Genomic DNA, 57,671 nt, shown 5'->3' with positions numbered 1-57,671 from the left:
ATCAAATCATCGTCGTAATCGCGGAAAGTCTGCACCGTTTCGCGCGCTTTTTCAGGGGAGATGCCCAATAACTGCAAGGACTCACGCGACATATCTAAGGAGGATAAATAAGTCTCGCGCCATATATGACGAACCCCAACCTCACGCAGACGGTAGTAATGCTGCCTATCCCGCGCTCGCGCTAAAACAATCAAATCTGGATAATTCTTACGTAAATACTCAGCAGTGGTAATAGAGCGCTCTAGATCATCGATGGCCAAAATAAATAACCTCGCTTTATTGATGCCAGCGGCGCGCAGAATCTCAGGGTTTTTGGGATCGCCATAATAGACTTTATTACCAAATTTACGTACAAAATCCACGCGGTTCGCTGAGCGCTCAATGGCGGTAAATTCGATATTGTGCATGCGCAGTACCCGGCCAATAATCTGACCGATACGGCCGAAACCGGCGATAATGACTTGATGCTCGTGATCAGGAATAGTGTCGTAGTCGCGCTTGGGCTTACTTTTTGCAAATAAAGGTTCGCCTGCTTTTTCGAGTAATAAAAACGCAAATGGCGTAAGCGCCATAGAGATAGTCACTACCAGATTTAGCATATTGGCCAGCTCCGGCCTTAAGACATTCTGCGCACTTGCTACGCTAAAGAGTACAAAGGCAAACTCGCCGCCTTGCGCTAACGTCACCCCAAGCCGGATGCTCGTCGGTAAGCGGTTACCTGATACTTTGGCGATAGCCGTTACCACGCCGAATTTGATGACCATCAATGCCAAAGCACAGCCGACAATAAGCACCGGCTTAGCCAGGATAAGCTTGACATCTGTCAGCATGCCTACCGACATAAAGAACAGACCTAACAGCAGTCCTTTAAACGGCTCAATACTCGCCTCTAACTCGTGACGGTACTCTGAATCTGCTAGCAATACACCGGTCAAAAATGCACCTAAAGCCATGGAAAGACCGATCTGCTCCATTAAAATAGAGACGCCCATTACGATAAATAACGCTACCGCCGTTAACAGCTCGGCTGCGCCGCTAGAGGCCACGAACTTAAAGAAAGGTCTGACAATATAACGACTCGATAAAATCAAACCAGCAAAAACCATAAATACTTTAGCAAAATAAATTAAGTCATAGCTTTGTTCGCGTACCCCTGATAAAAAGGGGATGACAGCGAGCAGTGGAATAACGGCGATATCTTGAAACAGTAAGATAGTAAAGGCTTCGCGGCCATGCGTGCTTGAGAGCTGCTGCTTTTCGGTCAATATTTGCAGCACAAATGCGGTAGAGGAAAGCGCTAAACCAAAGCCAACGATAAAAGCTGTATCAAGCTGTAATGCAAAAAACTGATATAAAATCGCCATTAACACGATACCAGTCATGCCGACTTGCAAACCGCCTAACACAAAAATAGAGCGGCGTAGCGCCCACAGACGCGAAGGCTGTAGTTCTAGACCGATGATGAACAGTAGCATCACCACGCCAAATTCAGAAAAATGCAACAAACTCTCAGCGTCGCCTGCGACGTCTAGCGCGCTTGGGCCTAATATCAAACCAGTAATCAGGTAGCCCAAAACGGTTGCAATACCGAAGCGCTTACCAAGCGGCACAAACAGTAGCGCTGCCCCCAAAAAGATAGTCGCTTGTAGCATTAAGTTTGGAGAGCCGGCGGCGGCTGCGAACATAGTAAATCCTTATCAATCAGTCTCAAGCGTATAAGGTTAAGCACAATAGCAAAAAGGCGACTTATTTTTTGCGATAAATTTTCCAGACGTCATTATTGGCAATAGGATTGCTATAAGCATCATTGCGGCGTTTGCGCGGGGTCTGCCGACTATCCACAATTTTAAAATCAGGCAACGCATGCACAATCAGACCGGTACGATAAAAACGAACGCGCTCCGGCTCTAGCATCTCACCTTTATTATCGCGGCAGAACACATAAGCGCGCAAATCAATAAACTCTCGATGCGCAACCAACCTAGCTTCATCATCTGTCTCAAATACGGCAGTCATACGCTCAATCTCTTGCGCAGTATACTCACCGCATTTATTCATCAAGGCGCTGACTGAGCCAAAGCTTTTAGATTCTTTGGCGCGGGTTTTGGTCAGATGTAAGCGCTGCACATTAAAGATAAACTGCGGTATCTCTAGGCTGGCAGGTAGTGGCAGATGGTCAGGGGGCATATCTGCGGCAGGATAAAACTCCTTAGCACGGTCCAATAAGCTCTGCCAGCGCTGCTGATAAGCTTGCACCTCGCTAAGATTACCCTCAAAGATAGGCATATCGCGAATTTGCCGTAGAATATCAGGCGGAAACTGCTCATCACGGAAGCTGGCGATATCTTCTTGTAGCGTTGATAGCAGCACTTTGGCGTGCTTCTTACCGTCCTTTGAAGCAGGATCATCGATGTAGTCGGGAGCAACAAAAGGTGCTGAGCGTCTAGACATGGCAATAGCTCATTATTAAAAATTAATCGTTGATAAAGCTGCGATCTCTACTAAATAATAGCAAAAAGCGGCTCATTATAGATAAAATTATCGTCATTATAACCGCATAAGCGGCTACAGGTTTCATTTATCTACATTAAAACCTTTATAATGAATCATATAGTCATTTTACTTTTACTCTGAACTGACTATATTGCAAGATAACGTTTGTGAAGCGCTATGCCTAAAAAGAGGCTTTATTCAAACATCGACAACGCTACTCTGGTTTAGCAAGCGTTTCTGGTTTAGCAAGCGTTGGTAAAATCATCATGAATATCATCCGTATCATACTCATATCTATACTGGCATTCGCGTTTGGGTTTTGGCTCATTATGGTATCGAATATGGGGCCCGCTTATTGGCCACAAGTTATGAATGGAAGCTTAGATATTTGGATAAGGGGGCTCTTATTAGTATCTGGCTTATTTATTTGGCTAGCCATTATCATTTGGTGGTTAAGCATGATTTACCGCTATTTTTCAAATCCATAAAAATAATTGGACCCTTAAACTAAAATCTTTAGTTAATGATTGTGGCCGATATGTCCGCTATCACTGACGGCTCGCTCGGAGATATCACAAACAAGCGTATCACTGTGAGCCATCGTCTGCGGATGCGATAGGCTCTCCACCTGAATAGTGGCATGACTAATGCCTAAGTCTTGCAAGCGCTGTTCAAGCTCGCTAATCAGCACACTAGCCTCCGTAATACTCATCTCGCCATCGACCACCACGTGACAAGATAAAGCGTTTAGGCCACTAGTAATACTCCAAATATGGAGGTCATGAATCTTTTCGACTTGCTTATGATCGAGCAGACGCTCTTTGACTGCGTCTAATGAGATATCTTTTGGCGTGCCCTCCATCAAGACATGTACCGAATCACGTACAACGCGGTAACCACTTACTAAGATAAGTACCGCGACGATCACCGACGCTGCGGCATCGGCCCAAACCCAGCCAAACCCCATCATCAGTAAAGCGGCGACAATAGCGGCCACTGAGCCCATCAAGTCACTTAAGACATGTAGATAGGCGCTTTGCATATTGAGGTTAACAGGCTCTTTAGCGTCAGAGGAGTTTTGTTTTTCTCCATGACTGTGTCCGCTATCGCCACTACGGCTACCTCGGTGCATCAGCCAAGCCACTAGGATATTAATAAGCATGCCGATAGTAGCGATGATCAGCATACCTTGGGTAGCAATCTCAGGCGGTGAGTTAAGGCGTTTGATCGCTTCATAAAAAATCATCAAGGCGATAATTACTAGCGTCGCACCATTGACGGTGGCCACGATAATCTCAAAGCGTTTATAGCCAAAGGTCTTTTGATGGGTGGCGGCTTTTTCGCCGATTTTAAATGCCATCAACGTCGCACCAAGGGCGATGGCGTCGCTGAGCATGTGTCCTGCATCAGAGAGTAACGCCAAGCTGCCTGTCAGTAAGCCACCAATCGCCTCGATAAACATATAGCCTGTGATGATCACAAAGCTAATCAGTAACGTACGCTGATAGCCTTTGGTATCTCTCGGCGCGGTGTTTTGCTCTAGGTGAGAGTCATGATCATGAGCGTCTTGATTGCCAGCAGTATAGTTACTATCGTTGTTTTTATAGACATCAATAGGCTCACTTGGAGGCAAATGCTTATTTTGCTTATGACTGGGATCTTCTTGACTCATAACATTACTCAAATTTATTAAGACTTATGGTAAATAACTTCAAGGATTAATGATAAATCTAACATAGCCGAGTATTAGAAGCTGTAACGACGATGTAAAAATGCAGCCAGTAAGCTATAGTCGAGTCACTGCAAAAATGACATCGTGCTACTGGTATGAATTTTCCTTGCATGCTGTTATTACAGAGGCTGCGCAACATTCATTCCAGTAGCACTCTTCAATTTAGCACCATGTTATTTTGAACTGACTATACGTTTAGGAGCCTAAGAATAATAAGAGGAAACGGTGATAGGTTTGAGGTGTCAGCCTACCAGCCGACAGGGTCGATATCTAAAGTCAGTTTTAGATATTTAGCGCTGGGTAGCGCCAGTACGGGTTGCCACCAGTGGTTCAGTACTTGGTGGAGCTGTCCGCGCTCTTTGGCGATGAGGAGTAGCTGGGCATGGTAGCGGCTGTTTTTTTTGCTCATGGGCGCATCGATGGGCCCGAGCACGGCCAAATTGTGGTTAGTGGGCAAGATAGCGATGGCATCTTTGAGCGCTTGCATGGTGGCGGCTAGGGTTTTGCCTTCGCAGCGAATCAGCGCGGCATGGGTATGAGGCGGCAGTCCCATCATTTTGCGCTCTTGTAGTAGATCCCGCGCAAATGACAGGTAGCCGTCTTTTACCAGCTTTAGTAGTAGCGCGTTGTCAGGCTGTAGCGTCTGGATCAGCACGCGTCCTGCCTTGTCGCCGCGTCCAGCACGGCCCGCGACTTGAATCATCAGCTGCGCGGTATGCTCAGGCGAGCGAAAGTCTGCAGATAAAAAACCTCTATCAGCATTAGGCAAGCAGACGAGCGTGACATTAGGAAAGTGATGACCTTTAGCCACCATTTGCGTGCCGACTAGAATCGCCGGCTTACCTTCGTTAATACGCTGATAGATATTCTCCCAGCTGTCTTTACGCCTCGTGGTGTCGCGGTCAATCTGAATAATCGGGTATTGTATTTTACTGGTTTGCGGATTAGCAAACAGCGCATGTAAGTTTTCGCTAAGTCTTGTCGTCCCCATCCCTTTGGTATCTAAGTTTTGACTGGCGCAGTCCGGACAGCTATTTGGAATATAAGCTTGCCAATCACAGTGATGGCATTTTAAATAAGAGCTGCTTTGGTTTTGACGACTATAATGCACCGTTAGATGCGCATCGCAGCGTGGACAGTCTGCTTGCCAGCCACAAGCTTCGCAGAGTAATACCGGCGCATAGCCGCGACGATTTAGAAATATCAATACCTGCTCGCCGGCTTCGAGCGTTTGCCGAATAGCCTTGATGAGATCATCGGTCAGACCTGTGTCATAGTTTGCGCCATCGTCTGCAGTTTGTTGATGAGTGGTTTGCAGGCGGGCATCGATGAGCTGCATAGTCGCAGGCTTGGCACTGCCAGGACGCGTCGTTAGCTGGCACTCTATCAGCTTACCATCTGCTACAAGCTTTAGATGCTCAAGCGTTGGGGTCGCAGTTCCGAGCACGACGGGTATCTTATATTGCAGGCCGCGATATAGCGCCACGTCGCTTGCATGGTAGCGTAGGGTGTCTTGCTGCTTATAAGAGCTATCATGCGCCTCATCAACGATGATCAGACCTAAGTTAGCAAAAGGATACAGCACAGCTGAGCGGGTGCCGATGATGATTTGCGCGTGACCGGTACGGCAGTCTTGCCAACCTTGCAGACGGTAGGTGTTAGTCATACCTGAATGCAGTAGCACGATTTGCGCAGCAAAGCGGCTAGCAAAACGCGCTCGCGTCTGCGGCGTTAGGCCAATCTCTGGCACCAGTATGAGTACTTGCTTGCCAGCTTCTAATACCGCTTGCATCGCTTGCAAATAGACTTCCGTTTTACCACTACCGGTGATACCGTTGAGTAAAACACCTTTATACTGCTCAGCGCTATGAGCAGCAGTAATCGTCGCCACCGCCTGCTGCTGCTCGTCATTGAGATCAAGCGGCATCTTCGCTAAGCTCACAGGCTTAGGCGCTGATTTGTGCTCTATGTAGCGCTCAATTAAGCCCTTGTCTTCTAACGTCTTCAAAAAGCTGCGCTGCATTCCTTCGAGTAATAACACATCTTCGCTCGCACCGCGCTCGCCATGCAACTTGAGCATGTCGAACTGCTGTTTTTGCTTGACCGCATTGGCATGAAAGTCAGCATCGGTGACGTGCGGCAGGATGCGCCAATGAGTAATAAGCAAGTCGAGCGGTTTGCCTTGCCGCACAAGGCTTGGCAGCATCACAGCGAGTACATCGCCTAAAGGGTAATGATAATAACGCGCAAGCCAGTACGCAAGGCGAAGCATAGCGCTATCGACGATAGGTTCATCATCTAAGCACTGATTAATGGCTTTGAGCTTACCCATTGGAACATCGCTTGCGCTTGGCTCAATTTGGGCGATGACGATACCGATCAAAGTCTGCCTACCAAAAGAGACTTCGACGCGGCTACCGATTTTGGGCAAAGATAAGTCTGCAGGCACGCCATAATCAAATACTCGATAAAGCGGAACCGGTAGAGCAACTTGAACTAACATAAATGACGCTCGCAGCCTTATTAAAAGTTAAATTCGGTGATGTTTAAAGTGTAGAGAAACATATTAATAAGTGAAGCATACCAATAGATGAGGGTACTCGTTTTATTATGCGTAATATGAGTAGCACAAATAAGCAAGCCCAAATTGCCGTTATCGATAACCGCGCTTTGGGCTTAAGCTTTTGAGCTTGATAAAGTTGCCTTTGACTTCACGACTGTAGTCTTGAGCTATCAGATTCGATACTCTCAGACTTGACGCTATCCGTTATTCTATATACATAATTGACTCAATCTCTACCACGCCGCCTTTTGGCAAGGCTGCTACTTGTACCGCAGCGCGAGCAGGATACGGCTCACTTAGATTGGCTACAAATACCTCATTTAGTGCCGCAAAATCGCTCAAATCGGTCAAGGAGACGTTAAATTTAACCACATCATTGATAGTACCACCAGCGGCCGCGCAAATGGCTTTAATATTCTCAAATACTTGCTTGGCCTGCGCCTCAAAGCCTTCTTTTAGCTCCATAGTATCAGGATCAAAACCAAGCTGGCCTGAGATATAGACCGTATTACCAACCTTTACTGCTTGTGAGTAAGTGCCAACAGCGGCAGGAGCTTTATCGGTTTGAATAGTTTGACGACTCATAGTTATTCCTTTTAGGAAGTGAATAATAAATAAACAGGGGTTAAGTTATTTTGATAGTTTTATAGCTGATACAGACGCATAATATTGGGGAAGCCTAATAGCGATCTTAGCTCACGGATACCTTGGGCTAAGTGCACCCGGCTGCGAACGACTACATGAACGATCGTATCACTGTGACGTACATCGATCGTCTCTACACCGATATTTAACTGGCGCAGATGATAAACCACTTCGCTGATTTGCTCATCGCTTAGCGAGATGGAGAGTTTGAGATAAGCTGGAAAGCGTATCTTATTACCGGCATCATCAGAGTCGTTTTGTTTAACTGCTTTATCATCGCGCCACTGTAGCTGAATGATTTGGTAAGGATTGTCTTTACGAATATCATCGAGCGAAAAACACTTATGCCGGTGCACGACCAACCCATGCCGTGATAAGTGGCCAACGATTGGGTCGCCATAAATAGGATGACAACAATTGGCAAAATCAAGCTCAACACCCGCAGTATTGACGATGAGCTGCTGCGGCTGCGAGGCTTCACTGACATCCGCTTGCAGACTGCTCATCTCGTCGCTAAATAAGCGTGAAACAACGAGCTGCGGCAATAAAGTGCCAGAGCTTATTTGCTCAAACAGCACGTTTTTATCATCAACACCGCGCCACTCAAGTAGGTTGTTCCACTCAGAATCGTATAAGTCCGCTAGGCTTTTATGGTACGTTTTTAAAGCGCGATCTAGCGCTTGTTGACCATGACGCTGCTTTTCACTCGTAGGTAAGTCTTTAAACCAGCGCAAGATCTCCTTACGGGCTTTATTGGTGACCACAAAGCCAAGCCATTCCGCTTTGGGCTCAGAGTCGCTATCAATTTCAATCTCGACCAGCTGTCCGTTTTTGACAACCGTCCCAAGTTTGGCTTTTTCATTATCAATATTCGCGCCGACAGCGACATTACCCACCATAGGCCCAACCGCATAAGCGAAGTCGAGCGCCGTTGCGCCTTGCGGCAGCTCATAGGCACGGCCCTGCGGACTATAGCAGAGGATTTTGCTTGAATGCAGATAGTCCATCAGCTCGTTAATCGTAGACACCGCCGCGGTAAAGTCAGGACTATTTTCATCTAAGGTCTCTTCATCGACCAGCTCTTTCATATTGCGTAGTGAGGCTTGAATCACTGATTGGCTGACATCAGAGGCATGCTCAGCACCGATCACGCCGAGTCGCGCCGCCTTTTGCATCTTTTTGGTCATAATGACGACTTTGATACAATCATTGTCACGCTCATAAAGTAAAGTCAAAGATTGATTGCCGCCAGGTAGCGGCCGGCGAATATTGTCCTGAATATTCGCATCTTCGATTTGATATTTTTTGATGAAATAGTAAGCCAGCTTATCACAGGCCTCTACCGTATCGAGGACGATCTCAAAAGAGTAGTGACGAAGTAGGGCATTAATCTCGCCGCGGTTGCGAAAGAACTGACGGTACATAGCAACGCGGTTGTCTAAGATTTTAACGTGACCATTTAACTCTAAGTTGTTCAATACCACAATCAGATAGCGATGGATGGCTTCTTTTTGAAAGTTGCGTCCAAGGCCGTGCTGCAACAGCTTATCAGACAGCTTGTTATACATCTCAGAGTTAAGATTGCGGTAGCAGAGCACCTCTATGTAGTCAGCAATGTCATTGATGCCCATCAAGCGGGCGAAGGGCACATAAAAATCTAAAGTCTCTTGCGCGGTGGCGCGCTGCTTTTCAGTGCTGACCGCATCGAGCGTGGACATGTTATGCAGGCGGTCTGATAACTTGATAATCAACACGCGCGGATCTAACAAGGTTGCGGTAAGAATTTTATGAAAGGTTGCCGCTTTGTTTTGCTGCTTATTGTATTTTGAGGACTTAAGCTTGGTGACACCATCAACCAAGCGGGCGACGACTTTGCCATAACGCTGCTCAATCTGCTCGCCAGTGACTTCAGTATCTTCAACCGTATCATGCAAAATTGCGGCGATAATCGTATCACGGTCTAAACGAAAACCGGCCAAAATCTCAGCAACCGCGATAGGATGAGTAATATAGGGCTCACCTGATTTGCGCTTGTCTTTGATATGAGCGATATCACCAAACTCACATGCATCGATAATGTCGCGGCGATCGTCCCGACTTAAATACCCAACCGAGCGCAGCAAGTTATATTGGGCCTCGTCTACTAGACGATGACTGAGCTTAGGAAGGGTTTGGCTCATATAAGATTATCCTATGACTGAGCGCCTACTATGAGGCGCCTATAACTTGGCAATGGATTTAGCGGCTATTATTTAAAAAAACAAGCCAAAAGTAAATAAAATAGACTCTAATACGAGTTTGGTTTTCACTCTCTAATTAATCGTAAATAGCCTACAATGTCAACTACTAAGCACATTCAGTCTGTAAATAGCAAAAAACAGTTTTTTAAATCATAAAAACCACAGCTTAGAACTGTGGTTTTATCGCGCTACTTGAGTGCATCAGTAGCTATTTAAGCTATCTTTTTTTAGAAGCTATCTTTAAAAGCTATGATCACCTGATAGCGCTAAATCCAATGAGCTCGTTGCAAAACTATGCTCAGGCTGGTTTAGGATATCGCGGGTGATTTTACCATCAGCAATTTCGCGCAATGCTAAAACTGTTGGCTTGTCATTGTCAACTTCAACAAGTGGCTCAGCAATACCTTTTGCCAGTTGGCGAGCGCGTTTGCTAGCGACAAGTACCAGCTCAAAACGGTTGTCTACATTCTCTAAGCAATCTTCAATCGTGACACGTGCCATAGTTCATTACCTCAGTGATTTAGGATTAGCAGGTAGTGTGGAGGTGATAAATGATACACCAATAGGGTGCCTGCTAATGTATGGGAGCAAAAATATAGAAAGATATAGGGGGAATAACTGGCTATTATAGCATTTTTTCGCCAGTCGCGTCATGGCTTTTGTACTTGATTACTCAAGCCCCAAAGTCGCTATTAGCACTTTAATAACCCTTAAATGAGTAACGCTCAAGCCACCGATATTTAGAATGTATTTAGACTGTATTCAGACTATGAGCATTTGAGCGCTACTCAAAAGTGAATCTAAAGCTATTCTTCGCTCTCATTCGCCAGTAAAGCGTCGATAATACGGCGATGATGACGCTGCTGACGACTGAGCGTCTGTCTGTCAGCGACGATAATGGCTTTGAGCTCAGTCAGTGCCACCTCAAAGTTATCATTAATAATCACATAGTCGAAATGCACGTATTGCGCCATTTCAGTGACGGCGCCGGCCAGACGCTGCTCGATTACCTCGGCGCTGTCTTGGGCTCGGCCCGCTAAGCGCTGGCGCAACGTTGAGAGGCTAGGCGGCAAGATAAAAATCATAGTGGCATCAGTAAATATCTTTTTGACCTGCAGCGCCCCTTGCCAATCAATCTCCAAAATGACGTCGATACCTGCCTCTAGCTGCGCACGCACGCTAGCTTCTGCAGTACCATAGTAGTTGCCAAAGACCTCAGCGTGCTCTAAAAACTTGCCTTCGCCAATAGCAGAAACAAATACCTCTTTGTCGATAAAATGATAGTGATGACCATCAATCTCACCGGGACGAGGCGCACGAGTGGTGTGAGAGATGCTGACAGTCAAGTCATTAGTGGTCGCCAGTAGCTGCTTGACCAAAGAGGTCTTACCCGTACCAGAGGCCGCGGTAATGATAAACAATGAGCCCGTCATAAGTCTCCCAATAAAGTGATGATAATTGTTTTTTAATAAAGTCGCTGATAGTGCCGGCAATTATAATACTGATGCGATAGCATTTTAAAGCGTAATGAGAATATATTATGATAAAGTAGGGGCGAGGGCGTTGAATCTATGCATTTGTGCCCAGATAACTGATCTAAGCACTGAGTCTAAGTACTGAATTTTTCAGCATTGATTCTTTTAAATGCTGATGAGTAATCATTTAAGTTTAATAGCTCGTTTTTTAAGTACCCTTTTGTAAGTATTCGTTTTTGAGCACTGATCTAAGTATTAAGTGCTAAACTACTGATTCCAAATTATCTAATGATAGGCTGTCTTATGCAAATTTATCTTGCCAATCCACGCGGGTTTTGTGCTGGCGTGGATCGCGCCATTGCGATTGTCAACGAAGCGTTGACTCGTTTTGAGCCGCCCATTTATGTGCGCCATGAGGTGGTGCATAATAAGTTTGTGGTCTCAGACCTTGCCAATCGCGGTGCGGTATTTGTCGAAGAGCTGACCGAGGTGCCAGATGGCGCTATTGTGATATTTTCGGCGCACGGAGTGTCAAAAGCGGTCGAAGATGAAGCCAATCGCCGCGATCTCACCGTGTTTGATGCTACCTGTCCGCTAGTGACAAAAGTACATATCGAGGTGGCAAAGTTCGCCCACGAAGGCATGGATGCGGTACTGATTGGGCATGCCGGCCACCCAGAAGTTGAGGGTACGATGGGCCGTTTTAATCGAGGACATGGCGGCCATATTCATCTAGTAGAAAACGAAGAAGATGTCGCTAAACTTTCAGTAAGAGACGCTGAGCGCTTAGCCTTTGTTACCCAAACGACTCTGTCGATGGACGATACGGCTAAAGTGATAGACGCACTTCGTAGTAAATTCCCAAGCATCCAAGGGCCGCGAAAAGACGATATCTGCTATGCCACCCAAAACCGTCAAGACGCGGTCAAAGACTTGGCAGGTCGCTGTGAGGTGGTATTAGTCGTCGGCTCGCCAAACTCATCAAACTCCAATCGCTTGCGTGAGCTTGCCGAGCGCATGAACTGTAAGGCCTACCTCATTGATAATGCCAGCGAGATCCAGCAATCTTGGTTTGATGGTGTGGAGGCCGTAGGGGTCACAGCGGGCGCATCAGCCCCTGAGGTCCTCATCCAAGAAGTGCTGCAACAATTACAGGACTGGGGCGGCAAACAGCCTGATGAGCTCTCTGGAATTGAAGAGAATGTTACCTTTAGTCTGCCAAAAGCGCTACGTATTCCGGTGACTGAAGTGGGCAAGTAGCGTAGAACTATCTATCATAGGTAAAGTAAGATGAAAAAGCAGAGAAAAAGATTCGTACTAGCAGAGGCGAGTCTTAAGGAAATTGACAAACAATTAAATATCAATATGTTTGTCATTGGCGTATTGGTCATAATACTCTTCTTAGACCTAATGCATTTTATAAAAGAGTACAGCGTTTTTTATGGGGTACTTGTCGCTGTTATGATTGTTTTGCTCTTCTTTACTCTCAAAAGTCGTAGGCTTCTCAAGTTAAGAAAACAACAGCTTAGTCAATAAGGCACTGTCATAGGCATTAAGGGTACTGTAATAGTCACTAAAATACAGGTACCATAATAGCCAAGCAAACTTTAGATAAAATACAAATAAAAATATAGGACCGCTATGTTAGCGTATTATCAGTTTAACAAACGCGAGCAGCAGCCCGATGGCAGTTGTATCGCTTATTATCAGCCTACCAGCAATGTTCAAGGCGCTTGGAACGAGCATGAGCAGCATATGGCGCCAGCGACAGGGCTGCTCACATACGAGCTCAGCCAGTTCGCGCCGCAAGACAATATGCGTATTGCCCGTATTAGTCTTGATATTTTGGGATTAATTCCGCTGAGCGACTTTACCATTACCACACGCTGTATTCGACCTGGCAGAACCATTGAGCTTATCGAAGCGGTGATGACTAGTCGTGGCCGCGACTGTATTATTGCGCGCGCTTGGCGACTGATGACCCAAGACACTAGCGAGATCGCAGGTCTTGAGGATACGCCTGCCAAGCATCAACCCGAAGCGCTGCCAGTTTGGGAAGGCATGAAACAATGGCCGGGCGGGTTTATTGAGTCTGTTCATTTAGTTGCCGAAGCGGATCGACGTTCTGGAAAAGGTATGGTGTGGATCAGTAATGACGTGGACATGATCGAAGGCGAGGCGACCAGCGATCTAGTGAAGCTATTAGGGATGGTCGATACGGCGAATGGCGTGGTACAAAGACTGGGTCTTGGGCTGACAAAGCTTGAGTGGATGTTCCCTAACACTGACTTGCAAATCCATATGCACCGAGCGCCAAAAGGACAGTGGCTTGGTATTGAAGCGGTACAACAGTATGGCAGCGATGGTATTGGCTTAACGAGCGCGGTGCTGCATGATGTGCACGGCCCGTTTGGTCGTAGTGAGCAAATTCTGACCATTCGTCCAATGCCCAGCTAATTTAGCAAATGAGCTACTATTTTTCGCTCTTATTTTTACTCTATTAATACCTTAAAGGACAGCTGTTACGCTGTCCTTTTTTATGCGTTGAAGTAAATGAGTGTTGATACTCATTAGCAAACGATCTCATGTTATGATTATTAAAACAAAACTAAAAGATACAATTAATTTATTATACAAATGAAAGTAGTTCAGGTGTAATAGGCACTAGCAACGAGATCTTAAGCAAGCATGGGAAAGCGCAAGAGCGCTTATACTTCGACTAACTATTTATTTAATTGACCATTTAAAGGAATAACCCGATGAGTGATAATATGAATGACAAGAAATGCCCCTATAGTGCAACGCCGCTGACGATGAGCAATGGCGCGCCTGTTGTTGATAACGAAAATAGCAAAACCGCTGGCAAGCGTGGTCCACTACTAGCAGAAGACTTGTGGCTGAACGAAAAGCTTGCTGATCTCAACCGTGAAATTATTCCTGAACGCCGTATGCATGCCAAAGGTTCGGGCGCGTTTGGTACCTTTACCGTGACCAATGACATCACTCGATATACACGCGCTGGAATCTTTGATGAAGTCGGTAAACAGACTCAGATGTTTGCGCGCTTTAGTACCGTCGCAGGCGAGCGCGGCGCAGCTGACGCGGAGCGCGATATTCGCGGTTTTGCCTTAAAGTTCTATACGGAACAAGGTATCTGGGACTTAGTTGGTAATAATACGCCGGTATTCTTCGTCCGTGATCCGCGTAAGTTCCCTGATCTGAATAAAGCGGTAAAACGTGATCCGCGTACTAATATGCGTTCAGCGACCAATAACTGGGACTTTTGGACACTACTGCCAGAGTCTTTGCATCAAGTGACCATCACCATGAGCGAGCGTGGTATTCCCGCCTCGTATAGACATATGCATGGTTTTGGCTCGCACACTTATAGCTTTATCAATAGTGATAATGAGCGTTTTTGGGTCAAGTTTCACTTTGTCACTCAGCAAGGTATCAAAAACTTAACCGATCAAGAGGCCGCTGATATCATCGCAAGCAATCGTGAAAGCCATCAAGAAGATCTGCTCAATGCTATCGATAATGGCGACTTCCCAAAGTGGAAAATGTACGTGCAAATCATGCCAGAAACAGAGGCCGATAATGTACCGTATCATCCATTTGATTTGACCAAAGTCTGGCCAAAAGGTGACTATCCACTAATCGAAGTTGGCGAGTTTGAGCTTAACAGAAACGCTGAAAACTACCATCTCGATGTTGAGCAAGCGGCGTTTGCTCCGAATAATCTTGTGCCTGGTATCAGCGCCTCTCCAGATCGCATGCTCCAAGCACGTCTGTTTAGCTACGCTGATGCCCAGCGTTACCGCGTTGGCGTCAACCACAAGCAGATACCAGTCAATAAAGCGACTTGCCCTGTGCATAGCAATCACCGTGATGGTCTCATGCGCGTCGGTGACAACTATGGCGGTCGTCCGCACTATACGCCAAACAGCTTTGAGCAGTGGCAAGAGCAGCCGCAGTATGCTGAGCCGCCACTAAAGATCGATGGCTACGCTGAGCATTATGACTTCCGTGAAGATGATAATGACTACTTTAGCCAGCCGCGTGCGCTGTTTAACTTGATGAATGATGAGCAAAAGCAGGCTCTGTTCGATAATACGGCAAGAGCGATGGGCGATGCGCTAGACTTTATTAAGTATCGTCATATCCGTAACTGTCACTGGTGTGAGCCGGCTTACGGTGAAGGCGTGGCCAAAGCGCTAGGCTTGAGCGTCGAAGATGCGATGGCCGCTCGCGATAGCGATCCGGCTCGTGACTTGCCGAGCTGTTTGTAACTTATCATTCGATTCTGACATAAAACATGTAATACGTCACGATACCGCTTAAGGAAACTTAAGCGGTTTTTTTGTTTAACTTTTTATAGGGCTTTTAAACTTGAAATATTTGACCGCGACCCTATTAGTATAAACAGCCTAGCACTAATTGAGACTCTTAGTTTGAGGCGCTCAGTTAGTGCTACTGTTTTACGTTAATCTCAACTTTCCAATGAAGGAGTTCTTTATGAGTGACAACAACAACCCAGAATTAAAAAAACATAGTTTTGAGGCGGAAGTGGCGCAGTTGCTGCATTTAGTGACCCACTCTTTGTACTCTAATGCCGATATCTTTGTCCGTGAGCTGGTTTCAAACGCCTCTGATGCTTGTGACAAATTGCGTTTTGAAGCGACTAATGATGACAGCTTATATGAAGATGATGGCGAGTTAAAAATCCGTATTGCCGTTGATAGTGATGCCAAAACCATCACCTTTATCGATAACGGTATCGGCATGAATGAAGCCGATGCTATCGAAAATCTAGGTACTATTGCCAAGTCTGGCACTAAAGCCTTCTTGGATAAATTATCTGAATCACAAAAGCAAGACGGTCAATTAATTGGTCAGTTCGGTGTTGGCTTTTACTCTGGGTTTATCGTGGCCGACACCATTACGGTTGAGTCGCGTAAAGCTGGTGAGCCTGCGGAGCAAGGCGTACGCTGGATATCTGATGGCAGCGGTAGCTTCACGGTTGAGACGATCACCAAAGAAACTCGCGGCACATCCATCACCTTGCACCTAAAAGAAGAATACACCGAAGGCGAGGATAACTACCTCGACCGTGCTAAGATTAAGCGCTTAGTCAATAAATACTCAGACCATATCAGCCTGCCGATTCAGATGCGTAAAGAAGTCTGGCAAGAAGATGTTAAAGATGAGAACGACGACAGTGATACGCCTGCGGGCGGCGAGATGGTACTCACCGATGAGTGGGAAACTATCAATAAAGCCAGTGCGCTATGGACACGCTCAGCATCCGAGATCGAAGATGAAGAGTATGTCGATTTTTATAAAAACATCAGCTACGACATGGATGAGCCGCTGACGTGGACGCATAACCGCGTGGAAGGCCGCGTACAGTACACTCAGCTATTATATGTACCCAAAAAAGCGCCGATGGATCTATATACTCGTGAGCAGCAGCATGGGCTTAAGCTGTATGTCAAACGTGTATTTATCATGGATGACGCCGAGCAACTACTGCCTATGTACTTGCGTTTCGTCAAAGGCGTGATTGATTCAGCTGATTTGCCACTCAATGTCAGCCGAGAGTTATTGCAAGAGTCGCGTGATGTCAAATCCATCCGTGATGGTAATGCGCGCCGTATCTTGACTATGCTGGCAAGCCTAGCCAATAGTGAAGACAGCGACAAGCAAGACAAATTCGCGCAGTTTTATAGCGAGTTTGGCGATGTCATCAAAGAAGGTCTTGGCGAGGACATGGGTAACCAAGAGCGTATCGCTAAGCTGCTGCGTTATGCCACTAGCACTAATGACAAAGTTGAGACTAGCTTTGAAGACTACAAAAGCCGCATGATTGAGGGTCAAAAAGCCATCTACTATCTCACCGCGGACAATCTTGCAGCGGCCAAAAACAGCCCGCAGCTTGAACTATTTAAGAAAAAAGGCATCGAGGTCATCTTAATGACCAGCCGTGTTGATGAGTGGGCGATGAACTTCTTAACCTCATTCGATGAGACCCCACTACAAAATATCGCGAAAGGCGCGGTGGACTTAGGCGACTTGCAGGACGAGGAAGAAAAGGCGGAAGCTGAAAAGGCGCAAGAGTCTATGAAGCCTGTGGTTGAAAAGCTAAAGACCGCCCTAGATACACGCGCTAAAGACGTACGCGTATCGAACCGCTTAGTCGATAGTCCTGCGATACTCGTTACTGCAGAGGGTGAGCTGTCACCGCAGATGATTCAGATGCTCAAGCAAATGGGTCAAGAAGTACCAGAGACGCAGCCTATCTTGGAGGTCAACCCAGAGCATCCGCTGATTAAAAAGTTAGAGTCCAGCGAGCAGTTCGACGACCTTGCTCAAGTGATCTTTGATCAAGCGCTGCTGGCAGATGGTGGTCAACTCGATGATCCAGCCGCTTATCTCAAACGCGTTAATGAGTTATTGATGCGCTAGTATAAGATTGCTTGAATCTATAGTGTTAAGCTACAGAGGAGATCTAGTAATAGGTCTCCTTTTTTTAGGTATAAATCGGAGCAGCGACTTATTGTATAGCGGTTTTACAAATCAGCCTTATCGCCTGAAGCGACAATCCGTTACAATTGTTTTAGTTTAACGGGCAAAACGAATAGACTTTGATTTTGCTTACTATGGTCTTGCTTGCCTTTTATTTAGTATATTTTTATTCAATACTGTTTTATTTAATATGGTTTTGCTAATGATTAGCTGCTAGTACACCATGCCTTCATTTTCTTGGCTCGATAGAGGTTTAAGTCTTTGTCACTCTCGTCCCTAAAAACCGTCTCCCTTCAGCGCTTCTCTCTTAATTTTGCAGCCAATATCATTGCCGCTATTTGGATGCTGATTGGCTCTACGCGTGCCTTTTCTTGGGTAAAGCCTACCTTTGTACAGTTTGCTTGTTTTGCTCTAATAGCGCTTGGAAGCAATGTACTTTTTTCTTGGCTAGCGGCAGAAAGTGGTAGCGTTTTTAATGAGCAAGGCTTAGTCAGTTACCTGATATGGCCGGTGATTATTCTGCTAGCAGGTATTATTCTAGCGCGGCGATCTGGCAATCAAAGCTTATTGTTTGTGCCAGCGGTATTATGGTTAGTGGCAGATAGTATCTCGGCGTTACTACAAAGCTTAGTGCAGTTTTTTGGCACTCAAAACTGGCTGCCAGATTGGAGTTACTCGTTTTTACCGGTATTATTTTTAGTACTGTTTTTATGGCAAACTCTCGCACTGTTATGGATCTTCTCGCAGCGCTTGCGAACGCCTTGGTGGGAGCGCATTATCGTGCTGATAGGAGCTGTGGCCCTGCTGACTATTTGGCAAAAAAACGTCGCCGATCAGCCTATTTTCAAACCCATACCCGTAGAGCCAATACTAGAAGAAGCGGCTATTTATAAGCAGCCTGAGCTGCTACAAAACGCCTTAGCGAGTATTGATGCTAGCATCTTAGGTAAGACGGAATGGTACTTTATGGGCGTTGCAGGGTTCGCCGGGCAAGAGGTTTTTCGCTCTGAGATCAATCATGCTCGCGAGCTGTTTGATGTGCGTTTTGGTATAAGTGGGCGCTCGTTGTCTTTAATTAATAACCGCTATAGCTGGCTGGATGAGCCGATAGCGACGAAGACCAGTATTTTACGAGGGCTAAAAAAGATCGGTGAGCAAATGAATAGCGATGAAGATGTGTTGCTGCTCACCTTATCGTCACACGGTAACGAAGATATTCTGCAATTGGCAAACGCACCTGTAGCAATGGATAATTTAGAGTCGGCGTGGCTGCGCGAGGCTTTGGACGAGGCCGGTATTCGCTGGCGGGTTATTATCGTATCGGCTTGCTATTCAGGCTCTTTTATTGACGAGCTGACCTCACCAACCACAGTCGTTATTACCGCATCTGCAGCGGATAAGATGTCATTTGGCTGTACCAATAGCGCTGAGATGACTTATTTTGGTCAAGCGTTCTTCGCGGAGAGCCTACGTAAAAACACCAGCTTTGCCGCTGCCTTTAAAGATGCAAGCTTACGCATACAAGAGCGCGAAAGTATGATGGGGTTTGAGCCGTCAGAGCCGCAGATGGTTGTGGGCAGCTTAATGAAAACGGCGTTGCCCGCTTTTGAGCAGGTGTTATTTGATCAGCAGCGCGCACTGCCGCCATCTGCTATAGTTGACACAAACTAAAAGGGTCGCGCTTTAATGGGCTACGATATCACCACCCCTTAACAAAGCGCTAAACAAAGCCAATGGATAGTCGGCGGATAGTTTGTATAATAGAGATCAAGTCTGCTGTAACTTGCTATATGAATAATAATAAGCTATGTGAATAATAAGTCTGCTTTTAACGGCATTTGCATAACACGATAAATATAACGTATTTTTTAATGAACAATATAACGATAACAACGGTAAATCTAAAAGGATATCAATGATGAGTCAGTATTCTAAGCAAAAGTTATCTGTCAGCTCAAAATTGACACAAATCAGTGCTAATCGCTGCTTTGATGGCGAGCAGCACTATTATCGCCATGAGTCATTAGCGACTAACACGCCCATGACCTTTAGTATTTATTTGCCAGATGAGGCATTAGCCGGTCAGCGTTGTCCGGCGATACTATATTTATCAGGATTGACTTGTAATGCTGATAACGTCACCCATAAAGCGCACTTCCAACAAAAATGCAGCGAGCTTGGTGTCATCTTTATCGCCCCAGACACCTCTCCTCGTAGTAGCGACGATATTGATGTGGCAGATGATGAGCGTTACTTTGTCGGGCAGGGCGCAAGCTACTATGTCGACGCGATAGAGGCGCCATGGTCAGAGCATTTTAATATGCAAAGTTACATCGTTGATGAGTTTTATGACTTAGTGCGTCAAGAGTTTCCGGTGAATAGTATCGGTATTACGGGTCATTCTATGGGCGGTCATGGTGCATTACTATTAGGCTTTAAATATCCTAGTAAGTTCGTTAGTGTCTCAGCGTTGTCGCCGGTGTGCGCTGCGAGCGAATCGGATTGGGGACAAGCGGCCTATACCCAGTATTTCGGTGACGATAAGTCATTATGGCAACAAGCTGATGCCGCTAAGGTTATAGCAAAGGCAGGACAGCAGTACGCCAGCTTATTGGTAGACCAAGGCGCTGCCGATAACTTTTTGAGTGAGGGGCAACTACAAACCGAAAAGCTGCAACAGGCTTGTAAAGACGCGCAGCAGCCTTTGACCCTACGTTATCAAGCGGGTCACGATCACAGTTACTATTTTATCCAAACGGTCATCGAAGATCACATTTGGCACCATTATCGTCAAGCGCAGCTAAGCTAAACTCATATCAAGCGCCTCACATTATACCGAGCAAGCGGTGCTAGCTGAGCCGCCAGTCTATGCAGACGGCAATATCGTATTAGACGAAGTACAGACGTCAAGAGTCATCGAGATGGCATGGGAAGATAGAACGCCATTTGCCGCGATAGAGCATAGCTATGGTCTTGATGAGACGGCGGTAATTAAGCTGATGCGTCATGAGCTAAAGCCGTCATCTTTTCGATTGTGGCGTGAGCGGGTAACGGGCCGTAACACTAAGCATGAAGCCAAACGCGACTTTGAAGTGGGCCGCGCTTATAGCAAGACTCAGTATAAACCGCGTTAGTGCTTCTCAAATTATTTCTTATTTTAATACCCATTAAAGAGGTAGCTCTCCTATGATTTGTCCTGATAAGCAGTACTTAATCGCCCCTTCTATTTTATCCGCTGACTTTGCTCGATTAGGCGAGGAGGTCGAAAACGTCTTGGCAGCAGGGGCCGATGTTATTCATTTCGATGTCATGGACAATCACTACGTACCGAACTTAACTTTTGGTAGCATGATCTGTCAGGCGCTGCGTGATTATGGTATCGACGCGCCTATCGACGTGCACTTAATGGTAGCGCCTGTCGATGGTATGATTGAGCAGTTCCTACACGCCAATCCTAGCGTTATTACCTTTCATCCTGAAGCCAGCGATCATATCGATCGCTCATTGCAGCTGATCAAAGACGGCGGCGCGAAATGCGGCTTAGTGTTCAATCCAGCGACACCACTGCATTATCTAGATTATGTGATGGACAAGGTCGATCAAATTTTGCTTATGAGTGTCAATCCTGGCTTTGGCGGACAGTCATTTATCGAAGGCACGTTGGATAAGGTACGACAAGTACGTCAGCGTATCGATGCAAGCGGCCGCGATATCAGGCTAGAGGTCGATGGCGGTATCAAAGCCAATAATATCCGCGCTATCGCGGAGGCAGGCGCTGATATGTTTGTTGCCGGCTCAGCTATTTTTAACCAAGACGATTATAAAGTCGCTATTGATGCTATGCGTGCTGAGCTTGCAAAAGCAGGCGAGTAGTCGCGGCTCGCTCTGTCTCTTGTTTTTAGGCCTATAAGCCTCCATCTAGATAAGACGAAATAAAAGGTCGTACCAGCTGATTTGAGCGCACTATACTATCAATTGATATGACTATTAATTGAGATGACTATTAATTGAGATGACTGTTAATTGAGGTGACTTATGACTACGCCAATCAATAGCCAAAACCCGAGTTTAAAGGCTGACGCTCCTGCGTCTAAGCCGCGTAGCTTAGTGCCCAAAGGCATTACTATTGGTTTAGCTGTTTTTGCTTTAATACTAAGCTCAGCAGGCTACGGCTTTCGCCTGATAGTAGGTCACGATATTAGCGAGGTTATGCTTCATGCGGCAGTGCTAGTTCCTGCTTTTATCATTGGTATTCCCTTACTGTTTTGGCTTGGCTCAAAGATCTTTAATAAGCTTAATGGCACGCAGATAGAGGGCTGGAATGCGATAAGTTTAGGCTATCTGACCTCTTGCATCTCATTATTATGGATCATGGGCACTTATAGCTGATCTTGTCTTATGCCATAATTCTCCTACCTTTAATAAGCTATTACTAGCTTAGATCATAAAAACGACTGAGTTTTTGTATGCAAATTATGCCCACTCGCATTGCCAATGTTATCTACCCTAAAGAGTTACCGAATGGTCTATTTACCAGTCTTATTATTGCCTGCTTATTATTAGGGCTTGCAGGATTAAGTAAAGGCACGGGCCAAGAGGGTTGGCTCAATGTGATAGAGAACTGGCTGCTAATGCTGCTAATATTGCCAACGGCGACCGCTGTGGTGGCTTTACCTTTTAAATACCGCGATCCGACTTTAGAGCTCAAGCTCATGTATTACCTAGGGATGTTTGTAGCTTTCTTATTTACCATCGCCAAACTGCGCTACTGGCGTTGAATATTAGCCCTTGAAATTGAGAGCTAAAGCGTCCATTGTATGAAGTAACGAAGACTTTTCTCGAGCGCTGTAGAGGATTAAATCATTAGTTCTCAAGACAGCAAGCTACGGGATAATAAGGAAACACGAGATGCCATACGATATTGATAATGAGATAGAAGTGGAGACTGATAATACTGATCCGTTTTCAGGATTTGCCAAAGAGACGACGCTTGAGCTGATTGAGGCTGATGATGGTACGCTATTACTGCGTGATTCGGATAAAAATGAAGAAGCGCTGATGACGATTGATTTCTCCGATAAGCTAAAAGACTTATTGGGCAGCGATACGCAATCTATCGGTCAGCACATGATTCATGCCGCTATTCAGGTCATTATGCAAAAGCAGATGAGCCAGTGGCATGCCCATGTCTACGACAAAGAGCCGACGCATTATAGTTAACGCAATACTGGGTTTGGCTTAGCTAGTATTTATTAGTTAGCATTTAACAGAACAGGTATTAAAAGGAACAGGTAATAAAAGCTAAAACGTGGCGCAAAAAAAGGGTTTATCATGTGATAAACCCTTTTTTTATGCAAATATCAGCGATTAATATAAACGCAGATTATTTGATTTTAGCTTCTTTAAAGATCACATGCTGGCGAACTTTAGGATCAAACTTTTTGATTTCCATTTTGCCAGGCATTGTGCGCTTGTTTTTAGTCGTCGTATAGTAGTATCCAGTACCAGCAGTTGATACTAATTTGATTTTATCTCTCATGATAATTTCCTTTAAAAGTGGCAGAGCACTAAGTTTAAATGGGACTTAAACTTTTTGACCTTGTGCACGCAGATCAGCTAGCACTTTATCAATACCTAATTTATCGATGGTACGCATACCTTTGGTAGACACACGTAGACGTACAAAACGATTTTCAGACTCTACCCAAAAACGATGATGCTTTAGGTTTGGTAGGAAGCGACGACGGGTTTTGTTGTTCGCGTGCGAAACATTATTACCCACCATAGGGCGCTTTCCAGTCACTTGGCAAACTCTAGACATGGCGAACTCCTAATCTATGAGGTATGGGGTTTATCCCATACCAGTCTGGGCAAGTTGCGCGAATATGCGGCATGGACACAGCAGCGGCATCTTTGCACCAAACAAAACTATATGAAGGTTGAGCTGGCATTACTGTTATCTAAAGGCAAATAACAGAGTGACCAATTCAGAAAATTTAAAGGCGACATTTATACCATAAAATAGCTAAATACTCAAACTATTTTACAATAATAGTCGATCTCAATGGAGCTTATTATACCTTGAATTTGCATCTACAGGGGAATGATTAAGTGACTTTAAAATCTAATTATCGATTGTAAGTTTCGACAAAATTCAGTAAAGTTACTGTGATAAAATCAATACAAACTATTAATATGTAGTATATTATTACATTCTTAGTTTATTTTTGCCTATAGCTCATAGGTACCTCATTCTTTGTGTTTGCTTTGTCAAATAAATTGTCGCTCGTGCGGAGTCCCAGATATGTTCTATAGCTCACTACCTCTTAGCTCTAAATTATTTAAGTTCACGGCGCTGTCTGTAGCGTTATCCTTAGCAGGCTGCGGCGGCGGTGGTGACGATGGCGGTACAGATATACTTCCGCCAAAACCAGATTTAGATAATCCAGGTACAGGTGACAATGGTGATAGTGGAAGTAACGATAACGATGGTAGTGATAATGGTGAGCAGACGCCTGCAGAAGACTTTAGTTTACAAAGACTTTATACCGTTCCAACTAATATTAAGCTTACAGACGAGCCTGTCACTTTTATTGTAACTGTAAAAGCGGTCGAAAACACAACCGGAGGCGCTGCCATCGATAAAGCGGTTAGCTTAAGTGTTGATGACACTAGCAATACGGGTGTGACTATTCAAGGCGCGAGCGTTCAAAATACTGATGACAAAGGTGAAGCCACCTATGAGCTAAGGCTCAACCCTTTAGTACTTAATGAGACGCAAAAAGCGGATTTACTTAATAATGGGTTTGGCTTAAAGGCTACGGCCAGTCGTCCCTCAGATGGCTCGACATTCACTCAAGTATTAAATGTTGGCGTCAGCAAAGAGGGTAGCGGCGATGGTACACAAACTGAGGTTAGTAGCTTAAATATAGAGAATAGCATTCAGACAAACTCTGTTTCGAACAATAAGCTCAACCCTTACGGCGATAGTGCTACCTTTAGTGTCATTCTCAAAAATACAGATGGTGCGCGTGCCAGTGATGTTGAAGTTGGAATAGGTATAGCTGATATTAAAGGTATCGCTATTGTCGGTGGCAATAGCAGAACCACTAACGAAAATGGCATTGCAACCTTTAATATTAAAATCGACGAAAATTTAACTAAAGCTCAGCGTGATACGCTATTAAATGGCGTAGTTTATGCGATTAATATTATCGAAAAAAATGGTGCTACTAAAGAAGTTACAGGCACACTGGAAGTATCGCTACCTATATCAGATTATAAGCTTGATATCTCAGGTAACGATAATAATCTCAATGCTTATGGCGACAAGCAAACGCTCACTATCAACGCTAACGCTATCAGTAATAAAGTACCAACAGATATTGAAAATACGCAAGTAACCATCAAACTTAACAATAACATCAAAGGGGTCAGTTTAAGTAAAGAGTCTCTGTTCCTTGATGCTAAAGGCCAAGCGCTCGTCGATATCGTAATTGCTCCGACATTGAGCACTGCAGATCGTAGCAAACTTGCACAAGACGGTATCAGCTATACAGTCACTTTATTTGAGCCAAACAAAGCGATTACTGTAGCGAATGGCGAGAGCCAGGTAGAGATACCCGCCGCGCAATATCAAATCAAGGCGGGCAGCGTCAGCAAACCTAGAATCTCAAGCTTTGGCAGTAGCGTGGACATCAGCTTTCGCGTAAGCGATAAAGACGGCGGCGCAGTTGCAGGCGAAACTGTCACCGCGCGCTTGCCTTCATTATTGACCCAAAACGGACTATTAGGCTTAGACAGCAATGCTACGCAAACTACGGATAATAAAGGTATGGTCAGCTATACCGTCAGTATTCCAAAAGGATTATCAGAAAGTAATCGCGCAATCTTAGAAAGCGCAGGTGGTTTTGTACTGAGTGCAAAAGCCACTGAGTCGTCAGGTGCAAGCAGCAACATTGATAGTAAACGCGTACAAATCACCGCAGAGAGTGAAACTATCTTAAGCTCTACGAGCGCTCCAAATGCGGTCAATGTGCTAAAAGATAGCTTCAGTATCCAAGTTGATGCCAAGCGCCCTGATGGTAGCGCCGCAAATGACAAACCGGTCAAACTGACTATCAATAACGTCTCAGGCGTGAGTATCGAAGGCAGCGAGAAGGTCACTAATAGTGCCGGTAAAGCTACCTTCAAAGTCAATATTCAAAACTTGACTGACACGCAGCGTGATAATTTAGTCAAAAATGGTATTCCTTACACCGTGACCTTAACTGACGATGATGGTATCACCAGTGAGTCGGATACCGTATCTGTCATCATGCCTGTCGCCGAATATAAAATAAACACAGGCACAGCAAGCAAAAACAAACTACTCAGTACTGGCGGCGAGACCACTATCAGCTTCCGTGTTAATGATAAAACTGGTGGTATCGTGGCAGGACAACAAGTGGTCGCGAGCTTGCCCAGTACCTTAACGCAAAAAGGGTTGGTCACACTTACTAGCGCCGCCAATCAAACGACAGATGCTCAAGGTATCGTTGACTATACTGTGCGCATCCCTGAAGGGTTGTCCGTTGATCAGCGTAAAGCTATTGAAAGCAGTGGATTTTCATTAACCGCAAGCCTGACAGAAACATCAGGTGTAAGCGTTAAAGCCAACAGTGAAAAAATTAATGTCAATGCGGATCCGACTAGGAGTGATATCGTCGTCAGCGCCAGCACTATGCCAAGCGTAGTCAATGTGTTGAAAGACAGCTTTAGTATTCGCGTGGCCGCCAAGCAGCCTAATGGCAATGCCGCTATCAATAAACCGGTTGAGCTTAATATCTCAGGGGTTAAAGGCATCAGTATCGCAGGCAATAAGCAAACGACAGATGGGTCGGGTAATGCCTCATTTACCATTAACATTGATCCAAGTCTAAGCTTGGCAGATCGCCGTACTATCGCCGCTAGTAATATCGATTATCAAGTTATCTTAACCGATAGTGATAGCAGTGCTATCGAAAGCTTTACCGCTCAGGCTGAGATACCGCAAGCACAGTACCAAATCAAGTTTGGGCAAATCACCAATAGAGAGCTGTCAAGTACTGGCGGCACAACCACAGTCAGCTTTCGCGTCAATGACAAAGATGGCGGCGTGATCGCAGGACAGAGCGTAACCGCAAGCTTACCGCAAGATCTCGTTAACGCTGGCGCCATCACTTTAGATGGAAACAGTAAAAAAGCCACAGATGCAAACGGCATGGTTAGCTTCAATGTGCGTGTGCCGACAGGGCTGACTGCTGAGCAAAGAACATTGCTCGAGGACAACAGCGGCTTCCCACTAAAGGTAATAGCCATTGAAGCGTCAGGGGCCAATAGTACGACTAGTACAGCAATTGGCGTCACCGATGAGGTGCAAAAAAGCCAAACCGTACTGACTGCACAGACTACGCCAAAAACGGTCAATGTCTTAAAAGACAGCTTTATCATCCAAGTCTCAGGCAAGCGTTCTGATGGCAGCGCGGCGACTGATAAAGTAATCAAGCTCACCATCGACAACGTCGAAGGCATGAGCGTTCAAGACAATGAGCAGGCGACCGATAGTGCTGGTAACGCCTCCTTTACTGTCAATATCGACCCAAGCTTAACCAAAGCTCAGCGTGACGCCATCGCAAAATCTGGCATCAGCTATACTGCTGTCTTAACTGACGCTGACGGTGTGAGCACGCAAAGATTTGAATCAGCGGCAGTCGTGCCTGAGGCGCAATACAAAATCAGCTTTGGTCAGATCAGTAGTGCGCAGTTATCAAGCGCTGGCAGCACAACCACGGTCAGCTTCCGTGTCAATGACAGAAATGGCGGTGTCATCGCAGGTCAAAAGGTGGTTGCCGAACTGCCAGCTGCACTGGTTAAAGCCGGCTTGATAACGCTAGACGGTAGCGCGACGCAAACCACTGACAATAACGGTATGGTCAGCTTTAATGTGCGCATACCAACAGGGTTGAGTGCTAATCAGAAAAAACAGCTTGAAGATAATACTGGCTTTCCATTAAAAGTCAAAGCTATTGAGGCATCAGGCGCTAGTAGCACAGCCAGTACGACAATTGGCGTAACTGATAAAGCCCAAGTCAGCAAAACCATCCTACGCACTCAAGTAACGCCAAGAACTGTCAATATTTTAAAAGATAGCTTTACCATTCAAGTCTCAGGTAAGCGTCCTGATGGTAGTGCGGCGGCATATAAAGTGGCGAAGCTCACAATCAATGCCACTGGTATCAGCGTCGAAGACGATGAGCGAGCGACAGACGATGCCGGTAATGCCACGTTTACTGTCAATATCGATCCAAATCTTAGCAAGGCTGAGCGTGAGGCGCTAGTGACCTCAGGTATTGATTATACTGTCAGCCTAACTGACGATGATGGTGTGGCCAGCAGTAAGTCTAATGTGTCTGTAATGATCCCTGCTGCAGAGTATCAGATCAATTTCGGTCAGCTTAGCAACACGCAATTGTCAAGCTCAGGCGGCAGCACTGTCGTCAGCTTCCGCGTTAATGATAAAAGAGGCGGCGTGATTGCAGGGCAAGAGGTGACTGCCGAATTGCCTGAAAAGCTGGTCGGACTTCTTATCCTAGATGGTCAAGCGACCAAAGCGACCAATGAGAGTGGTGTGGTCAGTTATACGGTTCGCGTTCCTGCCGGACTCAATGCCGATCAGAAGAAAACGCTTGAATCTGCTAATCAGTTTGTATTGATGGCAAGTATGGTTGAAGCGTCAGGGGCCCGCAGTGAACAGCCAAGTGCTAGCATTAGTATTAGCAGTAAGGTTGCCGTGAGTAAAACCCGTGTCCGCTCAAATACTATCCCCAGTGTGGTCAATATTCTAAAAGACCAGTTTAAGATCCAAGTATCTGGTAAGCGCGTTGATGGTAGCGCCGTGTCTGATAAAGCCGTTAAGCTGATTATCAAAGATGCGCCTGGTATTAGCATCGAAGGCAATGAGCAGATCACAGATGCTGCGGGTAATGCCGTCTTTACTATTAATATTGACCCAAGCCTCACTCAAGAACAGCGTGAAAAACTGGCAGCAAGTGGTATCAATTACACGGCTGTATTGACAGATACCGATGGAATCTCTGAAGAGAGCTTTACCGTGGCGGCATCTGTTCCTGATGCCGAGTATAATATCAAGGCAAGCCCAAGCAGCACTACTCAGCTGCCAAGCTCAGGCGGCTCAGTGGTCGTCAGCTTCCGCGTGACGGACAAGTCAGGCGGCGTTATCGCCGATCAAAGCGTCACTGCAAGCTTACCCAAAGCATTGGCAGAGGCAGGGTTATTGGCCTTTAGCGGCAGTGCGGCGCAGACGACCAATGCTCAAGGTGTGGTCAATTATACGATCAACGTCCCTAGCAATCTAAATGCCGCTCAAAAAGCGCAGCTAGAGGGTGTCAAAGGCTTTAAGGTTAAAGCGATTCTAGCAGAAACCTCAGGCGCGCGCACGCCAGTTGAGAGTCAATCAATTACCATTAGTGCCTCTAGTAAGACCACCTTGACATCAAATAGTACGCCAAGTGTCATCAATATTCTAAAAGACAGCTTTGTTATAAACGTACGCGGCAAACGCCCAGATGGCAGCGCCGCCGCCGGCAAAGCTGTCAAACTGGTTATTGATAGCACACCTGGCCTGAGTATCGAAAATAGTGAAGGGCGCACCAATGCCTCAGGTACAGCCAGCTTCACTGTCAACATCGACCCAAGCCTCACTCGCAAACAACGTGAGGCCATTGCCGCCAATGGCATTGCTTATACCGCCATCCTAACCGATGACGACGGTATCGAAGAGCAAAGTTTCACGGCAAATGCTGAAGCACCTGAAGCACAGTACCAAATCAACTTTGGCACGAGCAGTCAAACCCAGCTACCAAGCTCAGGTGGCAGCACCGTCATCACCTTCCGCGTCAATGATAAAAACGGCGGCGTGATTGCAGGTACTGATGTTACTGCCAAGTTACCGGACAATCTAGCTGGGCTTGTGACGTTAGATGGTAGCGCCGCACAAGTCACCAATGATCAAGGTGAAGTCAGATACACGGTACGCGTGCCTCAAGGTCTAGATGCAGCGCAAAAGCAAACGCTTGAAGATGCCAGTGGTTTTGTATTAACAGCCCGCGTCACCGATGCTCTCGGACGCAGTACAGAGGCCACAAGTAACAATATACTCATCACTGATGATACTGTCCTTAGCGATATCGTGCTCAGTACCAACGCTACCCCTAATGGCGTCAGTGTCTACGATGATCAGTTTATCGTTACTATCACAGGCAAATACCCTGATGGTAGTGCTGCGCTTGGTAAACAGGTCAAATTGAGTATCCAAGACGCGCCAGGTGTGGTCATCGAAGACAGTGAGCAGACGACTGACAAAGCCGGCCGAGTCACCTTTACAGTCAATATCACGCAGCCGCTAACCGAGGCTCAAAAAAGTGCGCTGATTAAAAACGGCATCAACTACGTCGCCACCATCACCGATGACAATAACCTTAAAAAGTCTATCAGCGATAATATAACGGTCAAAGAGCCTGCAACCAGCTTATATTTCGCCTCTATCGTCACCCCAACCATCAGCGAGCTTGGCGGCGAGGGCATCATCAAGGTACAATTGTTAAACAATAAAACCAATAGTGCTGCAGAAGGCCAAGAGGTCAGTATCCTCCTTGGCAAAAAAGCGCAGGACTATGGCGTTACGGTCAATACCGACAGCAGTACCATCGACTTCAACGGTGAAACGACCTTTATCGTAACTATCCCTGAAGGGTTGAGCTATGAAGAGCGTGAAGAGCTCAAAAATGTTGGCATCAATTATCAGCTGTCTTATGTTGAAAAAGGCGGTAAATATACCTCTAATATTGGACAAATTAACATTGTCAGACCAGCAGTTGATCTGAGCGTCTTAAATAACCCAACGCTTATCAACAACCGTCCGTACTATACCTTGAATGGTGAAGGCGATACGGTCGTTGTAGGTGCAGGTATCAGCACAGAGACCACCAATATCCCAATCAGTGGTCAACCGGTGACCATTGACTTTAAGGACAGAGCATTAGCAAAGCTATTGACCGTTAATGGCAAAGCAGGTGATAGTATCACCTCTGTGACCACAGACGCTAGCGGTAATGTCAGCTTTACCGTCACTGTGCCTAATAACTTAACTAAAGAGCAAAAAGCGGCGCTAAAAAACAAAACGCTTGAAGCTGTGTTGCGTGAAACTTTGACAGGTAAAACGCAAGCGATTGAGTTCAATGTACAGTCCACTAAAGCCGCGATTGATCTGATTGATTTGACACCTACGCCACTCAATCTAAACGGTGGTGAAACACAGGTTGAAGTGATTGCTAAAGACAGTCAAGACAATGTGATTGCAGGGCAAAAGGTTTTCTTGGCACTGCCTGCTGCGATTGCAGAGCAAGGCGTGCGTCTGGTCAGCGGTAAAGAGCAGGTCACTAATAATTCAGGGGTAGCTAGTTATACCCTTGCCGTACCAGCAGGGCTGACAGAGGAACAGAAAAAAGCGATTGGTTCAAGCTTTTTTATCGTCTTCTCAGCAGCGGATGCCAATGGTAATATCGCTACCCAAACTAGTACTGTTACTACGACTACGCCTAGTAGTGCTACAGGTACGACAGAAAGTATCGCTATCGGCGCTAATAAGGTAGTTAGTACTAAAGGTGATACCTTTAAAGTCTTTGTACGCGCGACAGATAATGATAAGGCTATTGGTAATCGTGAAGTGCGCCTAAGCGTTGATAATCCGATTCAAACAGGCGTTAGTATAGTTGGTAGTAGTACAGCCAGTACTAATAGTGACGGTGTGGCAACATTTGACCTTAAACTTGAGCCTGGCGCTAATGTCAATCAAGCGATTTTAGAGGCAGGTATCAAGGTCACAGCGACAACTAAAACGACTGGTGGCTTTGATATTGAGTCAGACTATATTGTACCTGTAGATACCGCGACCATTGATGAGTATCAGATCCTTGTCAGCTCTGATAAGTCCACGCTAACTACTGGTGGAGATCAAACCAATGCCACCTTCCGCGTGACTGACAGTAAAGGCGGTATCCTAGCCGGCGTTCCTGTACAGCTGGCTATTACCAATCTAGCGGCGAGTGGAGCGGCACTTACGACACCAAGCATGGTAACCACTGATGCAAATGGTCAAATTGATGTCGGCGTACTTTTAGCCGCCGGCAGTATTAATGCGCGCCTAAATCACACTATTGATATTGAAGCCAAGATAGTTACCCCTGAATATGATGCTAATGGTGTTGTCACATTGACTACCCGTGAAAGTAAAATTCTAAGTCTATCAGCGGTGGGTACAAAAATTAGTATCGAAGCGAGTAATACTAAGCTACAAGATGGTGAGACGATTACCATCACTACTATACTTGTTGATGGTGCAGGGCAGACGATTGGTAATACAGCAATGCAGCTGGTTGACGCGAATGGTGATTTAATTACACCAGCGGCAATAGCAAATACTAATAGCGATGGACAGGCAACTTTTGAAGTCAAAGAGGATCAGCTTACCTTTGACAGTAACGGCAACTTGCAAGTGTTTGCGCGCGCTGTTGGCGAGGATAGTATCAATACTCAGCGTAGTCTTACTAGCATTGATCTGGTCAAAGTCTCGCAAGCAGGCATCAGCTTTATTAACATTGAAAAGCTGTATGATGTCAATGAGCCACAAGAGATTCAAATCCAAATCCGTGCTGATAATGCTAACCAAGCGAATTCACTGATAGGGAAGCAAGTAGAGTTACAAACCTCATTAGGTAGCTTAATTACTAGTTATATCAGTAAATTTAACGGTGAAGTTGTTGTCTCTAAACCCATTAAACCCAGCGATATTCAAGGCAACGTCATTACTGTAAAATTTTGGCTGAAGTCTGAGCTTGCTGGCACAGCGGTACTACAGGCGACAGTATTAGGCGCAACCCTACAAAACGGCGAGCCCCGTTATCAGACCACTGTTGATACACGCTTCCGTGCGACAACCCCTGCAAAAATGCTGTTCCAAGCGGTTAAATCGGTTATCACTCCTGGCACCAGCACCGAAGTTGTCGCGACGGTCAAAGATGAAAATGATGTACCCGTCGAAGGGCAAACGGTCGTATTCAGTCGTGCGTCAGATTCTTCAACGGGCCGCTTATCGGCTGCAACAGCAGTAACAGATAGTAGAGGTGAGGCGCGTGTCGTCTATCAAGCCAATGCCAGCTCACCTATCGGCGGTGTGATTATCAACGCACGCTTATTGCAAGATGATGCCAATATCGGTAGTAAGACCACTAACATTACCGTCTCAGAAGAAGCGGTCTATACTACTTTAGCATTCGCTAATAAGTTATCTTCTGATGATATTTACTATACGGTACGTGGTTCGATATCAGTCATGGATGGCTCTGGTCGTGCTGTAGCGGATCAGGAGGTATCAATTAAGTCTTATGCAACGGAATATGCTCAAGGCGTATATTGTTTATTAAATAGCACAACGACTTATCAAGCTGCTGATATCGATGAGCTTGATGAATTTGGCAATGTGATTCAAACCACTACACCTGAGCCTCAAGTATTCTCTGAAAAAACGCCAGTACCACTACGTTCTGATTGGTATCCTACTGAAGATGCCAACTATAACTACACTTTAGACCAAGACTCAGACCCTATTTCAAATGAAGATAGAAATCTAAATGGTACACTCGAAGCTATCAATCCCGTGACTATCATTGGTGGTACGCTCTCAGATGACGGTTATTCGTTTGTTACAGATGATGAAGGCCGTGCAGACTTTGAGATTCGCTACCCACTACGTTACTCTAACTGGGTAAAAGTACGGTTCGACGCCTCTACCTTTGTCAACGGAAGCGAAAACACCCAGAGTATTAACTTCCAGCTACCGGTAGCAGTAGACGACTTATCCGTTAGTGGTGACGACCTGATAACACCTTGGATTGGTAATACCAGTCCGTTTGGTGATGGTGGCGCAAGATGTGCTAATAGTTTAAGCGTAACAATTAATGAGAACGAGTCACGTACTAGAGTCACTCTATCTCCTTATTCGCCAAACTATAATGTAACAATTAATGGTCAGTCATCAAGTAATCAGCCAAACGCAGGCTTCAATACTTATATTATAGATTTTAACCAAGCGTTCGAACTTGGGTCAACAGTTTCTGTTAATAGAAATGGTTTTGGCTTCTCCAAAGCTATTAAGCTAAGTGATAACTAAAGAGTTATCTAACTGATCTCTCAGTTTGTTTCGCCTAAACCCTCAACCCCGCGTTGGGGGTTTTTTACATTCATAATCTAAATAACCAAATACAAGTAACTCAATCAGCAAAGTTTTGCAAAATCTATTAAAATAGCCGATTTGCTATGCCATTAGAATACTTTTAACTGATGGCAGGCTACGTTTCATTTTTAATTGGGCGCACTATGTCAGACAATACCACGACTGCTACAGCAAGCATAAAGTCGAGCAAAACTTCTCAAAATGTACTATCTACTGATGTTATTGATACCGCGACGCTACTCATTAAGTGCCGCGATCAAGCGGGCATCGTGCAAGCGGTATCTGAATTTATTCATCGCTATGGCGCGAACATCATCACCTTAGATCAGTACTCCACCGCGCATGAGGGCGGGCAGTACTTTATGCGTTTAGAGTTTGCTTTGGCAGGCTTGAGCGAAATTATGGATAACTTTGAGGCCAGTTTTGCGCATACGGTTGCTAAGCGCCACAACATGACGTGGCGGCTACACAACAATGCCATCAAGACCAAAGTCGGTATCTTAGTGTCAAAGTTCGATCATGCATTATTGGACTTATTATGGCGTCATCAGCGCGGCTTGCTCGATTGTGATATTACGTGTGTGGTCAGCAACCATCCTGACCTGCGCCAAGCGGTAGAAAACTTTGGCATCACTTTTCATCATGTACCGGTGATGAAGGACAACAAAGCAGATGCCGAAGAGCAGATTCATACGCTGATGGCAGGCAATGACTTATTGGTATTGGCGCGTTATATGCAGATATTGTCGTCCGATTTTGTCAAACGCTGGCCGATGCAGGTGATTAATATCCATCACTCATTCTTGCCGGCGTTTGTCGGTGCAGATCCGTATCGGCAGGCTTATGAGAAAGGCGTAAAATTGATTGGCGCGACGGCTCATTATGTTACCGCCGAGCTCGATCAAGGTCCTATTATTGAGCAAGATGTGCACCGCGTCACCCACAGACAAGGGGTAACAGAATTACGCGCTATTGGTCGAGATATTGAGCGCAATGTGTTAGCGCGCGCGGTCAATTGGCACGTCCAAAACCGAGTGATAGTCGCTGGTAATAAGACCGTGGTGTTTAATTAAGGTATTTAATTAAATAGTGCTGAAATCACTGTAAGTCAGTAAAAAGGCCGCCAGTCATTTTCTATTATGACTGGCGGCCTTTTTATGTTTGCTGCTTGAAAATACCAACTATAGCAGCATTTCTAATACAAACTTGCTGCCAATAAAGCCAATTGCCAATAAGATAAACGCATAAATGGTCATATTGGCAGCACGTTTGCCGCGTAGGCCGCCGCGCCAATTGCCTATTAATAATAAGCCAAATAGCAACCAAGACAGGACGCTGAATACGGTTTTGTGGGCGATGTGCTGTGCCATCAGGTCTTCAACGTAGATAAACCCGATACCTAGCGCTACGCTCAGCAGTACAAAGCCGACTAAGATCATATCGAATAGTAAACCTTCCATACTTTGTAGGGAGGGTAATTTATTGACCCAAAAGCGATGGATGGTTTTGTGCTTAAGCTCACGAATTTGTAGGCGTAAAAACAGCGCTTGTACCGCAGCCATCAGTAGCACACAGTAAGCAGCAAAGGAGAGGATAATATGTGTCTCTAGGCCTAAGCTGACCTCAGTTAACGGCTGATAGGGCGCGCGGCCGACATAGCCTGCGGTCATACCTAGCAATGCAGTAGGCGCCGCCAAAATCCCTAAACTGATAATAGGGCGGTACAATGAGAACAGCACGTAAAAAAGTAAGAAAAACAAACTGGTTAGACTAAGGACGTTAAATAGATTAAAATTTAAACCATAAAGCGTGACAATATAAGGATATAGCAGCACTGCATGAGCAAGCATCCCGATTAATAGCAGCGCAAGGCTAACGGATTTATGGATAACTCTATTCGTCGTCAACGCCCAGCCGATATAAAGACTGACCACAATATAAGCCGTACTGGCAATCACAAACGCAAGTAACACAGGCATGCCTCATGAAGTAGCAGCGGCGCAAAACTATCGCTATTATGACTTAGCGGCGCTCAAGTGACTGCTAAAATGATATGATTAGAATAATCGTTCAATTTATCATAAAATGGTCTCTAATTGAGAATCATCTCATTTATTATTTTTGCTATAAGTTTTGATACAGCTCATCCTAAAGACAAAGAGTACAGCTACAGTAGCACTGTATTTATCTTATAGTGGATTGGCTATACCTTTATTTTATTCTCGCTTTAGGACTATTATGTCGAGTTAAACTAGCAATGGCTCGTTACCGCTGATATACGAAGCTGGTCTATAAAGTCCAATCCCTATTTAGTAATCATTTATTTGTTATAAGCTACAGAACACAGAACACAGAACACAGAACACAGAACACAGAACACAGAACACGTTAAAACATTCACTGAAATACGAGACATACTTATGTTTGATACCTTAACCGAACGCTTATCATCGAGTTTGCGCAATATCGCTGGTACCGGACAGCTTACCGAAGACAATATCAAAGATACGCTGCGCGAAGTGCGTATGGCATTACTAGAGGCTGACGTGGCGCTACCTGTCACCCGTGACTTTGTCAAACGTGTCAAAGAGCAGGCACTGGGTGCTGAGGTGCTAAAAGAGCTGGCGCCGGGCCAAGCCTTTGTCAAAATCGTCCATGACGAGCTGACCGAGATGATGGGCAGCGCCAATCAGCAACTAGAGATGACGGGTAAGCCGCCAGTCGTTTACTTGCTCGCCGGTCTACAAGGGGCGGGTAAAACCACCACTGCCGGTAAGCTTGCCAAGTACTTACAAGAGCGGCAAAAGAAAAAAGTCATGCTGGTCTCAGCCGACGTCTATCGTCCAGCCGCGATTAAGCAACTTGAGCAAGTCGCCGGGCAAGTGAATGCTAAGTTTGTCAATTCTACGGTGGAAGAAGATCCAATTGAAATTGCCAAGCGCGCTATCGAAGAGGCAAAAATTCAATATCAAGACATCTTGATCATCGATACCGCCGGCCGCCTTGCCATCGATGAGGCGATGATGAACGAAATTAAAGCGCTAACGGCGGCGGTCAATCCGTCTGAGACGCTGTTCGTCGTTGATGCCATGACTGGGCAAGATGCGGCTAATACCGCTAAGGCCTTTAACGATGCGCTGCCATTAACGGGCGTTATCCTCACCAAAACTGATGGTGATGCGCGCGGCGGTGCGGCGTTATCAGTACGCGCTATCACCGGTAAGCCTATCAAGTTCTTAGGACGCGGCGAGCAGTTAGACGCGCTTGAGGCCTTCCATCCTGAGCGTATCGCCCAGCGTATCCTTGGCATGGGTGACGTACTCAGCCTAGTAGAAGAGGTCGAGCAAAAGATTGACCGTGATAAAGCTGAAAAAATGGCGAAAAAGATGCAAAAGGGCGGTGACTTCGACCTTGAGGATCTATTGACCCAGTTTCAGCAAATGAAGAGTATGGGCGGTATGGCAGGGTTTTTAGATAAGATGCCGGGTATGGGCGGCTCTGATATGCAAAAGGCCGTCGAAGACGCTAAGCCTGAAGAAAAAGTGCGTGAGATGGAAGCGCTTATCAATTCGATGACGCCGTTTGAGCGTAAAAACCCAGATAAGATCAACCCAAGCCGCAAGCGCCGTATTGCCGCAGGCTCTGGGCGTGAGATTCAAGACGTCAACCGTTTGCTCAAGCAGCACAAGCAAATGGCAAAGATGATGAAAATGATCTCAAAGCCAGAAGGCATCAGTAAAATGATGAAGTCGATGCAAGGGCTAATGGGCGGTGGCGGCGCAGCGGGTGGCGGTGGTCCGTTATTCGGCGGCGGTAGTGCCAAAGGGCAAGGCGGCATGAAAAATGTCAATCAAGCCGAAATGGCTAAGCAGATGGGTCTCGATCCTAACAATATGCCAAGCGCGGAAGACATGCAAAAGCAAATGGCGGATATGCAAAATCAGATGCCAAAGGGCTTTAAAAAGCGCTTTTAATAAATATTATAGTGATGCATGACAAAGCCTCAAAGCTAGCTTTAGCTTTGAGGCTTTGTGTTATGATAAGCGCTATTTATAACTACCAATTTGCTAGCAAAAAATGAAGTCTTTAACATAAGCCGAGGTCATGATGTTTTTAGCTATGGATACCGTGTTTGATCAGTGTTCGGTCGCCATATTGGATGGCGAAGGGCAAGTTGTCTTTAGCCAAACCGAAAAAGGCAAACGTGAGCAAACGCGGCAAATACTGCCGATGATAGAAGCGGCTTTGCAGGCTAGCGACTTGCCGCTTAGCGATATGCGGGCACTGATATTCAATCGTGGCCCAGGCGCTTTTAGTGGTATTCGTATCAATACTGCGGTGATACAAGCGCTATCGGTGGCGCATGATTTGCCTTGTGTCGGCGTATCGAGTTTGCAGGCTATCGCGCAGAGTGCATATCAGCAATACGGCTTAACGCACGTTTATAGTGCTCTTGATGCGCGTATGCATCAAGTATACTTTGGTGAGTATGCGCTAGCAGATAACGACAGTCGAAGTGCGATTATGCAGCCCATGCTGACTACTGCTAAAGGTAATGCGGATGAAGAGAACGGTACGGAGCGCTTATTAGATTATGAGCGTCAAACGGATAATAATTTGCCGATAGTAGGCAATGGCGCAAGCTTACTCACTTTGCAAGATGAGCAAATCATGCATGACGATATTTGGCCAGATGCGGTGATCATTGGCCAAATTGGTATCGCAAAGTTTATGGCGGAGGGCGGTACAGAGGCGGCAGGCGCATTGCCAAAGTATCTGCGTAATCAGGCTTGGAAGACTCTAAAAGAGCAAGGCAAAGCTTAAGGGGCTTAACGGTTATCTATTTGTTTTTTTTAACAAAAAATATTCAATATAAAAATGTTGTAGCGCTACTGGGATGAATTTTGCGCAGCATCGAATAAAAGCAGCACGCAAGGAGGGCTTATACCAGTAGCGCCCTTCAATTCATGACAACATTGTTTTTAATTAACTATATCATCATATCGAGCAGGCGCTACGTCTGTGGTTAGGAAAGCGTACGTGGACATTATTTTATTTATTCAAGCCGTCATCATGGGTATCGTAGAAGGTATCACTGAGTTTTTACCCATCTCTAGCACCGGCTATCTGATTTTATCTGCTGATATCATGGGCTTTTGGACCAAAGAAAAGGTCGATCTGTTCGTCGTCGTGGTACAGCTAGGCGCTATTCTCGCGGTTATTTACGACTATTGGGGCAGGCTGTGGCAAGCGCTGATAGGGCTGATAACCGGTAAGTCTGAAACGATGGGCAATCCGCGTCAGCTCGGGCTTAGTTTGATTGTCGCCACTATTCCGGTGATGATCGTTGGCTTTACTTTCGCCGATCAGATCAAGGCGTACCTGTTTAATCCTATTGTTGTCGCTATTATGCTCATCATCGGTGGTCTGCTGATATTTTATGTCGAAAAGCGCCCGAAAACGATTATCGCCAAAGAGGCAGAAGAGGTGAGTTTTAAGACCGCGCTAATGATAGGTCTATGTCAATGTTTAGCGTTAATACCAGGCACCTCGCGCTCGGGCGCAACCATTATCGGTGCGCTTTGGCTTGGCGTTTCGCGTAAGGCTTCGGCAGAGTTTTCTTTCTTTTTAGGTATCCCAGTGATCGTTGGTGCAGGCTTGCTTGATTTAGCGAAGCATCATGAGGTACTGGCTAGCAGTGAAGATTGGCTGGTATTAGCGATAGGCACGGTCGTGTCCTTTATCGTAGCGCTGCTATGCATACGCTGGTTGGTTGCTTGGGTAAGTCGCCGCGACTTTACTATTTTTGCTTGGTTACGCATTGTCACCGGCGTTATCGTGTTACTAGCAGCTTGGGTGTTTGGGTATCAGTTTGCCGGATAAAATGATAAAACTACTTTATGTTGACCACTCGCAGCTTGCCGCTGTTGAGCGCCTGCAGACATTAATTGCTGATAATCAACTGCCAATAACGCTCGCTGTAGAGCGCATTAAAGGTAAAATAAAACAGCGGTTAGCAGCACTAAATGCTGAAGGCGAGCAAGCCGCTTTGTTATTGGATAACAAAAATAAACTATCCTTATTAAAGGATGGTCTCAGCGTAGCACCAGAGTGGGATAAATTGCAGCGGCGGGTAGTGAGCGCCGGGCGTAAGTCGGAGCTGATATTAAGGGCGGCAAAAATCAGCGCAGACAGCCAAGTGATAGACGCAACCGCAGGCTTTGGTCATGACAGTTTGATATTGGCCAGCACCGGCGCACAAGTCACCATGCTCGAGCAAGAGCCGCTTATGGCATTATTACTATTCAGTGAGCAGCAGCGCATGAGTGCACAGCCCAACTGGCAAAAACTGATGGCGCGCTTAACTATTATCAACACGGACGCACTAAGTTATTTTGCTCAATTGCAAAAAAACACGACTGACCAAGCCGTAGCCGTTAATGTCGTTTATTTAGATCCGATGTTTCCAGAAGACAGCTATCAAGATAGTAAGACTGGCAAAGGCGCAAAAGTCGGCAAGCAGATGCAAGCGCTGCATCACCTCGCTCATCCGCCGACTTTAGATGAAGAGATGGCATTACTAAATAAAGCGCAGGCCGTGGTGGCCGATAATCAAGAAGGACGAGGACGGGTTATCGTCAAGCGTCCGCAGCAAGCGCCATTTTTGTCTCAGCAAAATCCCGATGAGAGTTGGCATAATGCAGCCGTCCGCTTTGATGGTTATTTCGTTTAGTGGAATATGAGCCATTATGTTTATATTGATCTTTAGTAGCAGTCAGCTTAGGAGAGAGCGATGTTAACCATCATAGTTTGGGCAGTAGGAGCCGCATTATTATTAATAAATATATTTTTGCGCACCCGTATTTTGCGTTTAGAAGGCGAGCTTAAAAAGCTACGCACTCCGCAAGAATATATGACCTATCTACGTCAGCAAAACGTCCAAGACAATAAAGTTGCAGCAATCAAGGCATTACGTAAGCAGTATCCTGAGTTGTCGTTAATCGAAGCCAATAGTCTGTATGAGAACCTATAAAGAGCATCAAAGTTATGAGTAGTACGCCCTTAGAGTTAAGCCTAAAAGACAAGCTGCATGCCTATATGCAGTTGACGCGCTTTGATAAACCAGTCGGTATAGAGCTGCTACTTTGGCCGACGCTGTGGGGTGTGATGCTAGCAGCGATGGGGCAGGCGCAAAAGCAGGGCATGGTGGCCGGCTTGCCTAGTCTAAAAGTATTTATTATCTTTGCGCTTGGGGCGATTTTGATGCGGGCGGCAGGCTGCGCGATTAATGATTTTGCCGATCGTAAAGTCGATGGTCATGTGACGCGCACGAAAGGCAGGCCGCTTGCTGACGGTCGTCTGTCAGGTCGTGAGGCAGTCGCCGCGTTTTTAATATTGGTGACTCTCAGTGCTTGTTTATTGTTTTTTTTACCGATACAAGTGTTCTATTGGTCGCTTGGTGCAGTAGTGCTAGCGTTTATTTATCCGTTTATGAAGCGCTTCACCCATCTGCCGCAAGTGTTCTTAGCTGCCGCCTTTGGTTGGGCGATTCCAATGGCTTATGTGGCGGTACAAGGCGCGCCTGATATTTGGTGTTGGCTGTTGTTTATCGCTTATATGTGCTGGACGGTGGCCTACGATACCCAGTATGCGATGGCAGATCGCGAAGACGATCTAAAGATTGGGGTCAAATCCACCGCGATACTCTTTGGCCGTTTTGATATCGTTATCATCTCTATTCTACAAGTATTGTTTTTGCTGATAATGGGCGTGGTATTGTGGCATTATTTTGCCCCAACGAGCTTAAATATCATTCCTGTCTTTGGCTTAGCCTTAGTAGCAATGATGTTCGCTAAGCAAAACAGCGCCTGCGCTAGCCGTCAGCCGATACCTTGTTTCCAAGCTTTTTTGGCCAATATCTGGGTCGGGCGTTACGTCTTTGTCTTAACCGCTATCTTTTGTCTATGGACGACTTTCAATGGGTAAATTCTCTGAGTCATTAAAGCGACGCTCGACTAAGAAGCCTGTAGTTAATGAAGTACAAACAGCTTACGAGATTAATCTTGCTGAGCATGGCTTGACCCGCGAAGAGGTTATTGCTACTGAGCGTAAGCTTGCCAAATTCGCTAATACTATGGATTCGGTGGTGCGCATACCTTTCACTAAGCAGGGCTTAGGTGCGGATGCGGCGCTATCCACCATTCCACTAGCAGGTGATATAGCCGGACTGATATTGACCAGTTATGCGTTTATTTTAGGCCGGCAATTAGGCGTTCCTGCCAATAAAATGACCCCAGCGGTACAGCTGGCACTGGTTGATACGGTAGTGGGTATCGTGCCCGGTATTGGCACCTTACTCGATATCTTTATTCGCCCAAGTCGTAAGACTTTGACTATCGTTCATCAGCATTTGCAAGACGAGTATGGCATTACTGAGACCACTCATCTAGATCGGCCGTTTTTGCATCAGAGCCTAGAGGATAAGCAGCGGCAGAGTGCGATTTGGCGCAATCCAGTCGTCGCTTGGATATACTTGCATATTCCTGATATTTTGGGGCTTATTATTATTGTCTTTGTGGTGCTGGGACTTTGGACCGTAATCAACGGGTTAATCGGCTTATTTTCTTAGGCTGAAACTATGAGTCTGACTCTTTTTAAGTCAGCCAATCATAAACACTAAGTCTGAGTCACTACTTCCGCCTCAGCGCTAGTCGCTTCATAACTTGTGATATTGCCGTTTTCTATTAGATCTATACTACTACCGCCGCCATGACTGACCAGCTCTATGCTACCATCCTTGGAGCGATAAGTAGGGTTATTACCTTGACCCTCTGGCGCGCTCAAGGTCAGTTTAGGTCTATTAGGTAGGGTAACAATCGCATTCAAAACACCTGTCGCTGATGTCTCAAAAACTACCGATAGGCTCTCACCACTAGCACTGCGATACTCTACATCGGTAATCTGCGTGCCTTTTATCGCCTGCTCTGGGTTTGGGCTGCTGGTCTCTGTGTTAGTCGTCACTCCTGCTGCGCCAAGGTCGTCCTCAAGTGACTCAAGCTCAATATCATGCTCGCTTGACGTCTCTTCTACAATTGTCGCCGATTTTTGCTCATTTTCTTCATTATTGACATCGGTTTCTTCAACTGTTGTTGCTACAGGCGCGGCTGACTCCTCAATGACTACCGTTTCAGTTTCAGGCTCTTGTTGGCAAGCTATCAATGCGAAGCTTGCTATACCTAAAGCCATAATAGGTAGTAGGCGAGTTTTAGGCTGAGTCGTAGATAAGTTTTTCATAATCGATGCCTTATTATTGATATACAAGCGCTGTAACACGTAACAGATGAGTTAAATTTAAGCCCACCCTAAGCTAACCACTTTTTTATTTTGTACAAACTTAACTGCTGACCGTAATAACCACTCGGCGCTTACCACCATAATCTCGGTGCTCGCACAAATAAATTCCTTGCCAAGTACCGAGTCCTAACGCGCCATTCACAAGTGGTATGGTTAAGCTCACCCCAAGCATTATGCTTTTAAAGTGTGCAGGCAAGTCGTCGCTTCCCTCAAGTGTATGACGATAATGGGGCTGATCGGCGGGCGCAACTTTATTAAGCCAATCTTCAGTATCTAAGCGCACATCAGGGTCGGCATTTTCATTGATAGCAAGGCTGGCTGAGGTATGCTGCAAAAATAGATGCACTAAGCCTATTTTTGTATCTCTCGATATCAGCTTGTCGATAGCTTGGTTAATCTGCGGCGTAATAATATGAATACCGCGCGAGTAGGCGGGTAGGGTTAGGGTGGTTTGTTGATAAGGCATCAGTTGCTCTCGCTATGAGGTTAGTGGCGTCTGCAGGCGTTTACGATTCGGCGATAACTTGCTCATCATCTCGCTTGATAAAGGCGCAAACGCTCCTAACATAATATCAGCCAAAGCCTCGGCACATACCGGTGCAAAGGCATAGCCTTTTGCGCCCATCGCACTCATTACCCATAGGCGCTGACTGCCCGTTAGTTGACCAACGATAGGATGATAGTCTGGCGTTTGCGTGCGTACGCCTGCGCGCGCTTGCCAAGACTGCATATCGCTTGGAACAATAGCGTCAAGCTCAGGAATAGCTGTGATTAATTTATCACGGCTAACCTCATGCTCATCTGCTCTTACACTAGTATCAATATCATTACGCACAAAACTTGCACCCAATAAAAACTGCGACTCTCCTTCTGCTACAGGATTTAACTTAGCATCGCCAGTTTTTGGCGTAAATAGACTACAATACCCGCCATATTTAAGCGGTAGTTTCGGTAGACTGCCAAGCTGTTTAGCAGTCGGCGTAAACCAAGACAGCTGCCCACGTATCTTACGACAATCAAAAATACGCTCGTCTAACTGATGACTCTCAAACGCGGCGCAAATTACTACATTTACTGCTTGTAGTGTGATTGTACTAGCGCTTTGTTCTGTATGATTGTGACCGCTAACGCTGATATGGTCTTTTTGCTCGTCTATCTGAGTCACTTCTAAGCGTTTAAAGCGAATCAGTGGATGAGCCAGAATAACGTCCTTTAATGCTTGCGGATTGATTAGACCTGACTGCGGTAGATATAAGTTCTCAGTCAAATCCTGCGCCGTTAATCCTGACAATTCACTTGCTTTGCTAGCTGGCAAGGTTGTCGCTAAATCATCAGGGTAAGCACTAATCTGACTACTGTCGATATTAGCCTTTAGTAGTAAATCAAGCGCCGCTGTCGGCTCGATAATAGGCGCGATATCTAGCTTTTTTGCTTGCTCATTGAGCTGTTTATAGAAGCGGCTGCTATAGAGATAACCGATCGTATGTAGGTGCTCATTAGCGTGATGAAGTGGCGTCATCTTCGGTGCGAGTAGGGCGCGCGGATTGCCCGATGCCCCTGCTAATGGCGCTGTTTTATCCAGTAGAGTCACTTTGATGCCGCGATTAGCCAACGACCAAGCCAGCATTAGCCCTGCAACGCCAGCACCAATAACGATATAGTGATAGTTATCTAAGGTAGAGCTTCGCTTAGAGTTATCTTGAGTAGGAGTTGTCGGCAAACTCTCACTGACTCTGGCAGTCAGCATCTCACGCTTACGGCCAAAGCCTTTGACTTTGTTTATCGTAAAGCCATGCTCTTGTAAGCCGCGTTTGACCACTCCAGCACAGCTATAAGTGGCTGCGGTAGTGACAACAAAGGAGAGACGCTGCAATTGCGCAAAAATCGTCTCTGCCCACAATGACTCATTGCAAGAAGGGGCAAAACCGTCTAAAAACCAAGCATCCACTTGTGGTTTGCTTCCAGTTTCAGTATCCGCAGTGCTAGTAGTTCCAGTATCTGTCGCTAATTTCGCTAGACTACTCTGAGCCTCACCAAGCCAAATATCAACGGTGAGATTATCCTCCTCGAAATGCAAGCGATGACAGCCTTCGATAAGGCTAGGGTATACCGCCAAAAAACTTTCAATATTTTGTGCCAGCTCAGGCGCGCGCATGCTCCACATACCCAAGATTTGCCTTAAGTCTGTCAGGAGGATAGGGTGCTTCTCGGTAGTGATAAAATGCAGTCGCGCAGTGTCTAGATTGGGATGTTCGACTCGTAGCTGTTGCCATAATTGCCAAACCGCTAGCAGATTAAGGCCAGTACCAAAACCTAATTCAGCAATAGTAAAGCACTGATGAGCTCTAAGATTGGCCAAGCGCTCAGCAAGCTGATTGCCCTGAATAAAAACATAACGCGACTCAGCTAAGCCGTCGGCATGAGAAAAATACACATCGCCAAACTCACCAGATACCGGCACTCGGTTACCGCTATCGTCACTCTGCCATGCGATATTGGCAGGGATAATCGGGTTTGCATAAGCGCTAGTGCTAGTGTTGGTAACATTAGTGACAAGAGTAGACATAGAGATCTCAACGGCTAAGAGAGATAAGAAAGGAGGTAGCTGACATAACCGACTATATCAGCTTAATTTATGAAATAACATTGTAAGGTTAGCAAGATTAGTAAGACATAGAACAGCTTAAGGGTATCTAAACTATCAAAATTAGCAAAACTACCAGCGCTCTCGGCGTACAAATACTAGCCAAGAGATAAAAATACCGACCAGTAAGCTAATCAACACTGTAAAAGCACCGTATAAAAACAGCTGACCTTTGCTCTCATAAACCAAGACATTAGCCTGTGTCTGCAAGTCATTGACTTGTCGCTGCAACTGCGCGTTACGGCTGAGTAGCTGTTGGTTGGCGGCCGATAGCGCTTGGTCTGTTGGCTGTAGTTCAGTGGCAAGCGTTGGTTTGCCATCGGCATCGGTAGTCGCCGCTGGTCGCACTGACGTTGACGTCTCAGCCGGCTCGGATTGTGCGGTTGTTGGCTCTGTAGAAGATACGGCTGATGCCGCTTGCACACTAGCAGCGCTGAACAGTAAGGCCATAGCCAGTAGAGCAAACAAAGCGCACTTGATGATATAAGTTGGCACTAAAGAGGTTTGACTCACGATGATAAAACCTTATCGCTAGGTAGGGTGTGGATAAAAGGTCTGACATCGACATGGCTATACACGCCATCGCGTAGATAAGGCTCAGCATCGACCCAAGCTTGCGCTGCTGCTAACGACTCAAAATCCGCGATAATAACACTACCTGACATCGCTGCCGCATCATGTTCAATAGGCGTGGGACCAGCGATAATTAGACGCTTGTCGCGCTCTAGAGCTTGCAAGCGCTCGACGTGTTCTGTCCGCGTGATCTTACGCTGGGCACTGCTATTTGCCACATCGTGACCGATAATTACAAATAAGGGCATTAGGTTTCCTTTAATAAGAATAATGAATAATAACGACTTATTATTATCAAAATTAGCATTTAGTAAAGTGCTGTTATTCGTATATAGTCGGTGCTCATTAACAACCTCTCATAACACGATAAGCTTCAGGGGTTGTATGAGCAAACCATTGAATAATAAGCGCTATTTAGGTTTTTGATCCGTCAAGGCCGGATTAATATGGTTTTTTAATACCGCGAACTGCGCAATAATAAATACCAGCATAATAGGTATCCAGCCGTAGGTTTTAAAATTAATCCAAGCCTCATCAGACATCGTAAATGCCGTGATATAATGAAGCACACCCATTAATACAAAAAACAAAGCCCAAGCGACGGTCAGCTTTTTCCAGCCGCTCATGGTCAGAGTGAAGACCTCTTTCATCGCCAATTGCATTAAGGGTTTATTAATAGCGGCGCTGACAAACAATGTTAAGGCAAAGATGCCATTAATAATAGGGGACTTCCAACGTAAATAAACGTCATCACGCAGCAGCAAGGTGCCGCCACAAAAAACAATGGTCAATAATAACACCACCCATTGCTGCTTATCGAATTTGCCTTTTTGGCGAATAAAGTGAATGGCATAAACGATGACAGTAGCGATAAGCAAAGCGCCCGCCGCTGCCAAAATACCATTTTGCCTAGCAACAACGAAGAAGGCAATTAGGGGAATAAAGTCTAATAAGGCTTTCATAGCAGATGAGATGTCCAACAAAAACGTAGAGTGTAGTTTACACGTCTACTGTACTAAACAAAAGCAGTCAGAGCTGCAATAACCATATATAACCAAGCAGATATGGCTGTTACCTTTACTTTCTTTATTTTGATCTGACGATAACACTTTAAGGCCCGCTTTATGAAGATAGACTTGCATTGTCACAGTACTTGCTCTGATGGCACTTATGCGCCTACTGAGGTGGTACAGCGTGCTCATAGCGCCGGCGTTGAGGTATTGGCTTTGACCGATCACGACACGCTGCTGGGTATCGATGAAGCAAGAGCTGCAGCTACTGCTTGTGGTATGCAGCTGATTAACGGCGTTGAGATCAGTTGTGAGCATACGCTAACGGGCGGTTATGGTAAAAACAAATCCACCAACAAGATCATTCATGTAGTGGGGCTTGATTTTGCTGATCGCGCGCAGATGCATGCCACCTTGCAGCACCTGCAAGACAGCCGTGCGACGCGCGGTCAGCGAATCACCGAAAAACTCAGTGAGCTTTTGGCTATCGATTATGATGAGCTTTGGCAAGATGTACTGACTAAAGCAGGCGGTAATCCGCAAGCAGTAGGGCGCGCCCATATTGGGCAAGTGTTGTTTGAGCGCGGTGAGGTCAAAACGGTACAAAAGGCATTTGACAAGTATCTGGCAGATCACAAGCCAGCTTACGTGGCGATTGAGGCGCTGAGTATGGCACGCGGTATCGAGCTTATTCATGCATGCGGCGGCAAAGCAGTGCTCGCGCATCCTACCCGCTATCATCTCTCAGCCACGCGAGTGCGTAAACTCATCAAAGAGTTTGCCGAGCTTGGCGGCGATGCCTGTGAGTTACCGGCTGATAGTGAGCCGGTCAGCACTCGGCGTATGGTCGATCGCACTATCGCTGAGCATCAGCTAGCCACCTCTATAGGTAGCGACTTTCACGGTAGTAACATGCCTTGGCGACGCCTTGGTGATGTACCTACTTTGCATGAAGAGCAGCGAGGGATTTGGCAATCCTTTGATTCATTATCTTGCTAGGGCGTGTTGAACATTCACAAGACTGACGTATAGAATGACTATACTTACAATTTTTATCTGCAAATCGTCTAAAAAATAGTCTCTGTCAGTGCCACGGTCGAATGCTCAACAAACCCTAAACTTGCGCCTGTTAGTTTTTTGAGCTATTGAGATTTTATTATTGAATCAGCACTTTACATTCGATAATATCAATAAAAAACTCGATTTATTTATACCAACCTGTATACGGCTGCGTATCCATGGCTATTTCGATATATCAATTAGGCTATAAGAAGCTCTCTCAGATTATATTTGAATGGCAAATAGCCGATCGTACCTCGCTACTTGCCTTATTTATTTTTATAGAAGTCGCTCTGCATTGGTTGTGGTTTTTTGTGGTATGGTTGTGCCGAGATACCGTTGAACCTTATGTCGATATGCATCTGTTTTACCCGCTTTGGTTAGGCGTTACGATCACTGGGGTGCTGCTGTGGTGGATGATTGGTTATTTATCACGTATAAAAAGTAACTATAAACAACTACTGCGTTGGCAGCTTACATTAGTGCTGCTCTATACGGTTTATATCACTTCTATTATCATCATGGTCGGCTACAGTAGTCTAGTCGCTGGCGTATCGCTGATTAGCGGTGCTATTTTGGGGATGATGCTTATAAAGCGTCGTTATGCATGGCGTATATTTTTATTACAGATATTTTTAGTGCTACTGGCCATTATCTCTCCTTACTTTGGTATCAGTTTGCCCAATTTGCGGCAAATGCCGGTCATCTCTCCGCTGATTGATATTTATAGTTATCTCACTTATAACGAGATTATGACTATCGAAAACGCTATTGCCGCTTTTATTTTCACAAAAGAGACCTTGGATTGGGATGATATTAGTGAGCTACAGCGCTCATCGACTTTTTTTTGGCGCTCAACTCATGTCTATTTGGCACTTCCTAAAGCGCTTTTTACCGTCTATATTTTTCGTAAGCTGCTATATATCTTGGATGAGAGTAGAAAGGAGATTTTGGAGCATGCCCATAAAGATGAGCTAACGACTTTAGATAACCGCCGTTATGGCTTGACGCAAATGCAGCAGACCTTAGCAGACGCTACAGCCACGCAAGACTATAGTGTGATTTTATTAGATTTAGATCTTTTTAAAGAAATTAACGACAGCTATGGCCACAATGTAGGCGATCAAGTATTACGCGAAGTGGCGCAAGTCTTAATTGATTCGCTAGCGACGACTGACGCTATCATTAGTCGTTATGGGGGTGAGGAGTTTTTGATTGTGCTACCCAATACAGCACATGCTGAGACCCTGAGTATCGCTGAGCAGTTGCGAGTAAGAATCGCTGAACACGTCATCCAAACCGAGGACAAGGATAGTGTCAAAGTGACTGCGAGTTTAGGGATTTATACCTTAACGGCTGATGAGCTCACGGTGATCAAAGACAGGCACTTCTCAAAAGAACGAGCGCTACTCAGCTCACAAGCGAAACCGACGCGCACGCGAGCAGCAGTATTTAGCCAAAACAAACCCAGCGGTTCTGCTAACGCTTTATCCGATATTCAGCAGCAGCTACCAAAGGATATCTGCCAGCACTTGATCAGTAGCGCTGATAAAGCACTATACGAAGCCAAAGATAGAGGGCGCAATGAGGTGGTCAGTGCTAATGATTTATTAGCAGTGGAAGCATAGAGGCGCAGTTGTTAACTTAATGACAGATAAATGTCTATAAGCTAGCGTACCGTTAAATGCTCAACTACACTTGCCAATACGCTAGTGGCAAAGCTGCCTGTCGTCAACGTAAAGCTCAAGACCAGCGTTTGCTCCCCATCTTGCTCATCCGCCCATCGCCAGCTCAAATCCTCAACCGGTAGTCGCAGTGCTCGTCTTTGCGCTTTTACCTCACGCTGCTCAAGTCCTGTTGCTAAGGCCGCCAATAAAGCATCTTGCTTTACGACTGTGTCCTCTAATTTAGCAGCTTCTCCTGCTACTTTATTATTGCCTGCGCCCCACATGACCGCGGTTGGATGAATATCACCGCTGGCCAATCGCGCTTGCAAGGTCTCATCCATGTGCTCGCTGGCAAATATCGAGCCTGAGCCATTTAGATTAAATACCTCGCCATTTAATCCTGTATTCCAGCTGCCGTCTTGCACTCTAGCGGCCAATATCTGATTAAAAATGAGGCTTCGCGCCGCCGATAACTCCATCGAGTTTTGCTCGCGTACGGCACTTTTACGTTTATTTTTCTTTTTAGCTGATGAAGTGCTTTTTAACGGTCTGGCAAATAGGTTTAGCGCTTCGCGGATATTATTACCACCAAAACCAAAGCGCTGCGGACCAAAATAGTTAGGCACGCCGGTCTTGCTGATGGTCTGTAAGTGCTGCTCTACGGATGATTTATCGCCCAGCGTTTGATCTTTTGCAAACTCAATATCACGTAGAGTAATCACAAATTGATTGGCGTTATGCGTACCGCGATTTAATTTTTTATTATGCCAATGCTCAGCGATAATTTTGACCGTCTCATGCTCCTTGATATCTACAGGCGCAAAGTCGCTATCAGGCTTTTGTTTTTTAGGCAGCCGTAGACTAAACCACTGCGTCGTTAGCGCTTGGCGATCTTTAAGTCCTGAATAGCCGACATCGCGCAAAGGTATGTCCGCCCATTCAGAGAGTAATTTAGCTAAATAAGCGGTATTAATCCCTGATTTTTTGATATGTAGCCACAAGTGCTCACCCTCGCCTGTGAAGTCTACCTCTAACCGCTCATTGACCACAAAGTCTTCAGGCTTAGCTTTATAGAGCGCCTGTTTGATAGGTGGCTTCATAGGCTGAGGTAGATCAGCGGAATGGGTTACTGCCGCAAAGTCGATAGTGGCAGGGTCAAGATGTTGATTCTCTATAGCAGTCATAAGAAAGTCATTTAATAAGTGATAAAAGAATTATAGTCAGATCAGACAAAGATTGTTACAAATCTAAGCGCGCTACTGGTATAAATTTTACTTGCGTGCTGTTGTCACAGAGGCTGCGCAAAATTCATTCCAGCAGCGCTATGTCACTCTTAAAGTGAATTGACTATAGTAAGACATTTAGGTTGATTCACTGAGTAAAGTAGCATAAACGCTTAACGCTTAAACTATCGAGTTTTGGATTAACCGCTGAAAAGTTACGATTTGCAACGCGCTAGATATACAAAAAAACATCGCCCGCCAAGTGGTCTTGCTACTATTAAAGATAACGCCATTTTTAATGGTGCTTATTTATCTGCAATATTAAAAAAGTAGTGCTTCACAATCAGCCTAGTAGAAGCAACTAACGATCAATGCCTAATAATGAAATAGCAAACGTTAAGGATAACTTATGACTGACAATAACAAAATTACTATTAGCGCAGAGGGTATAAAAGATGGCGGTATGAAGTCGTTCAAACAAGACGATGATAGTATCATTTTAATCACCCGCGATGGCGATGAGTTTAACGCTTTTGATGGTAAATGTCCTCATGCAGGCGCGGACTTAGGTGAAGGACTACGCTGCGGTAATCGCGTGATTTGTCCTTGGCATCACGGCACTTTTGATAGTATTGATGGCTCGCTGATAGAGCCGGTTGCGATGAAAGGCTTGACGCGCTATAGCGTGACTAGGCAAGGCGACAACTTAATCGTTGATACGACTAGCAATATCAACGAACGAGCAGATAACGATCAGCTCGCTGATACGCATACCATCATCGTCGGCGGCGGCGGTGCAGGCTTTATGACCGCCAATCAGCTACGTCACACGGGTTATGGCGGCAAAATCACCCTAATCAGTGCCGACAATAAAGCGCCTTATAATCGCCCTTTGTTGTCCAAAGCGTTTTTAGCAGGTCAAATGGATGAGAGTAAACTTATTTTAGGCGGCTCAAATTGGGCTGATAGAAACAATATCGACTTGCGTCTGAATCAGCGAGTCAGCGAAGTCTTGCCCAATGAGAACGCCATTATTATCGAAAATAACAATGGCGATAATGAAAAACAAAGCGCAGACTTTTTGGTGGTGGCGACCGGCGCTGAACCTAAGATACCACCGTTTAAAGGTGCTGATCTTGCAGGCGTGTTTACGCTACGTAGCATGAGCGACGCCAAAGCCATCAAAGAGGCCAGCCAAGATAAGCAGGTGGTCATCGTGGGTACTGGGTTTATCGGCATGGAAGCTGCAGCGGCGTTATCGCAAGCAGGCGAGGCCGCCTCAATCACTGTCGTTGGTCGTAGCGCGCGGGTAATGAGCAATATCGTCTCTGAGGCGGTGAGTAATGCGCTCGTCAAACTGCATGAAGAAAATGGGGTGCGCTTTGTGTTTGGTGCAGGTGTTGAGAGCATCGATGGAGACGGCAGTCACGTCAGCAGTATCACACTGTCAGACGGCAGTACGCTGGCAGCGGACGTGGTGATTTTGGGTACAGGAGTAGCACCGCGCACTGATCTGCTTGAGCAGGTAAATGATCCTGATGGCGTACAAGTCGATAACGAGTTGCAGCTGCGCGATGGTGTATATGCGCTAGGCGATATTGCCAAAGCCACCAATCAGATGGGACGTATGCGTATCGAACATTGGCGCGTCGCCTTGCAGCATGGTATCGTAACCGCAGGCGCTATCTTGAATGATGATAACGTTAACACGCTAGAGGAACGTATTCCTTTCTTTTGGACGGCGCAATATGGCAAGAGCCTGCGCTATAGTGGTCATGCCGCGACGCCAGATAAAGGCATTTTATTTGGTACGCCTGACGATTTAGATTACATTGAGTACTATTTTGATGACGAAGGAGAGAATACTCGCGCTAGTGCCGCCAGCTCCCTAGGCCGAGACAAAGAGCTGATTGCTTTTAGCGAATTATTACGCCGTGGTCATGCGCCAACCCGCGCTCAAATCAATGCAGGATTCGATATTATCGAGCAAGCCCATGCGCTATCACCATAGACTAATTAGCGGTTAATAATTATCATAAAGGCTGTCCTAGTATATTAGGTCAGCCCTTTTTATTAGCAGTAATGTTTAGCCCGAGAGAGTACCCAAATGACTGATACCGCGAAAAACAAAAAAACTGACAATGACACTGCTGACAAAGCAGCAAAAGTATTTTTGCGGCAAGCGGATGCTAATGATGTGAGCGCTTTAGAGCAACTCTTAAACCTCTGCTATCGCCAAGATGAAGGCTGGACCAATGAGGCCGATTTGGTGGGCGGTATTCGCACTACGGCAGACGAGCTAGCTGGCGTCATTGCCAATCCTAAGCACTATGTTTTTGTTTATCCACAGACCGATACCGGCGAGCGCGGCGGCAAGGAGATAGGCGAGCTATTGGGCTGCATAGCTGTCGATATAAAGGTCGAGACAGGTTCAGATAAAAAATCTCATAGTAACAAAGCTTATATCGGTATGTTTGCCGTACATCCAAAGCTGCAAGGAGCGGGCATCGGTAACGTGATATTGCAGGCCGCCGAAACTTTCGCTGAAAGACATCTAAAAAGTAACAATCAACCCACCCGTCTTACTATGTCCATCTTAAGTCACCGCCCTGAGCTATTAGCCTACTATCAGCGCCGCGGTTATCAGCTAAATGGTAATAGTATGCCGTTTCCTGTCGATGGCAATAATGGCGAGCCTAAGCGCGATGACTTAGTGCTATTGGAGCTTGAGAAAATCGTTAACGCATAACAGCGGACTTTACTTTATGCGCCCCAAAAGTGACCAAAAGTCATAAACAGCCCAATGCTGAGCAAGATAAACGCCACAATGATTAAGCGCTTGAACCAGTTAAAAGCAGGCAAGCGGGTCGCAGGGTCGTCAGACATCAAAAATGCAAACAAGAACAATAAACTTGCTGCTAAAGTCATAATGCCTAAGCCAACAGGTAAAATATAAAGGTAGACGGCTACCATCTTGCAACTCTCTTATCGTTTATTAGAATACTGGCATAATAACAGCAAGGATATTGAACTGTCTGCAAGTCACTTGAGGCTAAGGCATAAAAAGAGCAAGATACTAGCAAAGATAAAAGGCTATAAAAAGCAGTGCTATTGACAAAGAAATTATGTTGGGTTTTAAAGGGTGTTTAGGTATACTTTGAGCACTACCTAATCGAAACGAGAATATGATGAGACGTATAAAAAAATTAGCAATCATCGCTGTATTGACACCGCTCTTTGCCGCTTGCTCGAGCGGCCCCTCTGATAGTGACGTAGAAGAGCTGATTCAGGCGCAGTATGACAAGGCCAATAGCATCATGGACGATGCAATGGTGCAAGCGGGCGATGATGAGATGGCAAAAGCTGTGAGCGGCATGATGGCAGGTATGATGCCAACGCTTGAGAGCGTAGACAATGTCAGCTGTGATACGACTGAGGATGACAACACTTATCTGTGTACCGCTGATGTCACGCAAACCATCGGTGGCAATAGTCGTACTGATAGCGGCGCTTTTAAGGTCAGTGATGTCAATGGCGAATGGGTATTGACGCCATAGTGGTTGGTATGAGATACAAACGATGAAAAAAAAGGAGTGCCCAAGCGGCACTCCTTTTGTTATTTAACTCTATATGTTTACTCTTTATTGATCAGCTTCTAGTGACAGCAATAACACTTGTTAACGCCTATAACGCTCATCTAGCGCCCATTAACGCTCGTTAACGCCCACTAACGCATTGTCACAAACTCTTCTGCACCGGTTGGATGAATAGCAACGGTATTATCAAAGTCTGCTTTGGTCGCGCCCATCTTCACTGCTACGGCAAACCCTTGCAGCATCTCATCGACACCGTAACCGATGCCATGTAGGCCAATGATTTTCTCCTCATCACCTAAGCACACCAGCTTCATTACGCACTTTTGGCGATGCTGAGTCACGGCGCTATACATCGAGGTAAAGGTCGAGGTGTAGCACTTAATGTTGTCTTTGCCATGTAGCTTGACCGCGTCAATCTCAGATAAACCAATAGTACCGATAGCGGGATGAGTAAATATAACCGTCGGTATCAAATCATAAACCAAATGCTCATTGGTCTTGTTGTTAAACAAGCGCTCAGACAGACGCCTACCAGCGGCGATAGCAACTGGTGTCAGATCAATGCTGTTTTCGATAATGTCACCGACCGCGTAAATACCATCGACATTGGTATTTTGGAATTTATCGACTTTGATTTTACCATTGGCAGTCGTCTCGACTCCGGTCACCTCCAAGTTGATATTGTCAGTAGACGGCGCGCGGCCAATCGCCCAAATCAGACAATCAACCGTATCTAGCGTGCCATCTTTAGTAAATAGCTCTAAGCTGCCATCTTCGTTTTTATTGACCTCAGTGAGCGTAGTGTTGGTATGTAGATGAATACCGTCTTGCTCCATCTCTATCAGCAGCGCCTCGACGATAGTATGATCAAACGAGCGTAGCGGCGAATGCTGACGCACGTATAGATGCACCTCAGCGCCTAAGCTGTTGAGTACGCCTGCGATTTCAACAGCAATATAGCCTGCGCCTGCGATAGCGACGCGTTTGGGCAAATGAGTCAATTCAAAGAAGCCATCAGAATCGATACCGTGCTCTGCGCCTGGGATATCAGGGAAAATAGGATGACCGCCCGTCGCAATCAAAATATGATCAGCAGTGATTTGCTCGCCATTGACCTCTACGGTATTGGTATCGACGAATTTAGCAAAGCCTTTAATCACTTCCACGCCATTTTTGGCTAAGTTATTGTCATAAGAGCGATGGATATTCTCGATGTACTGCTGACGGCTTTGAATGAGTTTTTGAAAATCGAAATTCTTTAACTCAACCTCGAATCCGTAGTCTGGCGCGTACTTCTCAATCGCCTCAGCGACTTGCGCGCCGTACCACATCACCTTTTTGGGTACGCAGCCCCAATTGACGCAAGTGCCGCCTAATTGCTCCGCTTCGATAATCGCGCACTTTTTGCCATAGCTTGCTGCACGGTTAATGGAGGCAATACCGCCGCTACCGCCGCCAATGGAAATATAATCATAATGCTTTGTCATTGTTATGTCTCTTCATTAAGTTTCGGTACAGTTTTGAACTCTATTGTAATGGGTATGGATAATCCATCTTACAAGTTTTTTATCACTTAGATTAACACATGAAGTGCAATACCAAATGCAAGGTGAAAAAAAGACCTAGATGCGCTAGCATCAAAGTTTTTATCCACCGACCAAAGTGAGATTGCAACCATGAGCTATACACATCTAAGCCTAGGTGAACGATACCAGATTTATGCCCTTAAAGGGGCAAAACATAGTATTAATTTTATAGCGAGGGTGTTAAACAGAAGTCCCAGTACCATATCAAGAGAGCTTAGGCGTAATAAAAGCCTACGAGGTTACCGAGCAAAGCATGCTAATAACAAGGCTTGTGACAGACGGGCTAACAACGCCACAACTATTGTGACTGACCTCTGGGCATGGGTGACAGACAAGCTTAAAGAGAACTGGAGTCCTGAGCAAATATCTGGCGTTCATGCTGGTATCAGTCATATGAGCATTTATCGCTATATTTGGCGTGATAAGAGGCAGGGCGGTACATTGTGGCAGTGTCTCAGACGTAAAGGAAAACCATACCGGCAGCGTCTAACCGCTGAGACTCGAGGCCGTATCAATGACAGAGTCTCGATTCATGAGCGCCCTTGTATTGTTGAAGAACGCTCACGTATTGGAGATTGGGAAGCGGATACCGTTATCGGTCAGCATCACAAGCAAGCGATTGTCACGCTCGTTGAACGTAAAACGGGGCTGCTGAAGATGAAGCGTGTGGGTCATAAAACAGCACAGCAAGTATCAGAGGCAATGATAGAACTCTTAGCGCCAGTGAGGTTGCAGGTTAAGACCATTACCTCTGACAATGGTAAAGAGTTTGCTCAGCATAAGAAGGTGAAACAAAAGCTCTTTAGCCCTTTCTTCTTTGCCGATGCTTATGCGTCATGGCAGCGAGGAACCAACGAGAATACCAATGGCCTTATCAGAGAGTACTTGCCTAAGGGTTGTGACTTTAGACAAGTCTCTGATAATGAAATACAGGACATTGAGAACAAACTAAA

The 57,671-nt window shown here is 45.7% G+C and carries 46 protein-coding genes (1 of these 46 running past the window's edge); 26 read left to right on the top strand and 20 right to left on the bottom strand.

What is annotated here, in order from left to right; all coding sequences use genetic code 11:
• From W234_RS0103045 to gmk, 8 genes are all read right to left on the bottom strand, one after another.
• A protein-coding gene (locus tag W234_RS0103045; RefSeq protein WP_025644623.1) for a monovalent cation:proton antiporter-2 (CPA2) family protein crosses the window boundary here: on the bottom strand, nucleotides 1-1,685 show its 5' portion. 202 nt of this gene lie to the left of the window's left edge; the window shows 1,685 of its 1,887 coding nt (coding positions 1-1,685); the start codon lies at nucleotides 1,683-1,685; its stop codon lies beyond the left edge, outside the window.
• Between the two features lie 61 nt (nucleotides 1,686-1,746).
• On the bottom strand, nucleotides 1,747-2,451 hold the full coding sequence (locus W234_RS0103040) for a hypothetical protein (protein WP_025644622.1): 705 nt from the start codon (nucleotides 2,449-2,451) through the stop codon (nucleotides 1,747-1,749).
• Between the two features lie 562 nt (nucleotides 2,452-3,013).
• The gene (locus W234_RS0103035) at nucleotides 3,014-4,165 is read right to left on the bottom strand and encodes a cation diffusion facilitator family transporter (RefSeq protein WP_025644619.1); all 1,152 of its coding nucleotides are present in this window, start codon (nucleotides 4,163-4,165) and stop codon (nucleotides 3,014-3,016) included.
• A gap of 307 nt (nucleotides 4,166-4,472) precedes the next feature.
• Nucleotides 4,473-6,728: a primosomal protein N' gene (locus tag W234_RS0103030; RefSeq protein ID WP_025644617.1), complete on the bottom strand. Its 2,256-nt coding sequence runs from the start codon at nucleotides 6,726-6,728 to the stop codon at nucleotides 4,473-4,475.
• Nucleotides 6,729-6,992: 264 nt separating this feature from the next.
• Nucleotides 6,993-7,373 (bottom strand): Rid family detoxifying hydrolase, encoded by a 381-nt coding sequence (locus tag W234_RS0103025; protein ID WP_025644615.1) that lies wholly within the window; start codon nucleotides 7,371-7,373, stop codon nucleotides 6,993-6,995.
• A 59-nt stretch (nucleotides 7,374-7,432) separates the two neighbouring features.
• The gene (locus tag W234_RS0103020; RefSeq protein ID WP_025644614.1) at nucleotides 7,433-9,613 is read right to left on the bottom strand and encodes a RelA/SpoT family protein; all 2,181 of its coding nucleotides are present in this window, start codon (nucleotides 9,611-9,613) and stop codon (nucleotides 7,433-7,435) included.
• Between the two features lie 300 nt (nucleotides 9,614-9,913).
• On the bottom strand, nucleotides 9,914-10,174 hold the full coding sequence (rpoZ, locus tag W234_RS0103015) for a DNA-directed RNA polymerase subunit omega (protein WP_025644612.1): 261 nt from the start codon (nucleotides 10,172-10,174) through the stop codon (nucleotides 9,914-9,916).
• A gap of 305 nt (nucleotides 10,175-10,479) precedes the next feature.
• On the bottom strand, nucleotides 10,480-11,106 hold the full coding sequence (gmk, locus tag W234_RS0103010; protein ID WP_025644610.1) for a guanylate kinase: 627 nt from the start codon (nucleotides 11,104-11,106) through the stop codon (nucleotides 10,480-10,482).
• A 345-nt stretch (nucleotides 11,107-11,451) separates the two neighbouring features.
• On the opposite strand from gmk, the gene ispH reads away from it, so the two are divergent.
• The 11 genes from ispH (at nucleotide 11,452) to W234_RS0102950 (ending at nucleotide 22,896) form a co-directional block, all read left to right on the top strand.
• Nucleotides 11,452-12,408, top strand: coding sequence for a 4-hydroxy-3-methylbut-2-enyl diphosphate reductase (ispH, locus tag W234_RS0103005; protein ID WP_025644608.1), 957 nt, complete (start codon nucleotides 11,452-11,454; stop codon nucleotides 12,406-12,408).
• Nucleotides 12,409-12,789: 381 nt separating this feature from the next.
• Nucleotides 12,790-13,605 (top strand): thioesterase family protein, encoded by an 816-nt coding sequence (locus W234_RS0102995; protein ID WP_025644604.1) that lies wholly within the window; start codon nucleotides 12,790-12,792, stop codon nucleotides 13,603-13,605.
• A gap of 314 nt (nucleotides 13,606-13,919) precedes the next feature.
• Entirely contained in the window at nucleotides 13,920-15,440 is a 1,521-nt protein-coding gene (locus W234_RS0102990) for a catalase (RefSeq protein WP_025644602.1), read from the top strand.
• Between the two features lie 226 nt (nucleotides 15,441-15,666).
• On the top strand, nucleotides 15,667-17,616 hold the full coding sequence (gene htpG, locus W234_RS0102985; RefSeq protein ID WP_037058782.1) for a molecular chaperone HtpG: 1,950 nt from the start codon (nucleotides 15,667-15,669) through the stop codon (nucleotides 17,614-17,616).
• Nucleotides 17,617-17,937: 321 nt separating this feature from the next.
• Complete coding sequence (locus W234_RS0102980; RefSeq protein ID WP_025644598.1) at nucleotides 17,938-19,347, top strand: C13 family peptidase; 1,410 nt, start codon at nucleotides 17,938-17,940, stop codon at nucleotides 19,345-19,347.
• A 247-nt stretch (nucleotides 19,348-19,594) separates the two neighbouring features.
• Nucleotides 19,595-20,485, top strand: coding sequence for an S-formylglutathione hydrolase (gene fghA, locus W234_RS0102975; protein WP_025644597.1), 891 nt, complete (start codon nucleotides 19,595-19,597; stop codon nucleotides 20,483-20,485).
• A 37-nt stretch (nucleotides 20,486-20,522) separates the two neighbouring features.
• Nucleotides 20,523-20,810, top strand: a complete 288-nt coding sequence (locus W234_RS0102970) for a TIGR03643 family protein (RefSeq protein WP_319802569.1) — start codon at nucleotides 20,523-20,525, stop codon at nucleotides 20,808-20,810.
• Nucleotides 20,811-20,862: 52 nt separating this feature from the next.
• On the top strand, nucleotides 20,863-21,549 hold the full coding sequence (gene rpe / locus W234_RS0102965) for a ribulose-phosphate 3-epimerase (protein WP_025644593.1): 687 nt from the start codon (nucleotides 20,863-20,865) through the stop codon (nucleotides 21,547-21,549).
• Nucleotides 21,550-21,711: 162 nt separating this feature from the next.
• Nucleotides 21,712-22,065, top strand: a complete 354-nt coding sequence (locus W234_RS0102960) for a hypothetical protein (RefSeq protein ID WP_025644591.1) — start codon at nucleotides 21,712-21,714, stop codon at nucleotides 22,063-22,065.
• Between the two features lie 77 nt (nucleotides 22,066-22,142).
• The gene (locus tag W234_RS0102955) at nucleotides 22,143-22,454 is read left to right on the top strand and encodes a hypothetical protein (protein WP_037058780.1); all 312 of its coding nucleotides are present in this window, start codon (nucleotides 22,143-22,145) and stop codon (nucleotides 22,452-22,454) included.
• Nucleotides 22,455-22,584: 130 nt separating this feature from the next.
• Nucleotides 22,585-22,896, top strand: coding sequence for a hypothetical protein (locus W234_RS0102950; RefSeq protein ID WP_025644587.1), 312 nt, complete (start codon nucleotides 22,585-22,587; stop codon nucleotides 22,894-22,896).
• Nucleotides 22,897-23,059: 163 nt separating this feature from the next.
• Here W234_RS0102950 and rpmG read toward each other — a convergent pair whose 3' ends face one another.
• Both rpmG and rpmB read right to left on the bottom strand, forming a co-directional pair.
• Nucleotides 23,060-23,215 carry a 50S ribosomal protein L33 gene (gene rpmG, locus W234_RS0102945; RefSeq protein ID WP_010201403.1) on the bottom strand — a complete coding sequence of 52 codons (156 nt, stop codon included), beginning with the start codon at nucleotides 23,213-23,215 and terminating at the stop codon, nucleotides 23,060-23,062.
• Between the two features lie 45 nt (nucleotides 23,216-23,260).
• Nucleotides 23,261-23,497, bottom strand: a complete 237-nt coding sequence (gene rpmB / locus W234_RS0102940; RefSeq protein ID WP_025644580.1) for a 50S ribosomal protein L28 — start codon at nucleotides 23,495-23,497, stop codon at nucleotides 23,261-23,263.
• A gap of 483 nt (nucleotides 23,498-23,980) precedes the next feature.
• Here rpmB and W234_RS0102935 point away from each other — a divergent pair, with 483 nt between their 5' ends.
• Together W234_RS0102935 and purU are read left to right on the top strand one after the other, a co-directional pair.
• Nucleotides 23,981-33,943 (top strand): carboxypeptidase regulatory-like domain-containing protein, encoded by a 9,963-nt coding sequence (locus tag W234_RS0102935; protein WP_025644578.1) that lies wholly within the window; start codon nucleotides 23,981-23,983, stop codon nucleotides 33,941-33,943.
• 206 nt (nucleotides 33,944-34,149) lie between these two features.
• On the top strand, nucleotides 34,150-35,079 hold the full coding sequence (gene purU, locus W234_RS0102930; protein WP_084212606.1) for a formyltetrahydrofolate deformylase: 930 nt from the start codon (nucleotides 34,150-34,152) through the stop codon (nucleotides 35,077-35,079).
• Nucleotides 35,080-35,187: 108 nt separating this feature from the next.
• Here purU and W234_RS0102925 read toward each other — a convergent pair whose 3' ends face one another.
• Nucleotides 35,188-35,979 carry an inner membrane protein YpjD gene (locus W234_RS0102925; protein ID WP_025644574.1) on the bottom strand — a complete coding sequence of 264 codons (792 nt, stop codon included), beginning with the start codon at nucleotides 35,977-35,979 and terminating at the stop codon, nucleotides 35,188-35,190.
• 447 nt (nucleotides 35,980-36,426) lie between these two features.
• Here W234_RS0102925 and ffh point away from each other — a divergent pair, with 447 nt between their 5' ends.
• The 7 genes from ffh (at nucleotide 36,427) to W234_RS0102890 (ending at nucleotide 42,635) form a co-directional block, all read left to right on the top strand.
• A complete protein-coding gene (ffh, locus tag W234_RS0102920; RefSeq protein WP_025644572.1) occupies nucleotides 36,427-37,980 on the top strand; it encodes a signal recognition particle protein in 1,554 nt (517 codons plus the stop codon).
• Nucleotides 37,981-38,113: 133 nt separating this feature from the next.
• Nucleotides 38,114-38,830, top strand: coding sequence for a tRNA (adenosine(37)-N6)-threonylcarbamoyltransferase complex dimerization subunit type 1 TsaB (tsaB, locus tag W234_RS0102915; protein ID WP_051397401.1), 717 nt, complete (start codon nucleotides 38,114-38,116; stop codon nucleotides 38,828-38,830).
• A 216-nt stretch (nucleotides 38,831-39,046) separates the two neighbouring features.
• Nucleotides 39,047-39,889, top strand: coding sequence for an undecaprenyl-diphosphate phosphatase (locus W234_RS0102910; RefSeq protein ID WP_025644568.1), 843 nt, complete (start codon nucleotides 39,047-39,049; stop codon nucleotides 39,887-39,889).
• 1 nt (nucleotide 39,890) lies between these two features.
• On the top strand, nucleotides 39,891-40,739 hold the full coding sequence (locus tag W234_RS0102905; protein WP_025644566.1) for a class I SAM-dependent methyltransferase: 849 nt from the start codon (nucleotides 39,891-39,893) through the stop codon (nucleotides 40,737-40,739).
• A 60-nt stretch (nucleotides 40,740-40,799) separates the two neighbouring features.
• Entirely contained in the window at nucleotides 40,800-41,039 is a 240-nt protein-coding gene (locus W234_RS0102900; protein ID WP_025644564.1) for a hypothetical protein, read from the top strand.
• A gap of 14 nt (nucleotides 41,040-41,053) precedes the next feature.
• Nucleotides 41,054-41,992 (top strand): 4-hydroxybenzoate octaprenyltransferase, encoded by a 939-nt coding sequence (gene ubiA, locus W234_RS0102895; protein WP_037058772.1) that lies wholly within the window; start codon nucleotides 41,054-41,056, stop codon nucleotides 41,990-41,992.
• Nucleotides 41,985-42,635, top strand: coding sequence for a DUF4112 domain-containing protein (locus W234_RS0102890; protein ID WP_025644560.1), 651 nt, complete (start codon nucleotides 41,985-41,987; stop codon nucleotides 42,633-42,635). The genes ubiA and W234_RS0102890 overlap by 8 nt, the downstream gene beginning before the upstream one ends.
• 47 nt (nucleotides 42,636-42,682) lie before the next feature.
• Here the strand turns inward: W234_RS0102890 and W234_RS0102885 are convergent, their stop codons facing one another.
• The 6 genes from W234_RS0102885 to ispZ all read right to left on the bottom strand — a co-directional run bounded on the left by W234_RS0102885 (nucleotide 42,683) and on the right by ispZ (nucleotide 47,539).
• Nucleotides 42,683-43,300 carry a hypothetical protein gene (locus tag W234_RS0102885; protein WP_025644558.1) on the bottom strand — a complete coding sequence of 206 codons (618 nt, stop codon included), beginning with the start codon at nucleotides 43,298-43,300 and terminating at the stop codon, nucleotides 42,683-42,685.
• 100 nt (nucleotides 43,301-43,400) lie between these two features.
• Nucleotides 43,401-43,826, bottom strand: coding sequence for a secondary thiamine-phosphate synthase enzyme YjbQ (locus W234_RS0102880; RefSeq protein WP_025644556.1), 426 nt, complete (start codon nucleotides 43,824-43,826; stop codon nucleotides 43,401-43,403).
• 12 nt (nucleotides 43,827-43,838) lie between these two features.
• Nucleotides 43,839-45,926, bottom strand: coding sequence for an FAD-dependent 5-carboxymethylaminomethyl-2-thiouridine(34) oxidoreductase MnmC (mnmC, locus tag W234_RS0102875; RefSeq protein WP_025644554.1), 2,088 nt, complete (start codon nucleotides 45,924-45,926; stop codon nucleotides 43,839-43,841).
• A 150-nt stretch (nucleotides 45,927-46,076) separates the two neighbouring features.
• Complete coding sequence (locus W234_RS0102870; RefSeq protein ID WP_025644552.1) at nucleotides 46,077-46,517, bottom strand: hypothetical protein; 441 nt, start codon at nucleotides 46,515-46,517, stop codon at nucleotides 46,077-46,079.
• A complete protein-coding gene (locus W234_RS0102865; protein ID WP_025644550.1) occupies nucleotides 46,514-46,825 on the bottom strand; it encodes a YciI family protein in 312 nt (103 codons plus the stop codon). The genes W234_RS0102870 and W234_RS0102865 overlap by 4 nt, the downstream gene beginning before the upstream one ends.
• 162 nt (nucleotides 46,826-46,987) lie before the next feature.
• A complete protein-coding gene (gene ispZ, locus W234_RS0102860) occupies nucleotides 46,988-47,539 on the bottom strand; it encodes a septation protein IspZ (protein ID WP_025644548.1) in 552 nt (183 codons plus the stop codon).
• Between the two features lie 162 nt (nucleotides 47,540-47,701).
• On the opposite strand from ispZ, the gene W234_RS0102855 reads away from it, so the two are divergent.
• Complete coding sequence (locus tag W234_RS0102855) at nucleotides 47,702-48,586, top strand: PHP domain-containing protein (protein WP_025644546.1); 885 nt, start codon at nucleotides 47,702-47,704, stop codon at nucleotides 48,584-48,586.
• A 239-nt stretch (nucleotides 48,587-48,825) separates the two neighbouring features.
• Nucleotides 48,826-50,274 (top strand): sensor domain-containing diguanylate cyclase, encoded by a 1,449-nt coding sequence (locus W234_RS0102850; RefSeq protein ID WP_025644545.1) that lies wholly within the window; start codon nucleotides 48,826-48,828, stop codon nucleotides 50,272-50,274.
• A gap of 41 nt (nucleotides 50,275-50,315) precedes the next feature.
• Here W234_RS0102850 and truD read toward each other — a convergent pair whose 3' ends face one another.
• Nucleotides 50,316-51,497, bottom strand: a complete 1,182-nt coding sequence (truD, locus tag W234_RS0102845; protein WP_025644543.1) for a tRNA pseudouridine(13) synthase TruD — start codon at nucleotides 51,495-51,497, stop codon at nucleotides 50,316-50,318.
• Between the two features lie 448 nt (nucleotides 51,498-51,945).
• Here truD and W234_RS0102840 point away from each other — a divergent pair, with 448 nt between their 5' ends.
• On the top strand, nucleotides 51,946-53,547 hold the full coding sequence (locus tag W234_RS0102840; RefSeq protein WP_025644541.1) for an FAD-dependent oxidoreductase: 1,602 nt from the start codon (nucleotides 51,946-51,948) through the stop codon (nucleotides 53,545-53,547).
• A 96-nt stretch (nucleotides 53,548-53,643) separates the two neighbouring features.
• A complete protein-coding gene (locus W234_RS0102835) occupies nucleotides 53,644-54,285 on the top strand; it encodes a GNAT family N-acetyltransferase (RefSeq protein ID WP_025644538.1) in 642 nt (213 codons plus the stop codon).
• Nucleotides 54,286-54,299: 14 nt separating this feature from the next.
• Here W234_RS0102835 and W234_RS0102830 read toward each other — a convergent pair whose 3' ends face one another.
• Nucleotides 54,300-54,509, bottom strand: coding sequence for a hypothetical protein (locus tag W234_RS0102830; protein WP_025644536.1), 210 nt, complete (start codon nucleotides 54,507-54,509; stop codon nucleotides 54,300-54,302).
• 215 nt (nucleotides 54,510-54,724) lie between these two features.
• Here W234_RS0102830 and W234_RS0102825 point away from each other — a divergent pair, with 215 nt between their 5' ends.
• Complete coding sequence (locus W234_RS0102825; RefSeq protein WP_025644534.1) at nucleotides 54,725-55,093, top strand: hypothetical protein; 369 nt, start codon at nucleotides 54,725-54,727, stop codon at nucleotides 55,091-55,093.
• Nucleotides 55,094-55,263: 170 nt separating this feature from the next.
• Here the strand turns inward: W234_RS0102825 and gorA are convergent, their stop codons facing one another.
• The gene (gorA, locus tag W234_RS0102820) at nucleotides 55,264-56,619 is read right to left on the bottom strand and encodes a glutathione-disulfide reductase (RefSeq protein WP_025644532.1); all 1,356 of its coding nucleotides are present in this window, start codon (nucleotides 56,617-56,619) and stop codon (nucleotides 55,264-55,266) included.
• 189 nt (nucleotides 56,620-56,808) lie between these two features.
• Between gorA and W234_RS0102815 the strand changes: the two genes are divergently transcribed.
• On the top strand, nucleotides 56,809-57,671 hold an 863-nt coding region (locus W234_RS0102815; protein WP_025644112.1), incomplete at its 3' end, for an IS30 family transposase.

It is taken from the genome of Psychrobacter sp. TB15, from assembly GCF_000511655.1.
Taxonomy (GTDB): Bacteria; Pseudomonadota; Gammaproteobacteria; order Pseudomonadales; family Moraxellaceae; genus Psychrobacter; species Psychrobacter submarinus.
This window is presented reverse-complemented; position numbering and strand designations above follow the sequence as displayed.

Excerpts from the sequence above, each read along its gene's own strand:
- W234_RS0102960 (WP_025644591.1), top strand. The coding sequence starts at position 21,712 with ATGACTACGCCAATCAATAGCCAAAACCCGAGTTTAAAGGCTGACGCT.
- W234_RS0102935 (WP_025644578.1), top strand. The coding sequence starts at position 23,981 with ATGTTCTATAGCTCACTACCTCTTAGCTCTAAATTATTTAAGTTCACG.
- W234_RS0102990 (WP_025644602.1), top strand. The coding sequence starts at position 13,920 with ATGAATGACAAGAAATGCCCCTATAGTGCAACGCCGCTGACGATGAGC.
- W234_RS0102835 (WP_025644538.1), top strand. The coding sequence starts at position 53,644 with ATGACTGATACCGCGAAAAACAAAAAAACTGACAATGACACTGCTGAC.
- W234_RS0102885 (WP_025644558.1), bottom strand. The coding sequence starts at position 43,300 with ATGAAAAACTTATCTACGACTCAGCCTAAAACTCGCCTACTACCTATT.
- ffh (WP_025644572.1), top strand. The coding sequence starts at position 36,427 with ATGTTTGATACCTTAACCGAACGCTTATCATCGAGTTTGCGCAATATC.
- W234_RS0103020 (WP_025644614.1), bottom strand. The coding sequence starts at position 9,613 with ATGAGCCAAACCCTTCCTAAGCTCAGTCATCGTCTAGTAGACGAGGCC.
- ispZ (WP_025644548.1), bottom strand. The coding sequence starts at position 47,539 with ATGAAAGCCTTATTAGACTTTATTCCCCTAATTGCCTTCTTCGTTGTT.
- W234_RS0102830 (WP_025644536.1), bottom strand. The coding sequence starts at position 54,509 with ATGGTAGCCGTCTACCTTTATATTTTACCTGTTGGCTTAGGCATTATG.
- fghA (WP_025644597.1), top strand. The coding sequence starts at position 19,595 with ATGAGTCAGTATTCTAAGCAAAAGTTATCTGTCAGCTCAAAATTGACA.
- ispH (WP_025644608.1), top strand. The coding sequence starts at position 11,452 with ATGCAAATTTATCTTGCCAATCCACGCGGGTTTTGTGCTGGCGTGGAT.
- W234_RS0103025 (WP_025644615.1), bottom strand. The coding sequence starts at position 7,373 with ATGAGTCGTCAAACTATTCAAACCGATAAAGCTCCTGCCGCTGTTGGC.
- W234_RS0102950 (WP_025644587.1), top strand. The coding sequence starts at position 22,585 with ATGCCATACGATATTGATAATGAGATAGAAGTGGAGACTGATAATACT.
- rpoZ (WP_025644612.1), bottom strand. The coding sequence starts at position 10,174 with ATGGCACGTGTCACGATTGAAGATTGCTTAGAGAATGTAGACAACCGT.
- W234_RS0102865 (WP_025644550.1), bottom strand. The coding sequence starts at position 46,825 with ATGCCCTTATTTGTAATTATCGGTCACGATGTGGCAAATAGCAGTGCC.
- W234_RS0102850 (WP_025644545.1), top strand. The coding sequence starts at position 48,826 with ATGGCTATTTCGATATATCAATTAGGCTATAAGAAGCTCTCTCAGATT.
- rpmB (WP_025644580.1), bottom strand. The coding sequence starts at position 23,497 with ATGTCTAGAGTTTGCCAAGTGACTGGAAAGCGCCCTATGGTGGGTAAT.
- gmk (WP_025644610.1), bottom strand. The coding sequence starts at position 11,106 with ATGACGGGCTCATTGTTTATCATTACCGCGGCCTCTGGTACGGGTAAG.
- ubiA (WP_037058772.1), top strand. The coding sequence starts at position 41,054 with ATGAGTAGTACGCCCTTAGAGTTAAGCCTAAAAGACAAGCTGCATGCC.
- tsaB (WP_051397401.1), top strand. The coding sequence starts at position 38,114 with ATGTTTTTAGCTATGGATACCGTGTTTGATCAGTGTTCGGTCGCCATA.
- truD (WP_025644543.1), bottom strand. The coding sequence starts at position 51,497 with ATGACTGCTATAGAGAATCAACATCTTGACCCTGCCACTATCGACTTT.
- rpmG (WP_010201403.1), bottom strand. The coding sequence starts at position 23,215 with ATGAGAGATAAAATCAAATTAGTATCAACTGCTGGTACTGGATACTAC.
- W234_RS0103030 (WP_025644617.1), bottom strand. The coding sequence starts at position 6,728 with ATGTTAGTTCAAGTTGCTCTACCGGTTCCGCTTTATCGAGTATTTGAT.
- W234_RS0102900 (WP_025644564.1), top strand. The coding sequence starts at position 40,800 with ATGTTAACCATCATAGTTTGGGCAGTAGGAGCCGCATTATTATTAATA.
- rpe (WP_025644593.1), top strand. The coding sequence starts at position 20,863 with ATGATTTGTCCTGATAAGCAGTACTTAATCGCCCCTTCTATTTTATCC.
- W234_RS0103035 (WP_025644619.1), bottom strand. The coding sequence starts at position 4,165 with ATGAGTCAAGAAGATCCCAGTCATAAGCAAAATAAGCATTTGCCTCCA.
- purU (WP_084212606.1), top strand. The coding sequence starts at position 34,150 with ATGTCAGACAATACCACGACTGCTACAGCAAGCATAAAGTCGAGCAAA.
- W234_RS0102955 (WP_037058780.1), top strand. The coding sequence starts at position 22,143 with ATGCAAATTATGCCCACTCGCATTGCCAATGTTATCTACCCTAAAGAG.
- W234_RS0102890 (WP_025644560.1), top strand. The coding sequence starts at position 41,985 with ATGGGTAAATTCTCTGAGTCATTAAAGCGACGCTCGACTAAGAAGCCT.
- W234_RS0102825 (WP_025644534.1), top strand. The coding sequence starts at position 54,725 with ATGAGACGTATAAAAAAATTAGCAATCATCGCTGTATTGACACCGCTC.
- W234_RS0102840 (WP_025644541.1), top strand. The coding sequence starts at position 51,946 with ATGACTGACAATAACAAAATTACTATTAGCGCAGAGGGTATAAAAGAT.
- W234_RS0102855 (WP_025644546.1), top strand. The coding sequence starts at position 47,702 with ATGAAGATAGACTTGCATTGTCACAGTACTTGCTCTGATGGCACTTAT.
- mnmC (WP_025644554.1), bottom strand. The coding sequence starts at position 45,926 with ATGTCTACTCTTGTCACTAATGTTACCAACACTAGCACTAGCGCTTAT.
- gorA (WP_025644532.1), bottom strand. The coding sequence starts at position 56,619 with ATGACAAAGCATTATGATTATATTTCCATTGGCGGCGGTAGCGGCGGT.
- W234_RS0102880 (WP_025644556.1), bottom strand. The coding sequence starts at position 43,826 with ATGCCTTATCAACAAACCACCCTAACCCTACCCGCCTACTCGCGCGGT.
- W234_RS0103040 (WP_025644622.1), bottom strand. The coding sequence starts at position 2,451 with ATGTCTAGACGCTCAGCACCTTTTGTTGCTCCCGACTACATCGATGAT.
- W234_RS0102995 (WP_025644604.1), top strand. The coding sequence starts at position 12,790 with ATGTTAGCGTATTATCAGTTTAACAAACGCGAGCAGCAGCCCGATGGC.
- W234_RS0102905 (WP_025644566.1), top strand. The coding sequence starts at position 39,891 with ATGATAAAACTACTTTATGTTGACCACTCGCAGCTTGCCGCTGTTGAG.
- htpG (WP_037058782.1), top strand. The coding sequence starts at position 15,667 with ATGAGTGACAACAACAACCCAGAATTAAAAAAACATAGTTTTGAGGCG.